The organism is Mesorhizobium sp. L103C131B0 (assembly GCF_000502275.1).
In the GTDB taxonomy this organism is placed as follows: Bacteria; Pseudomonadota; Alphaproteobacteria; order Rhizobiales; family Rhizobiaceae; genus Mesorhizobium.
Window position 1 is genome coordinate 1 of the sequence record NZ_AYXC01000024.1, and the last position, 57,671, is coordinate 57,671.

The following is a 57,671-nucleotide window of genomic DNA, read 5'->3' on the forward strand; positions in this document are numbered from 1 at the left end:
CTATGGCGCAATGCGACGCCGGGAGCAGGAGCCATCCACACCATCAATCGAGAATGCCTTCTCCAAGCTGAAGTCGATCCTCAGGAAAGCCGCCGCACGCAACATCCCCGAGCTTTGGGACGCAATCCGCGACGCCTTGCCACGCTTCACCGCNCCTCAGGAAAGCCGCCGCACGCAACATCCCCGAGCTTTGGGACGCAATCCGCGACGCCTTGCCACGCTTCACCGCCGAGCAGTGCTCAAACTACTTCTGCGCCGCAGGATACGAGCCTGAGTGATCAGATTCTGCTCTAGCGGAATGGGTGTCCGCGAATTTCTGAAACACGCATGTTACCCCGGAAGCAATCGATCTCGGGAAAATACAGCGGCAGGTAGTGCGTCAGGATACGGTTCTGGATCTCGGTCTTGGCCCTGGCGATCGCTTCATGTGTCTACGACAGTTCCTGCACGTCGTTGATGCCGGCCCGCAGCGGATCATGGTAAGACCTGCGTCGCCTGGATCGGAGCATGTGCAGGATCACTTGTGCATCCTTTGGATCGTTCTTGTCCCAGCTATTGTGCAACGCTTCTCGTGTTCGGGCCAGTGCCAGCGACGACACCAGCCGCACCTCAAAACCCGCTTCAGCCCAGGCGCCATGCTATCGGCCGGTGATAGTTCCCGGTCGCCTCAAAGGCGCGGACCACAGGGCGGCCGTACGCCTGCAGCACTTCGATCAGATGGTCGTGCTCAGCACGGGTGTTGAGGACCAAAAGGCGACGCCGTCGCTTGTGGCCTGGTGCTTCGATCAGAACTTCATTGCGCACCTTGGCAATGTCGATCGCCACCAGCACCGCAGCGGCGGGTGTAGAATCTGAAGTGGTCATGGTCGGTCTCTCCGGAATGGGTTGTGAGCATTCACATTCTAGAGAAACTTTGACTGGCCATGGCCGCCTCGACCGGTGCGCGCCTGCAGCGAAAAGCTGCGCGCACGCTGTCCCGGCTGCCGCCGCTCCTTCATTCCGTAGGTGCTACGGCACCGAGTTCACCTCGAACGCATCCTCGGCTAGAGGGATCATCGGGTGGAATGGCCCTACATCGCGCCGGGCAAGCCGATGCAGAATGCCTTCATCGAGAGCTTCAACGGCCGCCTGCGCGACGAACTGTTGAACGAGACGCTGTTCACCTCGCTCCCACAGACCCGCGCGTCCCTGGCCCTGTGGCGCGCCAACTACAACAGCGCGCGGCCTCATTCGCAAATCGGATGGCAGACGCCGAACGAGTTTACGAGTTTGCACAGACCTTCAATCCGCGACGGTCGCTCGCGCTGCGCAATGCGAAAGGCTCCGCGCCAGCGCCCGTCGCTTCCACCGCCCATCAGGGCAAATCCAACGCCGGAAACGAACTCAAAACTGGATAGAAACTGGGGGCAACGTCACAGCAAGGGCAGATTTGAGCACGTTGTTGGAAGGCTATGTCTCTTCCGGAACCAGGCAAACGCGACACATGGCTTTGAAATGCTTATCGTCGCGCCGCTTGATGAATTCAATGGCGGCCTTGGTCGCCCGCAGAGCTTCTTCGACGGTCAGAGCTGGAAGCGACGATAGCCCTTCCATAGTTCCGTGAGACTCAATTTGGATGAGCCGCTCTAGGGCTTTCGGGTCGTTTTCTTTCAATTGCACGCCACTTGATCCAAGTGCACCAGCAAAGCTCTTTTGATCTGGAGCGCTGAAGGCAGTAAACATTTCCAGGAGCTTCCGTGTCGCATTCGGAAGCAGGTAGTGGAACTCTGACGCACCGGTTCTCGAGGCCTTCAGCACGATCTCAAAAAGATAATGGTATTCGGTGTCGTAATCCTTGATTAGATTCGTCATTGGCCTCAAACGAGTGGCCCGATTGTCCGGGTCGTCCATCTGGCATGTGCATTCGAGTTGAAATAGGCTCTGCGCTGGGCCGCCGTTCTTAGTGAATTCTCGCTTCACCATGTTCATGAATGACATGTTGTGGGTGAGCACCACCGCCTGACGGCAATCTTTCGTCATGCGGCTCATCAGGCTGAATGCGTGAGTCCTGGCCGATGTGTCGAGGCTAGAGATTGGGTCGTCGATGACAGCAATCAACTCCTTCTTTTTTCGTCCCTCTGCCTCAAACTGCGTCAGGTAGAAACAAAAGGCCAGTGCTGCCTTCTCACCTTCGCTCAGCTGTGTCGCAGGAGTACCACCGGAGCGGATCAGTTGGTAACCCTCGTTGGATGTGCGCAGTGAAATGCCACCATGCCCGAGGTAGCTCTTCAGCAGCTTGTTCAGTTTGTCGGCTCCGGCGCCGTGCGTCCGCATGACATCACTGAGTGCGTCCCGCTTTTGTCGCGCGTCCAACAGCTTTCGGCCCGTTGTGACCAAATTTTTGCTGGCATCAGTGGTACCCGCGCTGAGCGTCTTCCAATCGGCGTGCTCCTCGGCAAGCACGTGGTCGCGTATATCCTGGAAGGCACGCTCCTGACGTGAAGAAAACTCGGCGTGCTCATGATTATGGCGAGAGATGATATCGTTCCACTCGCCCCGTAACCTGTCGAACTTCGCGACCCATTCAGTCGCCGATGAACTCGACAACCCGCCAGAAAAGTCTGGAACCGAAGCTGGTTCCAGGCCCTTGGCATCGAGAAGTTTTGCCATCTGGTTGAGCAGTTTTCCAAACTCGGCAATATTGTCCTTAAGTTTTGGTTGCGTGCCTTCCCCTTCCGCTAGAAGGCTAGCCTGAAGCTCGATTGCTTTGGGCACGCCTTGGAACAGCTCGCGAAGTTGTTCCGTATACGCGGAACATTGTGCTCGCTCCGTCTGCGCATTCTTGACGAAATCGCTCCACCGACTGTCAAAATTCTGCGCTAAAAACCTTTTTCTTTCGTCAGTGAGGAGATTTCCACACAGCAAGCAATTCGTGAGCCTGTTCTGGTCGTGGTAGTGAAGGCCTTCGCTGACCCAAGTTAGAGCGGGGCTGTGAATCTGGAATTCTTCAGCCAACTGGGAGCCGGGTGTCGAAGATAGTAGGACGAACTGCCGGGACCACCATCCTGCGAGATCCGGACTGATCGCGGGAAGCTCTGAAAGCGGAGGGTTTGCCTCGCCTGATGCCAAAAGCGCCTGGCGTGAGTTGAGGCCTTGCTGATTCAGCAGTGGAACGGCAGAGTAGTCTTTCGCAAGATACGAGGGTTCGATCTTTCTTGCATCAAAGGATTGGGAGTAGCGCTGCGAAGGGGCGAGCTCTCGAACGCGTTTTGCCACCCTGGTTTTGAAGTCGGCCAGCGATTTTGTTGCTCCACCTTCAGCCAACTTGGCTGCATCGCTGTCAGCCTGCGCTGCCTGGAATGCTGAAATCGCAGCGTCGTACTCGGCCTTCTTGTCGATGCTTTGTTCGCTGAGATAGAAGATTGGCTCGGCTACACTGTCATCCCACTTGAAGTTGCGTTCGATGAAATCCTGATTAAACACCAGAAGCCGTTGGCCAAAGGGATTGCTCAGGGATTTTGAGGACAGGGCAGTTCCGTCCGAAAGCGTGAACTCGAAACTGGTGGTGGAGGGCAATCCATCTTCCAGATAGCCGCGCTGGATCGACGCAAAGGCGCGAGAAAGCGTCGTCTTGCCTGTTCCATTGAACCCGTAGATCAGGTTCTTGACGGCGAACTGGTGCTCGCCTTTGGCGTCCCGGTGATCTTGCCATACTCCGGCTCCGGAGAAAGACTTTAGCGAACGAAATACTACCAGTTCCTCTGTCATGCCCGCTTCCCCCGAGAATCACTTGTAGCTCTTGGTTGATCTTAGAAATCGGCGCTGGAAAGAGAGTTGAATTGCAGACATTCTTGCTTGTCGCCAGCCATTCTTGGTATGATGGAATGACTACGATCTCGAAGCGGTCGAATTGGAACCCCTTCAGCGCGCCGTGGAGTTTGGCTGGAAGTCGAGTCGGCGAGCTTGCGCCGATCCCGGGCACAAGCACCGCGCGGCCGTTCACGTCGGAAAGCCTGGGCCAGCGCATCCTTGGGATGTTGGGGTTGCAGTTGAGCTGAGCGCTCGGGCGGAACTCTTTGTTCGTAAAGCACATCGTTCTCAACATTAGGTTAATGCTCGCCGCAGGCTGAAAGCCATTCAAACCGCCCTTCGGCGGCGTCTTCGGGCACTCACGCCTTCGCACCCATCGTATGTCGGATGAGCAATCTACCTTTTGACGTTGAGCGAGGTTCAGTGACGCGTCAGGATTACATCATCGATTCGGAAGAACTCGAAATATCCTGACTGATGTTGGGAGTTCGCGACGGAATCTGCTACGGCGGCTGTCGCAGACCCCGCAAATCTCATTCCTTCCCACCCCATGCTGCGAAATTCAGCCCCCTGTCTATACAACGTTGGCTCCTAGCGTCACAACTTCGAGTCCCCATCAATACCAAGCAAAAAAATTGCTAGCACGGAACCGCAGAAACTTGTCGGCGCAAAAAAGTAGCCTCCCGATTGACTTTATTTCGGAGGCGCCTCGTCGACCGTACCTGCGATGCTGCCTTGGGTGGAAAGTCGGTCCCGTTCAAGTAATGTCTCTTGAGACAGACCGAATACGTAGTGTCGGCGCCCGCTATTGCCCGCCACCAAACTGGCCTCCGACGCGTGTCACCCGATGCAAGTGCCCGACTGCTGCCGCGCTTTAGTCAACAGACGCGTGAGACTTTTGCAGTAGGTCAAATCTTCGGGCTCCGGCAATAGTTGAGGCCGGCTCACGCGGCCGCAGCATTTGTTTGGAGGCCGGCATGACTGCTCAACTACAACACTCTCGCAGAGGAGGGCGGGAAGCGCGGAGGACTATCCGCACGGCGCCAAAGGTCGACATGTTGCCGACGCTGAAGCGCGGCCTGCCGGTGATAGAGCCGATGGATGCCGAGCAAGTTGAACGCATTCACCAGGCTTCTCTCGCAATCCTGGAAGAAGTAGGCGTGGTGTTTCGCGATCCGATCGCGGTTGAGGACTGGAAGAGAGTCGGAGCGGACGTGCGCGCGGACGATCGCGTTCATCTCGACCGCGGCCTTGTCATGGAACTCATCAAGACCATTCCCCCCAATGTCGAATACTTCGGGCGGGATCCAGCGAAGAACGTCGAGCTCGGAGGCGACAAATCCATCTTCGTGCCGATGACCGGCGCGCCTTACATGCGCGACCTTGATGACGTCAGGCGTGGCCCGACGATCGCGGACCTTGGGACGTTCCACAAGCTGGCGCACATGATGCCGGCGCTGCATTCGTCAGCGCACCACATCGTCGAGCCGATGGACGTTGTTGTGGCGCATCGGCACTTGCACATCACCTATTCGTCAATGAAGCACTCCGACAAGATATTCATGGGCATGACCACCTCGCCCAAGAATGCCGAGGACGTGCTCGATATGTGCGAGATCCTTTTTGGCGAAGGCTTCCTCGAGAAGCATGCAGTGACCACTGGAAACTGCAATGGCAATTCGCCGCTCGTGTGGGACCAGGTCATGCTGGGTGGCATGCGTGCTTTCTGCCGACGCAATCAGCCCGTGTTGTGCTCGCCCTTCGTTCTCGGGGGCGCTAACACGCCGGCCTCGACCGCGGCGGCAGTGGCGCAGCTCAACGCGGAGGCGCTTTCGGCACTCGCCTACACTCAGGTGGTGCGCAAGGGCTGCCCTGCGATCTATGGGCATTACCTCTCGACGGTGTCGATGCAATCGGGAGCGCCAATGGCAGGGACACCGGAGATTTCGCTCATGAACTTCATGATCGGCCAGATGGCTCGCCGCTACAACGTCCCTTGGCGTACCTCGAACCTGCTCGGCGGCGCCAAGGTCTTCGATGCGCAAGCTGGCTATGAAAGTGCGATGACGATGATGGCTGTGCTGATGTCAGGCGCAAACTACATTTGGCATTCGGCTGGCTGGAATGAAGCCGGAATGCACTGCTCGATCGCAAAGTTCGTTGTCGACGCCGAAGTCTGCGCCATGGGCTATCGCATGACGCAAGGCATCCAGTGGGACGACTTTGATGAAGCCCTTGCTGCGGTCCGCGATGTCGGGCCCGGCGGCCATTACTTTGGACATCCGCATACACAGGCGAATTTCGAGAAGGCCTTCTTTATTCCGAAACTCTTCGACAATAACTCGATCGAGCAGTGGTACGCTGATGGCTCCAAGGACATCAAGCAACGTGCCCTCGATCATGCGCGCCGTCTTCTGGCCGAATATGAAGAGCCTAAGCTCGATGTCGCGAAGGACGAGGAATTGCGCGCTTATATCGATCGTCGCTCGAGGGAAATTCCCGCCGTCGATGCGCTCAACGAGGAATTCTAATCATTCTCATGCGCATCGACGAGATCAACGTCTATACGATCCAGCTGCCTGTGAAAGGCGGCACCTATCGAATGGCAAGCGGAGACGTCGACGCGCTTGATAGCACCCTTGTCGAGGTTGTGACCAATGAGGGGTTAATTGGCTGGGGCGAAACCTGTCCCCTCGGACCGGTCTATCAGCCGCATCATGCATTGGGTGCCCGCGCAGCGATCGCCGAAATCGCACCGGCTCTAATGGGCGCCGAAATTGCCTCGATCAGGCTTCTCGCCAAACGCATGGACGAGCGATTGAACGGGCACGGGTATGCCAAGGCAGCCTTCGACATAGCCTTCCTTGACCTCCTCGGCCAGCGGCTGGGAGTGCCGGTCTCGACACTGCTGGGTGGCGCGCTGGGCGACCGTGTTCCGGCCTACTATTCGCTAATTGTTGGCCTGCCTGAAGAAACGGCCAGGATTGCCGCCGACAAGGTGAAGTCAGGTTATCCACGCCTGCAGGTCAAAATCTCGGGGCGAAATCTCGAACAGGATGTGGCCTCGATTCACAAGGTTTGGGAGGCGGTCGGCTACAAAGCTCGTATCGCAGTGGATGGCAACAGGGGCCTCACTGTCGCTGCCGCCATTCATCTTGACCGGCTTTGCCAGGCGATCCCATTCGTTTTCGAACAACCCTGCAACACTATCGATGAGATCGCCACCCTGAAGGGCAGGGTGACGCATCCGGTATATTTGGACGAGAACACCGAAGATCAGAACGCGGTACTCAGGGCGATCTCCCTCGGCATCGCGGATGGCTTCGGCTTTAAGGTCACGCGTCTCGGCGGCCTCACCAAAATGGCGACAATCCGCGACGTTTGCGCCATCCGCTCGCTACCGCACAGCTGTGATGACGCATGGGGTGGCGACATAATCGCGGCGGCTTGCGTACACTTAGCTTCCACTGTGGAGCCGCGCCGTTTTGAGGGCGCCTGGATCGCGCAGGAATATCTCGAAGGACATTTCGATGCGAAGAAGCCGATTGTCATCGAAAATGGTCACATCGCGGTGCCGCAGCTGCCTGGCCTCGGCGTCAAACCGGAACCCGGCATGTTTGGTGAGCCGGTAGCCTCGTACGCATCCTAGTGAACGCACCCGCCAACATCAGCGCAATTACGTCGTTGGCCACGCCGAAAATTTCGGCGGCGGCCGATCGACCGTTTGACCTGGTGGTTCTTTTGTTACCCGGGTTCTCGCACCTGGCGCTTCACGCATATATCGAACCCTTTCGCATCGCCAACACGGTATCGAGGCTGCCGCTGTTCCGGTGGCGAATCGCGGGGCTTGACGCTCGGCCAATTGAGGGCGCCAACGGCCTTTCGGTTGCTGTCGATGTCGGGATAGACGAGCTGGCTTTCGGCTCGGACGATCGCAGACCGAACCAGCTCGCAATCGTGACGGGCGAGCCGGTAGAACAGCAACTGACGCCTGAGCTCAACGGATTTCTGCGAACGATGGCGCGTCGCGCGGTGCCGATATCTGCGGTTGGGACAGCGACATGGCTGCTCGCTCGGACGGGCCTTCTGGCAGGTACACGCTGCACGATACACTGGTCGCGGCTCGCTGCTTTTGCCGAAGTGTTCAACCAACCCCGCATAAGCGATTCTTTGTTTGTCAAGGACGGCCAGTATTCAACCTGCGCAGGAGAACTGGCAGCCTTCGACCTGGCGGTGGATCTGATCGGCAGCCATGCCGGCGGGTATATCGCACAGGAGGTCTGCCGCCACGCGACTGTCCAAGGTCAGCGCTCAGGATCAAACCGCCAGACTGGGCCGTCAGGTCTGGCCTTTGCCGGTGTGAGCGATAAGCTCTTGATGGCAATGCGGATCATGGAAGAAAATGTGGAGTTCCCGCTGACAATGGAAGAGGTTGCGCAACGGGCCGGAGTATCGCGGCGCCAGCTGGAACGCTTGTTCGCTTCCCATGTCCGACTTCCGCCGGTGCGCCACTATCTCCGGATCCGCACAGACCATGCGAAGCGCCTGATCGAAGGCACGCGGATGCCCATCATCGACATTGCCATGGCCTGCGGGTTTACGTCTGCTTCGCATTTCGCGAAGTGCTTCAGAGCCTTCAATGGAATGTCGCCGCAGCAGTGTCGAGCGATAGTGCCGGCCTGGGTTGGGCCCGGCTTAAGATGATAGCTTGGTATTGAATTTAGCGGAGAATAGCGGCGCCCCTATCCATGCCAATGTTTGGAGTCGATCTGCCCACCAACAATCGGAAAGCGGCGCAACGATACGTCCGGATCATAGCGCTCAAAGCGGCGAGATGGGCTTATCCGTTGTTCTCTTCCGTGTCGACAGCGCCAACCATTGGATTGATGACGGCTTTGATGCCGCCCCGACCGTGGTGGCGCAGGATGACTTCTCACGACTGCATGATGCGGGGGCGGCGATGATTTCATTTCACAAGAAGATCTCTCCGATTGCGTTATTGCGTTGGGAAGATGCTGTAGCTTCTCCGTGATGGCCGTTCGAACAGTCCAGCGCAGCTGCGGTTGGTGACGACTATGCGAAGATCACGCAGCGCCTTGTGGCATTCTAAAGCGGTCAGCTCTGCTTGCTAAGACCGGCCGCAGTTATGCGGCCCCGGCTTATGGCGGAGTCTCCAGGTCAGAACGGCGCGCAGCAGACGGACAAAGCGATTGAGCTAGGACAATGACGAAGAACATGCCGCCTCTCTTCGAGACATTTCTGGAAAAGTTATCGGAGAGTGTCGATGAAACAGATTTCCGGGATGCCATGGCTGGGGCGGCCGCAGCACTTGATCTACTCACCTTTGCCTATCTGTCTTTGCCATTGCAGTCTTGTGGCGAGCCCAAGCTGATCTCAAACTATCCACCTCCCTGGACCGCGCACTATCTGCAAAACCAGTATCAGAAAGTCGATCCCGTCATTATGCGTGCGCGGTGTGGCGGCTCCCCGTTTCAATGGCCGGGGTCGGATTTGCGTTGCGTTGAGATGTCGCCGGCTCAAAAGAAGCTATTCGATGAGGCGGCCCAGTTCAGCATCCGGTGCGGTTTGACGATCCCGATTATCGATCGCAGAGGCTGTGTTGCAGCTATGACCTTTGCCGCTGATAAGCCCAATTCCGCCTCCCTGCGCGTTGCTGGGCGATACGAACAGGCGCTCCAACTCATGGCGACATGTTTTCACATTTATGCTCGTCGAAAGCTGTCCGGCAATCGAACCGTGGACGGCGTTTCGTTGACACCTCGTGAATATGAATGCCTTCAATGGGCCTCGCGCGGCAAGTCCTCTTGGGCTGTCGGCTGCATCTTGGGCATCAAGCCGCGTACCGTCGATTTCCACCTCGACAATGCGAAGAAGAAGCTCGGCGTGCACACCAAGGATCAGGCCGTAGCCCTGCTGGCCTCCTCCCGATATTCAATTTTCTGAGAAGCTGAATTCGTCTTTGGTTCTGTTGAGCATGAGCACAGGCTGTTTTCGGCTTGCCATTCGCCTCCAATGCAAGGTCGCCTCTGCCTCGTCTTCCAGGCGCTCGGCCGGTTCGCCTGCCGGGGTGGAACGGGAAATGCCGAAACCCTGATCGGCCGCTTGCGGTGGACACAAGGATCTGGCAGTCATCCGGGCGTAGCTAAACAGATGATATAACGAGCCACGGGTTCAGGCTGGCCGGTGAGAATCCTGCCGATCATCTGCGTGGAGGCGTTCGCCGCGCCATCCAGGACGGCACGCGCTCGTAGAGACGAGTACAGGGATTTCCTTGCTGAGGCGAAATGGAGCGCACTGTGTAATTGTTCAACCGGCGAACAATTTCTTGTAGCCAGTAGTGACCATCCAGTTCGCACGGTCGAGATGACTACGAAGAGCCTTCCTGGCGCGCTCCGGTTCGCGTGCTGGATCGATGCCGAGGATGACGTGGGCCATCTCTTCTTCGCTCGCATCATCGGAGGAGGCGTCTAGGAGCCGCATATAAGTCGTGAAATGCGCTTTATCGTAGGCCGTGAGGCTGTCCGACCAGTGCACTTCGTCAGCAATTGGCGTGTTCGACTTAGGCTGTAACATCGCTGGTTATACCTCCGGAAAACGGCCTCCGCGAAGCCCTCCGCCAGCGGATTTAGATGCTCGATGTGGATTACATATTATAGTTGATAAACTCAAGCTGCGTAATCCGCTGGCTGTCGTGCATGGATATGCGCAGGTTGGTCGGACGTAATGTGCAGAGGATCAGGCTAAGGAAGCGTCTGACGCAGGAGCAGCTTGCCGAGATTTCCGGGTTCAGCCAGCAGTACATCAGCGGCTTGGAGAAAGGCCGAAGAAATCCGACGATCATAACGATCTATGAACTGGCATTGGCCCTCGGCGTCAGCCACACGGATCTGGTTAGGCCCGACAAACAGGCCTGACGCACCCGACTTCCAAGTAATTGCTACGGCCCCGCGCGCCGCGGGGATGTTCGTCAACCGCGCCCCGCCTTCTTCGAGAGGCTTAAGTGATCTCACCCCGTTCGGCATCGCGCCCCTGGCGCGGGGCAGCCTGTCGGCTGCTACTGGCAAGTACCTGTCGGGTGCAGCCGGAACGCCCACTCAACAACGGCTTCTTCAAGTAACCCGACAATCGGCTGCTATGCGTTGGATGGCCATTGCATAAATTCATCAGAACGTTCCTCCATTCGGACACGTCCCCCAAGTTACAAGGCCCCCCTAATGATCCGGTCGACTGGCCCGTGCAGCGCCGGCGTGGAAAAGGGCGCCCGAGGCGCCCTTCATTTTAGATAGGCTATCAGCAGCCCACCTTCGCGTTGCGCATCAGAAGCGGTAGGTTACACCTGCGCCTATCAACCAGGGATCGAGCTCCGCCTTTCCAGTCAGCTTCGCCCCGTCGACCGTTACATCGAAGTCTGGCTTGAGGAACAGCTTCTTCACGTCGAAGTTAACACCCCAGTGTTGATCCACCATGTAGTCGAATCCGACCTGCAGCGCCGTGCCGAACGTATTCTTAACCTTGAGAGCATCGGCGCTGCCGGCACCCTGGTTATAGAAGATCGTGTAGTTCACGCCGGCGCCTACATAGGGCTTGAACGCGCCGAAATCGGTAAAATGATACTGCAATGTGAGCGTGGGCGGCAGCAGCCAAACCTTGCCAATATTGCCCAGCGCGCCGATCGCTCCTTGGCCCTCGATGTTGGCGTAGGTGGTGCCGAGGATAAGCTCGGCGGCGATATTGCCCGTGAGGAAATAGGAGATATCGAGTTCCGGCGTCACAGTGTCCGAATAGGAAAGACCGGATCCGGGCACTGCATTGACGTAGCCCGAATCCTCAGTGACGACCCCCAACGCACGCAGGCGGATCTGCCAAGGGCTTGGCCGTTCCGGGACCGAGGCTCCTGCCTGCGGGACGCTCGGGGCTTGCACAAGGTCGGCCGCAACGGCTTGCTGTCCCACTACCATGAGGACGACGGCCGCTGTTGCTCCCCGCGCCACGCCCGTTTGTTTTCTCGCCATGATATCTCTCCTTGCTCTTCAGAAATGATCGATTGCACTATGAAAACCCTGTTGGATTGCTTGAGATTAACGGAGCATCCGCGTGACTGTGCACACATATTTGCACTGTGCTCGTGATCAGCAATCTGTACTCACTATTGAAATGTTGCTCGTGTTGACACCGGTCACCCATCGACCGATATCGGTTTGCCAGCCGATCGAACTGCGAAGGAAATTGTACCCAGCGTCGCAATGAACGCGGTTCGCCCCCGGTTGTCCTTGCCCTAGCCGTGCCCGCCCGCGCGGCCGGCTAGCCGAGAGCTTCGCGGCCATCTTACGCGCGTGGCCCGGATGGACGCGGTCGTCCCGCTTCGTGGTGGCGAGCAGGATAGGCGGATAGGGCTGTCCCGGCGCCGCGCCGTGATAGGCGGAGATTTCCTTCAGGAAAGTCCAATCGTCCGGCTTGTCAGGATCGCCATATTCGTCAATCCAGCTCGCACCCGCCAAAAGCTTGGTGTAGCGATGCATGTCGGTAAGTGGGATTGTGCTAAACAGTGCGCCGAAACGATAAGAATAGCTTGTCAGCATATTGGCGATTAGGAGGCCGCCATTTGAGGCGCCCTCGGCGGCAATCCGCCTCGGCCGCGTAATGCCCCTTCGCACCAGGTCGGTGGCAACAGCGGCGAAATCGTCATGGGCGAGGCGTTTGCCCTGTCTGCGCCCGGCGTCGTCCCAACGGCTGCCGAACTCGCCGCCGCCCCTGATGTTGGCGACCACGCACGTGCCGCCGCGTTCTAACCACAGCTTGCCGATCGAGGAGTTGTAGTAGGGCAGGACCGATACGCCGAACCCACCGTAGGCGGTGAGATAAACCGGGGCATCTCCGTTCCCGCTCGCCGGGCCGACCTGCGTATAGGGGATCATCTCCCCATCGGTCGAGACTGCCTCGTGGCGCGTGACCGCCAGTCCGGATGCGTCGAAATGCTCCGGGCTGCGCCTCAGGATCACTGGGGCGCTGAGAGGTGGCGCGGTATTGAGGTCGATCTGAAAAAGCTGCGGCGGCGTGATCGGGTCTCGAGCCGAAACGAGGACCTCTCCATTGGTCTGGTGACGTTCCGCATCGAATGACCAGAGGTGAACAGTCCCTTCGGCGGGCACGGTGTCCAGGGCTCGGCGCGTCCATTCCTGGCGGCTGGGGGTGAACATCTCGAAATGCGGAACGAGGTTGACGAGGTAGGAGATGATGAGCTTCCCGTCATTCCAGAAGAATGACTGCAAGGAGCGCCTGTCGCCTGATTCAAAGAGGGCGGCAAGACTGGGCTCGCCGGCGATGAACGAGGAAAGCGGGATGCCGATCAGCGCGTCGGCGGCATGGGTCGCCCCTCCCACCGTCCACGGCTTGCGCGGCCTTACCCCCAGCCAGTCGCCGAATCCATTCCAGCGGGCGTCCCGTGGGAGGCCCATCTGTATCTTCGGCCCGCTCCTGTCGCCGATATGACCTATCATTTCGAAGAAGGCCGGCGTCTCGATGAACCAAAGGCGCTCGCTCCCGGCAGTACGGTCCAAATGACCAGATACGCCGAGGGATTCGGAATCGGCCTCGAAGATTACCGCTGAGGTGAGCGGATCCGCGCCACGCTTCCACAGCCGCACGGTGCGCGCGTAGCCGGAGCGGGTGGCCATGCCATCACCAAACGCACTAGAAAGCAGAAGCGTGTCAGGGTCGAGCCAATTAACCCCGCCCTTGGCATCCGCGAGGTTGAAACCGTCGGCGACGAAGCTAAGAGACTTCAGATCGAATTCGCGATGCACGACCGCATCGCTTCCGCCGCGCGACAGGCGCAGAACGGCTCTTTCCCATCTCTCCGGCTCGATCGACGCGCCGCCCCAGATCCAGTCCTCTCCGTCGCTAACGGCGACGGCGTCCAGATCGAGCAGTGCCTCCCATTGGGGATCCGCCTTCATGTAGGCGGCAAGGGTGCTCCGGCGCCACAGTCCGCGCCGGTTGCGGGCATCTTGCCAGAAATTGTCGAGGTAATGACCGTGGCGCTTGATCTGGGGAGTTTTGTCCGGACGGTCGAACATCGCTGTGAGGGTCGCGCGGTCGCGCTCGAATTGCGTTCCATCGAAGTGCCCCAGTGTCCTGGCCGACTGGCTGGCGGTCCAGTCAAGTGCCCGTTCGCCTTCTATATCTTCAAGCCAAAGATAGGGATCATCGTCGGGAGCATTCAGAGTTGGACGGAAATCGAACGCGGTCATGTCCGTACAACCTGAAGAATGACAGCGCAAAGGCTTCCTTCCGCTCGGGAAAGCTCAGTGTTTGCGGCGGCGACCGCATGCTCGGCGAGCGTGATCATGGGATGAGGTCTTCTCAGTTGGTGCGGCGCGCAGTGCGTTTGCGCATAGGCTTGCATGTGTCGTGCCAACCAGGAAAATCCTTTCAGAACAATACGATCACTTTGATAGCGCTGTGTCTTATGTCCGACATCGTCGTAGTTCCGACAACGTGCGACGGTAGGCGCCTGATCGATCTAGTGTAAGCGCGGAGCCAATCCCATCTGGCGCGGCATCAGATGATGGGTGAGAGATTATGACACTGAAGGAGCGAGGAGCTTGCGGTGTCAATTTCTATGTCTGCGCCTATGTCTGACGATAGAAGCTTCCATGTTCTTGAGGCGGTTCCGAACCGGAGGCAAGCCCGCAGCGTCTGCGGCGCTGGTCGACGCAAGCGAAGGCACGGCTCTGATCGAGGCGACGCTGAAGCCGGGCGCGAATGTGTCGGCGATCGCGCGAGAGGCTGGAGTGGCGACCTCGCAGCTGTTGGCTGGCGGCGCAAGGCGATCAAGAGCGGTGCGGTGACGCCGCAGCGGGATGCGGATCGAATGGCTTTGTCGAGGTCACCCAAGCGGCGTCTTCAACGGTGGAGATCTGTTTGGGTGATGTGGTCATTCGGGCTGGCGCCGATGTCGGCCAGGATCATTTGGCCAGGGTTACGCGCGGTCCGCCAGGCATGATCCCGGCCGGCGTGAAGGTGTTGGTCGCCAGCCATCCGGTCGATTTTAGAAAACGTCCCGACGGCCTTCTGGCACTGGTGCGCGATGCCAGCTCGGACCCGTTCAACGGCGCGCTTTACGTCTACCGCGCCAAAAGAGCTGACAGGGTAAAGATCGTTTGGTGGGACGGGTCTGGGGTTTGCCTTTACCTCGTCATTGAGGGCAACGACATGATCCCGGCGACCGTGCGTTCGGCACTGTTGCCGTTGTTGCGCCAACTGAGCGGACTTGATGCCGAGATCAGGCAGAGCGATCAGGCTATTCTGGCCCTCGCCAAAGCTGGCCGATGGCGGCTGAGGAAGTGATGATGGCAGCGCAAACCAAAAACGTTTGCCTCGCGGCTTCGGTCCTCGGCCTTGACTAGTTGGCGGCGATGTACAGGGATTTCCCGAGAGCCTACGTCGACCGTGCAAAGGCCTGCAACTGCTGAGTGAGAGGAGGGACGCTTGGACGAACACGATCCGAAGGAAGAGCTGATCGAGACGATTTTTCGCAACGGCACAATCACCGTCGTCGGCATTCTGCTTGCCTTTTCGCTCGGCTTCGTCACGCATTGGGCGGCGAACCCCATGCCATGGCGGCTCTATGACCTGTTCGCCGTTGTGCCGATCCTGGTCGGCATCACGTTGCAGTTGCGGGCGCTGTCCCTGCTACTCGACATGAGTTCGTTGCGCCGACCCATCTACGAACGCGCCAACCGCATCTTCATGGCCGGCCTTATCCTGACCGCGTGCGGCGTCGGGCTGGCCATCCTGCTCGATGTCTTCGCAATGTCGATGAAGGGCACGCTGCCCGGCGCTTGACGGCCTGTCCCTGCGCTTTGGAGCTGCCGCAATCGGCCGACGCGACGCGTCAGACCCGAGGGTTCCTAGTGCTTTCCCCCAAGCAGCGTCAGCCTTCTTCCCGAAGAACGCTTTCTCTAGATTGCATTAGCGGATGTTTAGAGCGTGGGCTTGCCGGAAATTACGTCTCGGTGGCATAACCGCATAGCTTTTAGGGTGTTGCCAGGAAGACCGATTCGCGGGCGTGGATGGATAAATTCATTGCGTCAGGAAGAGGCTCGGCAGGTTGCGTGCGCGCATTGCCGAACTGGAGCGCGATCTCGTGGCGATTACACCTCAGGGGCGCCATCGGCGTTTCGAAGCCGGACATGAACTTCGCAATGCGAAGTGCCGCCTGAAGCGTCTCGAGGAATGCATCGCTGAAATACCGGACAAATGTGGCCGTTAGCGCAAGCTTCGCCGCTCTCAATCTTTGCCACGCGGTCGGCTGGTCGGCGGGGAACAGATGCCGATCGTGCGGGTACTCTGTCCGGCAGAGACGCAAGGTTCTGCACTGTCCGTTCATGAAGACTTCGTGCTGGTCTCCACAAGAGAAGTATTCTGGTGCAGAAGGTGCCCGATTAGCTATCGGAAAAAGGCGACATCGACGTGCAAATCGGGCGCCGCAGTGAGGCGCCCCCCCAATGTCGGACTTCCGACAGGATCGTAAATCCGCCAACCCATTGTTTAATAAAATTTCCTTCTTTGGCATGGCCCATGCATGGGACTCTGCGAACGCATCAGCGAGACGTCGTCCATGATCATGCGCACCGAAAATGCCGTCGCCGCAGTGAAAACCGCGCTCTCGCCTGCCATCAAACCGCCGAAAGGCCGGCGCGTCATGGTCGAGGCAGGCGATTGCACCGGCTTCAAACACCTTAGTGGGCCTGGAAAGCTCCTCGCGTGACGGCGAGGGGGGCATCCAGACGGGCGGAAAGGACAAACGTCGTTGCCCCACGTCGCCGGCATGACCCGTCGATTGTCACCGCGCTGGAATGCGCGGGTCCACATGCGAAGACCCGAACGCGCAGGACAAATTCTCGCAAGCCCGGTCGGGACCGGGGCTCGAAGTCCGTGAGCGGAGGCTAATGGCTATGGCCGATATTCGCCGCGAACAAGCCGCCTAGTGGGAAGACGCTATAGGAGGAAGCAGGTGGAGTTATCTTGCGTTGGGATCGGTGCTGGCCCGTCCAATTTGAGCCTTGCGTGTCAGATACACGAGCAAGTTGGGAAAGGGGCAGTGTTCCTGGATCGGCAGGTCGACTTCCGCTGGCATCCAGGCATCGCATTCGATTCCTCGGAGCTCCAGGTCAGCCACTTCAAGGACCTGGTCACTCTGGTGAATCCGCGATCAGCCTACACTTTCGTAAACTTCCTGCACGAGAACGGGCGTCTGTATCACTTCCTGAACGCACAGTTCGAAGCCGTGCTCAGAGTGGAGTTCGAACAATATCTGAACTGGGTCTTCCACAGGAACCCACTTGTGCGTGGCGGCGAGACAGTGCGCGAAATCCGCTTTGACGGCGAGTTTCGGGTGCGGACGGATAAGGCGGTTCTCGGCGCCAGAAACGTTGTGGTCGGCATTGGCAAGCAGGCGCAAATTCCGCCTCAATTTCAGGGCTGGATTGGGCGCAACCTGTTCCACTCATCGGTTTTACTGCACATCCACCCTGAGGTGCGGAGAAAGCATGTCTGCGTTGTCGGCGGAGGCCAGTCGGGAGCCGAGGTGATGTTGCACCTTGTCGGCCTGCCGAACGAACGGCGGCCTGCCTCGATCACTTGGGTCTCGCAGCGCGAAAACTATCTGCCTCTGGACAACAGCCCGTTCACAAACGAGTTGTTCATGCCCTGCTTTTCGGATCGCTTCGCGGCGATGAGCGAGTCGCAGCGTAAGCTGCTCCTGCGGCGTTTCGTGCTTGCTTCGGACGGCATTTCAGAAAGCACGTTGCGCGCGATCTATCAGGCGCTGTACCGCCACGCATTTTTCGAGCCATACCGATGCGACATCACACTGCGGCCGGGCTGCACCGTCTCGCACTGCATCAACGCCGGACCGGGTCACAGGCTGACCCTGCAGCATGGCATGGACGAGGTCGAAGAAGTCACGGCTGACATCGTCATCCTGGCCACCGGTTACGAGAACGCGGTCCCAAGCTTATTGGAACCGATCATGGGCAGCTTGGAGCAGATCGACAATGAATTAGCTATTCGCGAGGATTTTTCGGTGAGCTGGGACGGACCGTGTGACAGACGCATCTTCGTACAAAATGCGAGCCTCGGGCAGCGCGGCCTGGCCGATCCGAACCTGAGCTTGCTGGCCTGGCGCGCGCGTCGCATCCTCGATAGCCTACTTGGGCGCGCGCCATGCGCGAACCCCGAGCACCCCGGCTTCATCACTCATACCTCGATCGAGAGCTGGCCCGACCACGCAGCCGAAGAAATGGGCAGTGGAATATGACTCGTATGCTTTTGATCATCGGCGGTGGCATCCTAGGAATGATGCCCGCCTGCGCTGCGGCGAACCCCGGAGGCTTCTCCGATATCATCGTGACCGACCAAGCCCTTCGACCAAGCGGCGCATCGCATCACTCTGGGGGCGTGCATTTCCCCTACGGTTGCCAAGGCCGTACCAAGTCGCTCACTCGAAAGACCGCCGTGGTCTTGGCGGCCATGGCTGGGTCGGCAGGTAGCGGATGGTGCCGGCCTTTGGCGATGCGTGTCGTGGTTGAACCGGGTGAAGCGATTGATCCGGCCCAGTTTGCGGAACCCCTAGACCCGGCTGAGCCTGACATAGGCAGTCTCGCGCCGAGCTTCTGCGGACAATATCCGCCGGAGCGGAACGCACTTAGCATCGCCTTCCTCATCACGTGAGTCCGTCTCTGTGGACCCGCAACTTGATCAGCGCCCGACCGCCCTAATTGGCATGTCCAACCAAACCAGTGTTTCCAACAGGAGGCTTTTCGCATGTTGACTGATGCACAAAGAGAAAAGTGGCAGAAGGACGGATACGTCGGGCTCGAAAGGTTCTTCGCTCCAGCGGCTCAGGAAGATATCTCTACCTTTGTCGAAGATATGTCACGCTGGGATGTCAGCGACGACAAATGGCTCATGTGGTTCGAGAAGACGACGGACAATCGAAAGATCACCTCCAAGATGGAGAATTTTCTCGACTTCCATGATCCATTGCGTCGTTTGCTCTTAGAAGATCAGCGCATAAAGTCAGCGGTCGAGGAGTTGCTTGGCGAAGATTCGCGCAGGCTCAAGGAGCTGCTGATTTTCCACTACCCCGACAGCGGCGGCTATCTCCCGCATCAGGACATTTATCACATTCCACACAAACTCCCGGACCGGATGGTCCATGCGGTGGTCGCCATAGGCATCGACGACTCCGACGAGGAAAACGGCGGGCTTTTCTTCAGCCCCGGCAACCACAAGAAGGGGGTGTTTCCTCTGGACGCCGGTGGGGTGATCGATCCTCAAGTTGCCGAAAAGTTCTCCTGGGAACCCGTAGTATGGAAGTCTGGCGACATCTTCATCTTCGACGATTACGCACCGCACTACTCACGACCGAACAAAAGCAATCGTTCTCGGCGGACACTCTACTTGGTGTTCCAGCGTGCTTCAACCGGCGGGCCGACCCGCGCTGAATATAACGTGCTTAAGCGCGCCCTTAACCCGCCCGAGGGCAAAGTGGCCGATCTCGACAATCTCAAGCCCCCAAATGGCATCTTCTATCGCGATTGAGCTCACGCAGCCAGGCGGAGGCATGCACACGAAACTGATCGACCGCTCAAAATGCGCGGACGGTATGGACGTCTGATTTGCGGGCTCGCGGAGCATCGACCGCAGCCCGTTACGACGCTTTGGCACGTGGATTGCGGAGGTGGTCGCAGGCGGTCTTCTGTGCGCCTACAGCCCGACTAGTGCCCCCCCTTGGTTGCCCGCTTGCCGGTCCAGAGCTGCACTATCCTGGCCGGGCCGCCAACGGGTCGGGCTGCCGTTTCTCTCCACGAATTGCACGGGAGGCTGTTGCGTTGGCAGCCGAAGGTCCCACTGCTTCAACAGCTTAGGTTGGTTGTCATGCGCAAATACACGTTTTCTCGAACGGAACTGTCGCGGGCGTTTGGTATCGACACGGCCACGCTTGGAACGGGCAGCGCTCGCACGGGGTTTTCATTCGGAAAGGTTGGACCCGGCGTCACATCCGAGCCCCATCGGCACGACGAAATCGAGGCGTTCGTGATCCTGTCAGGATCGGGCAATGTCACCACCGACCGGGGGGAAATCTCGGTCGAGGCGGGCGATGTCGTTCTGTTCCACCCTTTTGAAGCGCATGTGCTGCGCAATGACGGAAACAAAGACCTAGATTTCGTCGCTGTCTACTGGCGAGACGGCGAGGCCGCCCTTGATGCCGCTGCAAAGACCACGGCTCCACGCGGCCCAATCTTCGTCTTCTCCACGCCGCCAACGCCAAATGGCGATCTGCATCTGGGGCATCTTTCCGGCCCCTATTTTGGCGCTGATGTCTATACTCGTTTCCTGCGCATGAAAGGAGTCGAGGCCTATTACCTGACCGGAAGCGACGATTATCAGAGCTACGTCGCAACACGGGCCGATGCCGATCAATCGACGCCTGCAAACGTGGCGCGCTACTACGCCGACGAGATTCGCGCCACGCTTGCACTTCTCGATTGTGACGTCCACAGCTTCCAAGCCACAATGGGCGATGACGGTTACGGCGAGTTTCAAGCCGCCTGTTTCCGAAGTCTTCTGAGCAGCACGGCGGTAGATTTACGCCAGAGCCCTGCGCTTTTTGATGCTGTGACAGGCCACTATCTTTACGAACCACATGTTAGCGGCCTCTGCCCCGATTGCGGCGGGTCCGCGGGTGGCAACATCTGCGAGGACTGCGGCGCCCCAAACCTTTGCCACGACTTGGGCGCAGCCCGGTCACGGCAGTCTGCCGAGGCGCCGGTGGTCGGCTCCGTCCGCCGCCCGGAACTTGCCTTGGACCGATGCTACGACAATATCGACCGGCATCTAAGGGCGTCGGGCGTCCCGCTACGGATCTTGGATCTCTTCGCGCGCCTACGCCGACGTGGCAACTTTTCAGTGCCCATTACCCACCCCTCGAACTGGGGCCTGCCGGCCGAAGGGTTCCCGGGGCAAGTGATCTGGGTCTGGCCGGAAATGGCCTTCGGTTTTCTTTACAACATTCAGGCGCTCGGCCGCTTGCTGGGTCGCGACTGGAAGGCGGAGATGCCCGGCAACGACTGGCAGATTGTCCATTTCTTCGGCTTCGACAATTCATTCTACCACGCGCTACTCTACCCCGCTCTTTACGCCGAGGCCTTCTCCCACTGGACGCCACGCATTCGCTATCACGTCAACGAGTTCTACCTGCTCGACGGCAAGAAGTTCTCAACCAGCTGCCGCCATGCGGTCTGGGGCAAGGAGGTTCTGAGCCCAAAGACAGTCGACGTCGTGCGCCTTCATTTGGGCCTGACACGCCCGGAAGGTGAGCGGACGGATTTCACGCTCGACGCGCTGCGCCGCACCGAGAAAGAGGTGTTCCAAAGCATCTGGCTGAACTGGCTTGAGGCGTTGAACCAGGAAATCAAGCAGGATTTTGCCTGCCGTGTACCCGATGCAGGCGACTGGAGCCCGGTCGACCGCGCCTTCTTTGCTCGCATAGAGATCCATCGCGCTGCGATGGAGCGCGCCTATTCGGACGAAGGCTTCTCGGTTCGGCGCGCGGCCACTCAGGTCTGCGAATTCGTGCGCGATTGCGTTATCTACCGCGGGGCGCGAGACTTTGCGGCGGCGCGACGTTTCTATCCTGCCCGCAATCGGACTTCGCTAGCCCTTCAGACGACGGCCGCTGCGATCCTGGCACCGACGCTCGCTCCGCTGATGCCCCGCTTCGCCAAAACGCTGGCGCGAGGCATCGATGGCGCCTCAACCGAAACATGGCCCCGGTCCGTCCAGCGCCTTGCGCCCGGGACGCGCTTTGATCTCGGACCCGTGTTGGTGTTCTACGCCAAATCCGGCAATCCTCATCTCGACGACGAGGAAACGCTATGAGCCCAAAGGTGCACCAGTGAGCTGTCCCCATCTCGACCAGATCTGCGCGGCAATCAAAGCCGACGACGCCAAAAATCTTGACTCGCTGTCACTGGCGAGGGAAGCCGCTCTGAAACGGTAGAGACTAGATTAGCGGACCTGAACCAACGCGTCGTCTAACAACCCTGGCCCGCGCCTTCGAGGACCGCTCGGCCGATCGCTTCCCAGCCCTTGCTGTTCGTGCCGAAAATGCCGTGTGGGCTCGACTGGGCTGACCAACCTCTTCGGCATCGGGATTTCCGTCCTCCAGCCGGTCAAGGCTGTCATGCGGTTCGACCCGCTTGGTCAAGCTGGCGCGCCCTGGACTGTGCGCCGATCACCAATGTGGATGCGAATGTGATGGTACCTTCGATTCTGGCCGAGCGTGTACCGGCGCGGCAGTCAGCCGAAGAACAGCTGAGCTACTGATATCGGAATGGAGCAGGTCCAAATTCTGCCCCTGAAGCCGGATATTGCTCAATCAGCGTTGACGATGGCTTGGGTGCACAAGCTTCCAACCAGACCCGCGCAACGACAGCCCCGTCGCCTGAGGGTAGTCGGCGAGGACCGCCAAATCGCAAGCGTATCCTCCGTCGCATGCGCGCCGTCTTCGCCGAAATGCAGACGCTTGTCTCGTCGAGAGATACATCCAGCTATTTTAGGGGGCTCCTCAGGATTCGGTGTTTGCTCGGGTGCGGACCGCCCCTCAGTTCCCAATCGAGGAGCGATTCTACAATTCTACATGTTTGGAGATCGCTCGCTAAGTAACCCGTCTGTGAACCCTGCAAGCCGATGCTTCAGATGCCGCCCATGCAGAGGTATTTCATTTCGAGGTAGTCCTCGAGGCCATGGCGGGATCCCTCACGACCGATGCCGGACTGTTTTATCCCACCGAACGGCGCCGCTTCCGAAGACATCCGGCCGGTATTTACCCCGACCATTCCATATTCCAAGGCCTCGGCGACACGCCAGACACGCTTCAGGTTCGAGGCATAAAAATAGGCCGCGAGGCCGTAGATCGTTTCATTGGCATCACGCACGACCTGATCCGCATCTTTGAAGCGAATAATCGGTGCGAGCGGCCCGAATGTCTCTTCTTGCGCGACGGTCATCTCACTGGTGACACCGGTCAGGACCGTTGGTTGGAAAAACGTGCCATTCGTGCCGAGGCGTTTGCCCCCGCATCGAATTGCGCCGCCTTTAGTTACGGCATCGGCAATATGGGATTCAATCTTGGCCAAAGCCTGCTTGTCGATGAGGGGTCCGATGTCCACTCCGGGCGCGAAACCGTCACCAACTTGAAGTTGGCGAGCCCGTTCCACGAATTTCTCGACGAACTCGTCGTGAACGCCCGACTGGACGTAAAGGCGGTTCGCTGAAACGCAGGTCTGGCCGGCATTGCGGTACTTCGCCTGGATCGCACCGTCAACTGCGGCATCGACATCCGCATCATCGAACACGATGAAAGGTGCATTGCCGCCGAGCTCTAGGCTGACTTTTTTGATCTGGTCCGAGCACTGGCGCATGAGTAGGCGCCCGATCTCCGTAGACCCGGTGAAGCTGATCTTGCGGACCTTGGGATTTGTGCAAAGTTCGCGGCCGACCGCGTCACCTTCGGACGCATAGATCAGGTTGACGACGCCTTCGGGGAAGCCTGCCTGATGGGCGAGGGCGAACATTGCTCCAGCCACGAGCGGCGTCTGTTCAGCAGGCTTGAGGACGATCGTGCAGCCCGCTGCCAAGGCTGGCGAGATTTTGCGCGCCACCATCGAGGCTGGGAAATTCCATGGCGTTATCGTGCCGACGACCCCGATGGGCTGCTTGATCACCAACATTCGGCGGTCCATCGATGGTGCGGAGATCGTCTCGCCATAGACGCGATTTGCCTCCTCGGCGTACCATTGCAGATACGCCGCAGCATGCGATAGCTCCGATTTGGCCTCTGCAAGCGGCTTGCCCATCTCCGCGGTGAGAATTGCAGCGAGATCGTCGGCGTGGTCGATGATCAACTGATACCATCGCCATAGAACGTCGCTGCGCTCACGGGCGGTAAACCCTGCCCATCCAGGCTGCGCGACATAGGCCTTGTCGATCGCAGCGCATGTCTCTTCGACACCCATGTCGGGTAGTTCTGCCAGCACTTCGCCGGTCGACGGGTTGAGAACCTCGAATGTCCGCTCGCTAATCCGCGTGCCAAGTGTCGGCAGGCGATCAATGGATCGAAACAGGTCAGGGGATCTCAGGTGACGGGTGATCGGCAGGCACAGGGGCAATACCGGATTCCTCCTCAAACGCAGCAGGGGTGTATGGCAAGTGCGGTGTCTATTCCGGATGTCAAGTTCCTTATAGGGCCTCGGCCAGACAGCTAGCAGACCACGGTACCCAAGTGGAAAGGAGAATACCCTGAAATCGCTAGAAGATGCCTCGCGGTTCTACTAGTCGGGCTCGGCCGGTCAGGTGCGCGGGGGCAGGACCGGCCCGCGCGCAACCTTGCCATAGGTCTTCGCGGCCAGCGCCTTCACCGTCTCAGGCTCTGCGTCGCCGGCCACCACCAGCACGGCGTTGTTCGGGTCGGCAGCATTTGTTGTAGATCGTGAATGCGTCGGTGCCGTTCAGCTTGTCCATCTCCTGCATCCAGCCGTTGACCGGAATGCGGTAGGGCTGATCGGCCGCAACGTCGCGTTGACCTCCTCGTCCAGCAGACCTGCGGGTTCGTCTCTCTGCGCCAACGGCGCTCCTCCAGAATCACGTTTCGCTCGGTCTTGATATCGTCGTTGAGGATGAGGTTGAACATGCGATCGGCCTCGAAGCCAATCATGTCGCCCAAAGCTAGTCGTAGCGTTGGGGGCGTTATTGTAGCCGCCGCTGACTGAGACGGCTCGGTCGAACTCGCTGCCGGCGCGGTTGGTGGTCGCCTTGAAGATCAGACGCTCAAGGAAATGGGCAAGTCCGGATTTGCCGGGTGGCTCGTCGGCGCTGCTGACCTTGTACCATGTGAGTGACGACTGGCGCGCGGTGATCGCGGATGTCGATCCTTCCATGCCATAGTCGAGCAGGAAATCCACGATCTTGCCGCCGTCGGTGGCGGCCAGAGCCGGAGCGGTCGTCACCAGGGCCAGGGCGGTGGCAGTGAACGCCGTGCGCAGCCAGGGGGAGCGATCGATGGCTCCGGTTGGAAAGGCAAGGTTCGAGGCAAAGTGATTTGTTCCTCATTTTGATGAACGCGTTGCGTCTTCGCCTCCCCGTGGGGAGGATCGGCGGGCAGCGCCGAGCCAGACCAACATGCGGCCAGGCCTCACTCGAGCCTCATCTTCGGATGGACCCAGGAGACCTGCGGCGGTGTTCTTGGCGAGGTGGTCATTGGACGGATTTTCCTTGGTCCGCGACGTCTGCGGACGACCATGCATGCACCGTGCCAGATCAGAAAACCATTCGAGGCATGAAGACAAGTCGGGTCTGACATGTTGCGCATCCGACATTATGGGCCATCGAACAGGGCTGAAGGCGACGCGAGCATGGCTGAGAGTATCGTCTTCCTTCGGAAGACGATGAGGCGCGCTGCCGGGGAGGGGTACACGATGCGCTTCGAAGGCCGCTGCACTGACGGACAGAATTGAGATGTTGTCGCTCCAGCGCTCGCCGTGGGGCATGCAGGCAACATTTGTCGCTGCAGGACAGCAGCACCGAAGCTGTGCGCGCTTGCCGTTGTCCCTGGGCACCAAACAGGAGAATTAGCAGTCGCGATTGATTTCATGTGCGTAAAATACCGCCTGGTGCGCTCGGCTGCAAATGCATGCCCGGCGGAGTGGTCGCTTAGGTCAAGAGCATCGCGTGAGTAACAGCCTGACCTTGCTCAATCTGATGCGCGCTAACCGCCTCGCCGGATTGTGGAACTGCTCGCGGGTGGCTTCTACCACAAACAGCAAGGTCATGAAATCAAGCAGGAAGTCGTCAATCGCTTGGGCGATTGTTTCTGACTTGCCCTTGAACTGGTCCAGCAAAACGCGCGCGCTATCGATCGCTTCCACGCTGGTCGCATCGATCAACCCCTCGACCCTCTTGAAACAATCCAACACGAAACTCCTTAAGGCGCTCCCAAGGTGTTATGCACGAAGGCAGCTCCGTGAACTACCCGGCCTTTGACCTGGCGGCACGAGCAGCGGTCGGCCTTACGTCCCGCGCCTCCAAACCCGAGCCATCGACGTGGCGCTGAGGAGCGTTGGAAGAAATTGTGCGCTTCCGGCCACGCTCAAGCGGTAGTCTAGGACAGTGCTCGCTGGCGGCTACGCCCACAATGGAGTGTGCCAGCTGATCGGGGCTTAACAATTTTTCGCTTTTTGCTGCGCCCAACTCTCGGCTATGACTCGGACAGGCCTAATGGCCTGCCCACGTTGCATTGTAAAAGAAGGAACAAGTATATGCCGACTGGAACGGTAAAGTGGTTCAACAGCACCAAGGGGTTTGGATTTATCCAGCCCGACAATGGCGGTCCGGATGTTTTCGTCCACATTTCCGCTGTCGAACGCGCGGGCCTCTCGACCCTCGCTGACGGCCAGAAGATCAACTATGAGATCGAGCAGGATCGCCGCACGGGCAAGTCCTCCGCTGGCAGCCTCAGCAAAGCTGGTTGAAATTTTCTCCTGCGTCCTGGCAAGAGTAAGCACATAAGTCCTCACGGCCGCTCGATGGGACCGAGCAAAAACTGAGGGCAGCAGATTGCTGCAGGCGTCGCGAATTCCTCATGAAACAAGGTTGTTTGAAAGGAAGGCGGGGTTGGCCCCGCCTTTTTATATGACGCGCAGATTAAGCCGATGGCTGCAACGCTCCAGAACGAATCTCGATGAATCAAGCCGCGACCTTCTTGCGGGTTCGCTTCGTCGGCGCAGGCTCCGGCGCTTCCGGCGCCTTCGGTTTGCGGCCGAGCCCCATCGTCTTGGCCAATGTCGAGCGCGCCGCGGCGTAGTTCGGCGCGACCATGGGATAATCCGCCGGCAGGCCCCATTTGGCCCGATATCCATCCGGCGTCAGCCCATAGTGGGTCGACAGATGGCGCTTTAGCGATTTGAATTTCTTCCCGTCCTCAAGGGAGATGATGTAGTCCGGTGTCACCGATTTCCTGATCGGGACTGCAGGCGTAAGGGCGACCGGCTCTTGCGCAGAGACACCTCCGGCCGTCGCTCTCAGAGCCGCATGCACTTGGCCGATGAGGGCAGGGAGATCCCCCACCGGGATCGGATTGTTGGAGACATAGGCCGACACGACATCGGCGGCAAGCTCAATGAGGGTGTCGACGTTTTTTCCGGCTTCTTCTGTCATGAAACTCTCCAGGCGGTGAAACATAGTCAGCAAAGCGTCGCTTCATAGGGCCGGTTGCCGCCGAAAGCAATAATGTCTCGACAGCGTTATTGCCAATGCTCGTCCAGAAGCGACATCGATGCGCCATATTTCCCGTCGTGACGCTGAGCCACTCGTTGTTGGCGACGCTGCCGAGGTGCGTGACGCGTCCCGGCTGTAACTTTGCGTCGAATTTGCTAGTAGTCTCGGGCCTAAGCGCGGTATTTTTGTCTCGGTATTACTTCTTTGGACTGTGAATCGAGGGATCGTGATCGCTTGCTGGTGGGCGTCAGGGACGATGGACGTTCATTGGCAATGGCCAAATGTAAGTTCATCGCCCGGTGAGCCGCTCTTCCAAGGGGCTGGGAACCGCCGCTGGTAACCAAGGACATCAATGTATTTCGAGGCGTTTCTTAGCCGGTCCTCGCTGCGGACGACACCTGTTCCACGATATCGAACAGCGCGGCGACACAGGCAGCTTCTCGAATCTGGAGCGGCTTCTCGCAAGTTGGCGCCGCGCCGAGAGGCCGGGCAAGGACAGTGCGTCGCCTGCTTCAATCTACGCGTCAACCAGCCAGCGACGCTTGTCCCATACGAATCCCGCGACCGGCCGTGTGATCTCGCCGGTAGTCGCCCCGGCCCTCTGCACGAAGCCTCGGGATGTGCTGATGATCAACCAGGCCACAAAGGTCGACGTCCTGAAGCAGGGATCACATGAGTTTGCCACTATGCGCAGGCTTGCCATGCGCTTCCGCGGCATTTTGCGGGGCCTGTGAATTGGGCGAGCTCGACACTTCGATCGACGTGGCGTCAACTCCGGGTCCGTCGCCATCACGCGTTTCGGTCGGGTTCCTACGCCGTGACGCTGACGCCGTTCGCGATGCCATTGAACTACCGTGGAGCAACGGCCAGGCGGAAGGGCTGATCAACCGCCTCAAGACGATTAAACGTACCATTGGGCAGAGCGGGCTGCGAACTCATTAGGGCGCGCATGCTGCCACTCAGCCGGCCTGATCACCACACAAAGCGAGGAAGAACCTGGTCAAGTGCAAAGCGACAATTGCCTCGACAGCGGGTCCCGGAAGGTTTATGCTGCCCAATGTTACCGCAATCCGGAATGGCGATTGAGTACCTTCACGAGTGAAGGGAGTGAAACTTTTTTGTCGGCCAAATTGTTGACGGAACGCCCGGCGCCCATTGTTGCTACATGTCTAGATTCTTGGGGCGTTTTGGATGATGCAATCCACCATCTCACTCCAAAGGGCAGTGGAATCTGGAACAATGTCGCTTTTGTTCGCACGACATCCTTCGTGCCCGATTGGCATATTGTCTTTAACTCTGCTTCTCTTTTTGGGCTCCCTGTTGATATCGAGGCGAGCCCCAACAGGACAATTTTTGCAATCGGCGAACCGCCGACGAAAGCTCATCGTGCATTTCATGAAGGGCAGGGGAAAAATACTATCGTCCTGACGTCTGACGCAGAGCTGGTTGCTCGGCAGAATGCAGCTCGCCGATTCGTTTTGTCTCCACCGATCACTCGGTCTTGGTCTGTAAACAAGACATATGACCAACTTCTGGTCAGCGAAGTCATGGATAAGCCACTTCGGCTCTCATGGATTACCAGTAACATCGCCCTGCTTAAAGGACATCGGTATCGGCTGGCGTTTCTGGAACGGCTAAGAAAGGAGCTCGATTTTGACCTGTTCGGCCGAGGTTTTCGGCTGATTGGAGATAAATGGAACGCACTCGCACCTTATCGCTACAGTATAGCGTTCGAGAATACTCGTGCTGATTACTATTTTACAGAGAAGCTTATGGACTGCTTCGTCGCTGAAACAATGCCGATCTATTACGGCAGCCCGGCAATCACGAGGTTCTTCCCTTCGGACTCTATGGTTCTGATTGACCCAGAGGACAAGAACGTAATCCAAAAAATTCAAGAAATTATCAACTCAGACCTCTGGAAGGAACGTCGCGGCGCAATAAGAGAGGCGAAGCGGCTGGTCCTCGAGAAATACAATACGTTTGCCTATCTCGCGGGCTTCATCGAAAGCGTTCAGGATAAACCCTTACCGCCAGAAATTATACACATCGAATCGCCTGAAGTTGATTTTTCGATAGACGAATGAAGTACTCCAACGCTCGCTCCGCGTGCCCGGCGGTTGGTGGTCTCACGAGATCGGTGCGGAACGCCCGGCGGAGAATGCCTGCTGCGCAAACGGGCCGGCACGGGCGCACAAGGTCATGCGCCCCGGCTGCCGCTAATCAGACGAACTGGGGAAGGCCAGGAACGGAATTGAGGACCTCGTCCACGAGTTCGTCGCCGGCATGTTCCTTGGCGCAGGCGATCGTCTCGTTGGCGAGGGCGGCGATCTTTGCCATGCTGAGACCCTCACTCATCAATTGCTGCCCGAGCCCCATAAGGCCGCCACCCTCTGGGTCGTCCCCACGATACTTCGCTACTAATTCCGAAGCTCCCGGAATGGCCTCGATCATGCGCGCGCCGGGACCGTCGGCCGCGTGGCTCCGCAGGAAACCCAGCATTAACCCAACGGCCTTCTCTGCGACAGCCGGGCCGATGCCGGCACCAGTGGCGATGCGCGGTAAGATTTCTTCCATGCAGGGTCTCTCTCTGTTTGATTACGTTTACAAGGGGCCGGTCCGGCGCCCCGCGCCTTTGGCCGAACCACAATTGAACTCCACAAAATAGGCCAGCGGAGGTGCTATTGCGCCTAAAACCGCCTCTGTCAACGCAAGCTGCGTCGGACGTGCGTGTTTCCCAAACCGAAGATCATTCCAATTCACTTCATTACGCACTGGCAACCGCACAGTTTGCGTTGGCTCGCTTATGAGCCAATGCCCCGCGCCCGTCAAATGATGACGACAACATGGTCATCGCCTAGGATCTGTGGATCAAGGTGTGAGGCAGTTGCAGCGGGTGGACCTGCTCAAGCGCCGCGCCATCCTCGCGTGATGGGATGTTCGTAGAAGCGGAGCTATATGCCGGTGTGACGATCGATCAAGGCAGAACGGCTATTCCGCTACGACCTCCATACTGTCGCATAGACCGTCGCTGCTTAGGTATTGAAACCGCCATCGCAGGTGACATCACAATGTGCAGTCGGCGGGTGTCGACAAGGCCGATTCACGCAATCAGCAGGTCAGGAGGAACGAATGAACCCTGACGTTTCAGAAGCTCACTTTTCGCAAGGCGTGCAGCGCACATCGTGCAAGAGATTGCCAGTCTTGCGGATGCTGTCGACTTTCTCAACCTTGGCTGGAAGATCGCAGTGACCGAATCTACGAAGCCGCCCTCAGGGCGTGCTTTGATGCATAAAACCGGTTGCCAACCAGGGATACTCCTCCTCCCTGAAGTCCAATCGAGAAGAGCGATCACTTCCAGAGGGTCCCAGCTCAGCTGCGAAAACAGGTGTGAGACCCCGTCCTCTCCCTCAAGCTGATCTAGCTCAGGGCGTTCATGAGCCGCAGATCGCATAATGGCTGCGTGGACGACGCAGGAAGACCAATTATGAAAATCCTATTCAGTACGATGGCTGTCACCTTGCTGGCACACACCGCCTTTGCTGCGGATTCGATCCCCACCGACCTCAGAGATACGGCATTGGCCACCTTCACGGCTTTGCCATCCACCACGCCGACAGTCGCCAACAACCCGATCACCCCGGAAAAGATCGCTCTCGGCAAGGCACTGTTCTTCGATCCACGCGTCTCGGCGTCAGGCGTCTTGTCGTGCAATTCATGCCACAACCTGGCCACCGGCGGCGACGACAATCACGAAACCTCGATTGGCCATGGTTGGCAGAAGGGACAGCGCAACGCGCCGACTGTACTGAACGCTGTCTTCAACATCGCCCAGTTCTGGGATGGTCGTGCCGAAGACCTGAAGGCTCAGGCGAAGGGACCGGTCCAAGCCGGGATCGAAATGGCCAATACACCGGGCCAACTCATCGCCACTCTCAAGTCCATGCCGCAATATGTCGAGTGGTTCGATGCAGCTTTTCCGGCTGAAGCCGATCGGGTCACCTTCGACAACTTCGCCAAGGCGATCGAAGCCTTCGAGGCGACACTGGTCACACCTGCCCCGTTCGACAGCTTCCTGAATGGTGATGAGGTTGCCATGACTTCCGAACAGAAACAGGGCCTGGTGCTTTTCATGGACAAAGGCTGCTCGTCCTGCCATGCCGGCATCAACGTTGGTGGGCAAGCCTATTACCCATTCGGCCTCGTGGAACGGCCCAGCGCCGAAGTCCTGCCGGACAAAGACAAGGGCCGATTTGAGGTCACCAATGCAGCCGACGATTCCTATGTCTTCCGCGTGGCGCCGCTGCGCAACGTTGCACTCACCGCGCCATACTTTCATTCGGGCAAGGTTTGGGATCTGAAACAGGCCGTCGCCATTATGGGGACCACCCAGCTCGGCGTAGTACTGGCGGACGAAGAAGTTGACCTGCTTGTTGCCTTCCTCAACTCGCTGACCGGAGAGGCACCTGACGTCGCCTATCCCATCTTACCCTCAGAAACGGCGACAACGCCCCGGCCTGTAACGCAGATCTCAGGAAAATAAGGGCCAACTGGCTGCGGACTCGCAATCGAAAATGATTGGCGATTTTTACTTGGCGACACGAATTGCGACGCTCCATCTCCGAATTGGCGGGACGCTAGCGATACCCGAACCCTGCCACCTCGCCCGTAGTCTGCGCGATCAACTGGGGGCGGACAGACGCAGCACCATATATTGTCGCTGCCTGAGCGAACGCGCCAAGCAGTCTACTTTGAGAAACGACGCGTGTCCGATTTGTTCGAGGCGCGGGGCCTGTATGTCCCCAAGGAACCGATATTATAGCGTAGTGCCACATTTATATTTCTGCGGGATTAAGACACGTGCCGTAGGGAAATTGCGCATTTGCGCCGAGTGGCTCATTTCCAAGAGTGTGATCGGTTTGGCATATTCCCGGCCGACATCCGCCAGCCGGCAACTCCCCACACGGTGAGGAAGAGAAGCCTCACGCCTGCACTTTCTGCCGGAGCGCGCGTGCTGCAGCGACCATGTTAATGAGGGCAGGGCGGACCTCCTCCCATTTGCGTGTTTTGAGGCCACAGTCCGGGTTTATCCACAGTTGGCCGTCGGACAGTCGCTCGCGGGCAAGCATGACTAAGTCCGAAATCTCGCCGACTTCCGGGACGCGTGGCGAGTGAATATCATAGACGCCAGGACCGATTTCGTTCGGATATTTGGAGCTCGTGAAGGCGTCCAACAGTTCCATCTTCGAGCGCGACGTCTCAATCGAAATGACATCCGCATCCATTCCAGCGATCGCGTGAATGATCTCGTTGAACTCCGAATAGCACATGTGGGTATGAATTTGAGTCGCGTCCTTTACACCCGTTGAAGCGATCCGGAAACATTCGACAGCCCAGTCGAGATAGACTTTCCAGTCAGATTGGCGCAGTGGCAATCCTTCGCGAAACGCGGCCTCATCGATCTGGACCATCCTTGCGCCGGATCTTTCGAGATCCGTCACTTCGTCGCGGATGGCGAGCGCGATCTGGCGGCAGGCTTCGGAGCGGGGTACGTCGTCGCGAACAAAAGACCAGTTGAGAATGGTGACTGGGCCTGTGAGCATTCCCTTCACGGGCTTTTCCGTAAGCGACTGGGCGAATTGCCACCAGCGGACTGTCATCGGATTGCGCCTCGATACGTCGCCGAAAATGATGGGGGGACGCACGTAGCGCGACCCATAGCTTTGTACCCAGGCATGCTGGGTGAGCGCGAAGCCGGACAACTGCTCGCCGAAATGCTGTACCATGTCGTTTCGCTCGAACTCACCATGCACCAGCACGTCCAGCCCGATCTCTTCCTGCCAGCGAATTGCAGCCTCGATCTCCTTCTTCAGGAACGTCTCATAGTCGACATAGCTCAGCTGGCCCTTCGCATGAGCGGCCCGCGCCTTGCGTACCTGCGGCGTCTGCGGGAAGGACCCGATGGTCGTCGTCGGGAACGGCGGCAGCCCGAGTGAGCCGGCCTGGACTCTGGAGCGCTCGCCAAAAGCGCTCTCTCGTCGCTTCGCGCTGTCCTCAATGCTAGCGATCCGCCCCTGAACAAGCGGGTCATGGATCCTCGTGGATGTCACGCGCGTGGCGGCAGCCTCGGCAGACGCTTTCAACGCGCCTTCCACCGCATCCCTGCCTTGGGACAGGGCCCGGGCCAGCAAGACCAGCTCGTCGGTCTTCTGGGCCGCGAAGGCGAGCCACGACCTGATGTCCGCGTCGAGTTCCGTCTCCATGCGCAGATCAATCGGCACATGCAGCATCGAGCAAGAAGGCGCGATCTCGACGCGGTCCAAGGGCCAGCCGGCGACGATCGGTTTGATGCGGTCGAGAATGGCGGGCAGGTTCGCACGCCAGACGTTGCGGCCATCGATCAAGCCAAGCGAGAGCACCAGATCCTTCGGAGCGAGCCGAGCCACCGTTTCCAGCTGCTCGGGAGCGCGCACGAGATCAATATGCAGGCCGGCCAGGGGCAGAGAAATCGCGGTTTCGAGATTGTCTCCCAGCGACCCGAAATACGTAGCCAGCATGATCTTCAGCTCGGGCGCGGCTTTCGACAGCTGGCCATAGGCGAATTCGAACGCAGCTCGTTCGTTCGGGTTCAGATCGAGGACAAGCGCTGGCTCATCGATCTGCACCCAGTCGGCTCCCGACAGCTTCAGCCTCTCCAGAAGCTGCTCGTAAACCGGCAGCAGCCGCGGTAGGAGCGCGATGGGACCGAACCCCTCGGCAGGCGATTTCGCCAGCTTGAGGAAGGTGATGGGTCCAAGGATGACTGGGCGTGTGTGAATGCCGAGAGCTTTAGCCTCGAGGAAGTAATCGACCGGCTTCGATGACGAGAGGGCGAACGTCTGATCATCATCGAGTTCCGGCACAATGTAGTGGTAGTTGGTGTCAAACCACTTGGTCATTTCCATCGCGGTTACACCAGGTCCATGAAGCTCCTCCTGGTAACCAGCGTGTCCACAATCCTGCGTCTGACCCTGGTAGCCGCGCGCCATTGCGAAGTAGATGTCAAGTGGGACCTCGCCGCTATTCCAGCCGTAACGGGATGGAACGGCCCCGACCATGGCTGCGGTGTCGAGCACATGGTCGTAAAGCGAGAAGTCGTTCGACGGGATTTTCGACACGCCGCGATCGCGCTGCTCTTCCCAGCTAGCGGCACGGAGCGCCTTCGACGTCGTGAGAAGGTCGCCAGCGGACGATGTTCCGGACCAGTAGCTTTCAAGCGCGAATTTCAGTTCTCGCCGACGACCGAAGCGCGGCACGCCGAGCGTTGCTACAGGAATTTGCTGAGAGACAGTCATGTCATACCCCGATGATTGGGGCGTCGGTGACAAGGAAGGCGCTAGCAGGCCGGCATCAACGCCGGGTTGCAGCAGCCACCGAGACACCCCGCCCGTGGACGTAATTCGCGTGGCAGGTCTCCTGGCTCGCGGGGTCATAGCCTCTACCCGTCTTCCTGAGGGTATTCGCCTCAGTGACATGATTGGGTTGGCTCGCCGCTAACAGTTGCGGGGGCAGCGCCGGCATCGCACCGGCTTCCCTCTTAGCTCCGCTGCGGCAGCGCCGCACGCGAGAACCACGACACGCAGACAATCACAGCTGTTCGCCCTTTTGTCAATGACGCATAACGAAATGTTTATGTCGTTATGTGATCGCGCTTTTACGCCTTTGTCTAGCATTGTGAAATATTCAGTCTGCTGCCCGCATTCGGCATCGTGGGACGTGATCGCAAGTCAAGTCCGACGGACGCCGCGAGTTCTCCGTTACCTCAGGAACCTTACTGGCCTTCACCAAGCTGAGCTTCTGGAAAATGCTGGTGACGATCTGGATGACGGTGAATGCCGTCATGGCAAGCACGCCTTGCACCGCTCCTCCAGCGAGCTTCACGGCAGCAGCATGGGTCAGTTCTCCGAAGCGAATGGCTGTCGCTATCAGCGAGCTTTGACACAGTTCCGCCACTGCGGTCATCGCGTCAGTAGGGCGGCTGGTTAGTTGCCGGCGCATCTACAGCAACCCAGCCCCTTCCGCCTCGCGGCGCAAATTCTGCCTTGGCCTTGGGCCGATCTGCTGGATCACCAGGCCGGCCGCCAGCGAGCCAAGGTCGCCGCAGGTCTTGAGGTTGCGGCCCTGCGTGTAGCCATGCAGGAAACCGGCGGCGTAGAGGTCGCCGGCGCCGGTGGTGTCGACCAACTCCTTGATGGCGGTCGCCTCGATGACCACGGTCTCGTCGCCGCGCACGATCACCGAGCCTTTTTCGGAACGGGTGACGGCGGCAATCTTGCAGTCCTTGCGGATCTGAGCCAGCGCCTCGTCGAAGGATTTTGTCTGGTAGAGCGACTTGATCTCGTGGCTGTTGGCAAAGACGATGTCGACAGTGCCCGAGCGCATCAGCTCGAGGAACTCGTCCCGGTAGCGGTCGACGCAGAACGAATCCGACAAAGTCATCGACACTTCGCGTCCGGCCTCGTGTGCGAGCTTCGCCGTCTGCCGGATCGCCTCCTTGGCGCGCGGCGGATCCCACANGTCATCGACACTTCGCGTCCGGCCTCGTGTGCGAGCTTCGCCGTCTGCCGGATCGCCTCCTTGGCGCGCGGCGGATCCCACAAATAGCCCTCGAAATAGGTAACCTTGGCGCCGGATGCCTTGTCGGCCTCGACATCCTCAGGGCCAAGCTCGACGCAGGCGCCGAGATAGGTGTTCATCGAGCGCTCGCCGTCGGGCGTGACGAAGATCATAGAGCGCGCCGTCGGCGGCTCGCCCTTGAGCGGCCTGGTGTCGAAGGCGACACCCTGGGCATGGATATCGTGCGCATAGATTTCGCCCAGCGCATCGTTGGAGACCTTGCCGAAGAAGGCGGCGCGTCCGCCGAAGCTGGCTACGCCGGCCGCCGTGTTGCCGGCACTGCCGCCGGAGGCCTCGATCGCCGGGCCCATGCGGTTGTAGAGCAGTTCGGCGCGGCGCGTGTCGATCAGGTTCATCGCGCCCTTGATGATGCCGTTGATCTCGAGGAATGCCTCGTCGCACTGGGCGATGATGTCGACAATGGCATTGCCGATGCAAAGCACGTCATAATCCGGCATCAATGTCTCCGCCAAAAAACCCGAGCCGGCTTCTCGCCACGCCTGCCAGGCGCGGGTCTGCCCGGTGGAAATGGGCTTTCCGCTTGCCAATCCGTTCGCCGGCGGCTCTCACGGGGCGGCGAGTCCTGCCTCGCGACGCAATTCCTCCGCCCTGTCTGTCTTCTCCCAGGTGAAATCAGGCTCTTCACGGCCGAAATGGCCATAGGTCGCTGTATTGCGGTATATAGGGCGTAAGAGATCAAGCATCTTGATAATGCCTTTCGGTCTGAGATCGAACAACTCAAGAATGAGGCGCTCGATCCTGCTTTCCTCAACCCTGGCTGTCCCGAACGTGTTGACCATGACGGAAACCGGACTGGCCACGCCGATTGCGTAAGCAAGCTGCACCTCGCACACGTCCGCAAGTCCGCTAGCGACGATGTTCTTTGCGACATAGCGGGCTGCATAGGCAGCCGAGCGGTCAACCTTGGACGGGTCCTTGCCCGAGAAGGCGCCGCCGCCATGACGACCCATCCCGCCATAGGAATCGACGATGATCTTGCGTCCAGTGAGACCGCAGTCGCCGCGCGGCCCGCCGACTACGAACCGCCCCGTCGGGTTGACCAGAATTCTGATGCCTTCCGTCTCCAGGTGGGTCGGCAGGACAGGCTTTATGATTTCCTCAATGACGCCCTCGCGGACAGTCTCTTGCGAGACCTGCTCGTCATGTTGCGTCGACACGACGATGGTATCCAGGGCGACCGGGCGCAACCCCTCATAGCGCACTGAGACTTGGGATTTCATGTCAGGACGCAACCAGCCAAGCTGTTGTGCCTTCCGGACATACGCCTGCCGTTTCGTCAAGCGATGAGCGAGCTGGATCGGCAAAGGCATCAGGGTATCGGTTTCGCGGCATGCGTAGCCGAACATGAGGCCCTGATCTCCCGCTCCCTGCTGGAGGTCTTGCCCTCTTCCCTCGTCAACGCCTTGGCTGATGTCGGGCGACTGCTCGGTGAGGGCATGAACGACGGAGCAACGCCGGCCGTCAAAGCCGACGGCCTCGTCGTCGTACCCAATGTCGAGAATCGTATCGCGCGCAACTTGGCTGTAATCCACCTGGGCATCGCTGGTGATCTCGCCAGCCAGAACGACTATCCCTGATTTTACCAACGCTTCACAGGCGACGCGCGCCTTGGGATCTGTGTGGAGGATGGCATCGAGGATGGCATCCGAGATGTTGTCGGCCAACTTATCCGGGTGCCCCGCGCCAACCGATTCGGAAGAGAACACGAACTGCCTAGCCATGAATACCTCGCTTCGGATGTTGGATGTGGTATGGGCATTTTGCTTGGCCCACCTTACTTGTCGGAGATGCCCGGGACCTCGAACGCAGCGCACAAGTCGGCAACGTCTCTTCGCACGCAGGCATGGAGATCTTCGTCGTCTGGCCGCTGGAGGACGGAGTCAATGAAGCCAGCAATTTGCACCATTTCCACATCGCGCATGCCCATTGACGTCACTGCTGGCGCCCCCAGGCGAATTCCGCTTGTGACCGCCGGATGCCGCGGGTCGCCAGGCACCATATTAAAGTTTGTGATGATTCCTGCCTTTGCTAGTCGCTCGGCATAGGCCTTGCCCGATAGTGGCCGATCGCGAAGATCAAGGATCAGCATGTGATTGTCCGTCCCCCCGGTAACCAGGTCATAACCTCGCTCAAGCAGTGCATGTGCCAGAGCCTTGGCATTCTTGACCGTCTGTTGGCCGTAGCTTCGGAAGGACGGGTTCGCGGCTTCGTGCAAGGCAACCGCTAGCGCAGCGATGGCATTCATGTGAGGTCCGCCTTGCAGGTGAGGGAAGACCGCCCGGTCTATTCGTCTGGCGAGATTGTATTTGCTCTTTGTATGATACAGGGCCTGATAGCGATCTTCGTTCCTTGACAAAATGAAGCCACCGCGGGGACCGCGGATCGACTTGTGGGACGTGCTGCTGACCACGTCGCAATGGCCCACGGGATTCGGGTGCGCTCCCGCGGCAATCAGGCCGCTGATGTGCGCAATGTCGGCTACGAGATAGGAGTTCGCTTCCAGGGCAATTTCTGCCATTGCCGCGTAGTCAAAGACACGCGGGTAAGCGGTTCCGCCGACCCAAATGAGCCGCGGCCGTTCCCGCTTGGCTGTCTCGCGCAAGCGGTCATAGTCAATCTGCTGTGTCTTTTCATCTAGTCCATAGGGCACGCGTTGATAGTCAGTTCCGGAAAAGTTGATGGCCCAACCATGAGTCAGATGCCCCCCTTCCGGAAGGGGCAAGCCCATGACTTTGTCACCGGGACTCAAAAGCGCACGATAGACAGCCTGGTTGGCCGGCGAGCCGGAATAAGGCTGGACGTTGGCATGCTCGCTGCCAAATAGCGTTTTCAGGCGCCCAATGGCCAGATCCTCAAGCTCATCAACGATCTCGTTTCCAGCGTAGTAGCGCGCGCCGGGGTACCCCTCGGCGTACTTGTTCGTGAAAATCGAGCCGTTCGCTTCCAGCACGGCCGAGGACGCAAAGTTCTCTGAGGCGATGAGCTTGAGGGTCGTCCGCTCCTGCCGCTCCTGTCTCAGAAGCAGCTCGTGGACGCGGCAATCAACCGCGGCCAAGGAAGACCGCCCGTGGGTGTCCGGCTGTGCGATCGCGCCGTCTGCGGAGTTGTCCATGGTAGCTTCGCGCTCCAATTGGATTGACCTATTTCACGATCAAGCACGCGGTCCCTTTCGGCCGCGTGTCTCGTACCGCTTCGAGCCGCTGCAGGTCCTGTTTATGATAGCCGTCGCGATGGGGCAGGAGATCGACCAATAATTGAACCAGCCCGCCGTCGTTGGATCCTGCGTTGAGATGGTACGAGCGCCACGGAGGCTGTTCGTTGCAGCAAAGAAAGTCGGCTCTGGCGAGCAGCCGGACGTGTCGCGCAACCCGCTCTCGACACACGCTCAGAATCTCCGCTAGCTCGCAGACAGTTAGGTCCGCATGCGCACAAAGGCCCAGGATTCGAAGGCGGTCAGGATGCGCTGCCATGCGTAGGCGACTAACCAGTGTCATCATGGCTCAGGACCAAGTCCTACCGAATTTCTCATTTCGCGTTCTCCGCAGAAGTTGCGATTTCGAAGGGTTGTCCAACGACCGGACAAATCTCGGTGGCCGTGACGACCGTCGATATCCTGTGTCGAACAAACAAATGGGCGCTCTTCTTGCCTTTAGCCGAAATTGCAAGCAGTTCGGCCAGTCGAAGACAAGCGGGGCCACGGTTTGGAACCACTGACCTCAGACGTTGCAATAAGCCTACCATTCACAGCGAGCCGGAGTTGCTAAGAGTCTATGAATTTCCTTGAAGGATCTGTTGCAACGTTTGCCCAGCCTGGCCTGCTCCCGGTTTGCGGTCATGGTCAGGCGATCCATCGCCTCTGCGAGCACGATCAGGAATTTGCCCTGCATCGCATCGCTGATCAGCTCCTGAAGGCCGGGACGCAACAGCGACCCGCCGCAGATCGCGCGGTGGGTATTGCTGTCGACGACTGTCCAGCCTTGCTTTTCAGCACGCAAGCAGCAGAGCCGCAACTGATCCTCGATCGAGGCGTCTCGGTGATTGTCAGTTGAGTAGCGAGCGCCAAGCGCGACCTTCATGAGGCGGCCCCTTACTCCGGGACGCGGTCTCGCGTCTGGCTATCCGTTTCGGCTTGAACGAAATCCCGTGCGGCCTGTCGCGCCAGCAGCCGGACCAGATTGACGAAGCGTCGATCGGGCTTCGGCGACGCAGACACAGCCGATTCGCGGGCCGCGCCGGCGACCACACGAAGCTTTTCGGCTGTTGCCGTTTCGGCGCGCTATGATCGCGTTCCTGTCCTGACGCGAAATACTCCGTTTCGCGACAATGATGCCAAGTCACAGTGCTTCGACAAGCTGGAATTCTATCAATAACGCGCGTCGCGCAGGAGCCAGTGCTGCCCGATGACGGGGCACCTTGTGCTCCGAAGAAGCCATGGCTATATATCCGGATAGAGAACGGAGGCACGCGATGGGCAACACTGCACAGAAGAGAGCCATCGAGAATTATCGCTCTCGCCTGGCTGAGCGCGGCATCGCGCGGTTCGAGATCCAGGCCTTCGACGCAGACCGCGATCTACTGCGAACTCTTGCCCGAAAACTAACGGAGAGCGGGCCGGATGCCCGACAGCTTCGTCGGACCATACAGCAAGCCGTGGCGGGTGAGCCACCGAAAGCGGGCAGCATTCTCGCCGCGTTGCGTCGCTCGCCTCTGGTTGGCTCCAATCTCGACCTCAGCCGGCCGCGCGAAGAGGGGCGCAAGATCGACCTGTGACGCGCTACCTTCTTCATACCAATATCATCAGCAACGTCATAAAGCCGGAGCCTTCGGGCTCGTTGCTGGCCTGGATGGGCGCGCAGAAGGACGAAGACCTCTTCATTGCTTCGCTTACTGTCGCCGAAATTCGCCGAGGCATCCTAGAGAAGCCGAAGGGGAAAAAGCGCAGCAGCCTTGAAACTTGGTTCGAGGGCTCCGAAGGCCCGCAAGCGCTGTTCGCTGGCCGCGTGCTATCGTTCGACGAGAAAGCTGGCCTCGTGTGGGCGCGGCTGATGGCCAACGGCAAAGCCAGAGGCCGTTCGCGGAGCGCCCTAGACACAATCATTGCCGCTGTAGCCGAAGCCAACGAGTGTGTCGTAGTGACCGACAATGAAAAGGACTTCGAGGACGTTCAGATAATCAACCCGCTCCGTAGCTCTGGAAGCCAAGCGGGTGATGATAGCTCCAACGGTCCGGCCGTTTCAATTTGAGGATTTCAGCGGCACGGAGTCCGAACGTCTCGTGTTCGCCTACCTTTAGCGATGGCTGGATTGATCTTACTTAGTTCGGCCAGGGACGTCTCTTCCAGTTCCGCTTTAATGCCATCCCGGTTCATCTAGTCAGCTCGATCTACCAACAGTTCGCACGCACGAGCGCCGCGAACAAGGCGCGATCGCAGGGACTGCGCGATACGCGTGTCGAGCTCGTCCATCTTACACTCGATCTCGTCTTCGAAGGCCCTCTCGCCAAACGCCACTGTAGTCCATCCTGCGTGCGCCTCGGGGGCCTTCTCATCGAGGGTTTCTCGCCACTGGTCTGGCGCGCTACCAATGGCAAGTTCGCCCGCTGGGAACTCGTCGGTCTGCACTCCCAGCTCTGGGCATCCACATCAACTGCGGAGCTCTTCATAGCCGTGTTCTTCCTTTAGCTGGCAGCTCTCGAGCTCGACGAGCAGCCGATCAGCGACACCCGCGACCTCAAGTTCGACCCGGTTGACTCGATAACACCCTATTGGCAGATTCATTCGGGGAGGATCTGCCCACTCCGATCACAAGCTGATCTTTCGACCCCGTGGTCGGGAATTCTCCATGGACCTTCGTGAAGAAGGAATGCAGCGCCGAAAGCCGAAGCGCTTCCGATACATCGAAGCCCCTTCCGAGTCGGAGCCCCGATTAGGCATTCCTGCCACTCTATCTAGCCGACCCCCGTGGCCGCGTTGCCGATCGGTGCGCACTAGTCGCCTACATCGCCCCGGCACGTGAAGATCGTCTCTGCTGATGCTCGTTGAGCAATTCAGGCCGCCTCCGGCTGGCGTTTGATCAGCGTCAGCGTCAACCAGCGCGCGGTCAGCGCCGGCTTTTTCGAGCCCTCGATCTCAATCGTCACGCCCAGCGCCGTCTGCACCCAGCCCGACGGCCTGACCTTGACGTCGGCCAGTACGAAACGGGTGCGGATGCGAGATCCGGTTTTCACCGGCGCCAGGAAGCGCAGCGATTCGAAGCCATAGTTGACACCCATCTTGCAGTTTTCGAGCGGCCGCATGGTCTCGAAAGTCATCGCCGACAAAAGCGAAAGCGACAGGAAGCCATGTGCGATGGTGCCGCCGAACGGCGTCTCGCCCTTGGCGCGCTCCGGATCGCAGTGGATGAACTGGTGGTCATCGGTGGCCTCGGCGAACTGGTCGATCATCCGCTGCGAGACCACCCGCCACGGCGACACGCCGACTTCCTTGCCGACGCTGGCCAGAAGTTCGTCGAGACTGATCGGTTCCACGCTAATGTCCTCCATTTCAACCGTCCGAAGCGCGACGGCTTCATTCCGTGAACAGTGTCAGCCAATGCTGCACCGACTGCCGGCCATCCATCGGCAGGATGGCCCCGGTGAGATGACTGCCGTCCAAGCTGCACGAATAGATCGTTCCGCCGGCAATCTCATTCGGCGCACCGATGCGGCCGATCCGAACATGGCTGCAGACGAGCCGGCTTGTGATCGGTCGCGGTGCGCGTCCTGCAAGCCGCCGAAAGCAGCTCGTCTTGCTACGGATGATCATTCCGCCGGCGCCGCTATGCGGTATTGTCGCAGATTGATAAAATCAATTGTCTGGATAGGAACCATCCGTGTTTCGAATTTGGAGGAGTCCGGCAGACGGGGTGGCTTGGGGTCCTTGTTGAAGCGCGCCGGCCTCATTCACCGGTAGCACTGAGCCGGCAAGAAGCGCCAGTTCAATGACATTGGGTGTCGACACGGCAAAGCGGCATCAGATGCTACTTCATGATGCGGGATGGCGCTTGCTTCAAGAAGCGCTCGGCCTGACGTGGAAGCCAGCACCGGATCTGGACTGTCGATATGCGCCGATATTCGCGCAGCACAGCGGCAACCGCAGCGACGATGATCTCAGCCGTTGCGAGCATGCCAACCTTGGTGCCGGCCACTCTGTTAGCTTGAAGCGCAGCGCGCATTTGATCCGTCACCAGACCGGGTTGAGTAACTTGGATTTCCAAGGCGTCTTCCTGGGTTTGCACCGTCAGCGCGCTGACAGCAAAGGCAGGTGCGCACGTCAAGGCAAGCGATCGTCTCGATCTCGCGGGCAATTCCAGCCCCACCGCGGGAATCAGACCCTACAACAACGAGCACATGCGGTTCTCGCCCCAGCGCTATTGTTCTGTCTTTCGATCCATTCTCGCGTGCGCGCTTCTGGGGCGTCGTTCAGCGCAAGGTCGGTGACCACGGCTGCGCTTTCGGCGCCAGCCTCGAAAAACGCCTTCGAGCCGGTCAGGTTGAGGCCGCCGATGGAGACCAATGGGATCGGCGCGACCTGGTGCTTCCACTCGCTGATCCGCTCGAGCCCTTGCGACGCCCATTCATCTTCTTGAGGCTAGTTGGATAGACTGGGCCGAGCGCCACATACTCCGGCTCGGCCACTGGCGCAGTTCGGTGTGATCGTGGATCGAAAGGCCGAGCTTCAATCCGGCGTATTTCATCATCAGCATCGGCGGCAGCCAAATCCTTTTGACCAAGATGGATGAGTCGCAGCCTTCCTCATTGCCGTGCGCCAATAGTCGTTGACGCTCACTTGGCAACCATGGACCGTCAGGCGTCGTTCGCGCGGCGGATTTCCGTCTGCAGTCCTTTCTCGTCCATATCCTTTATCCGGAGCTGCAGCAGTCACGCCGAGCGGCGCCAGCCGGTCAACCCAGCCGGCACGTCGAAATTCAGATAGAAGGGATCGAGCTTCATGAGAAGACAGCCCTGCCGACCTTCGGTGAGTAGCGCGGTTCGAGCATTCCAGTGCTAGCTTCACGAATGGCATCGACCGCCCTTGCCGAACGCACGCGCCATCCCGACCGGATCGGCCGCCCTCGGGACCGCCGTGTTCAGGAGCACGGCGTCAAACCCGAGCTCCATGACGTCGCCGCGTACGACGGCCGTCCGAGCCACGCATCCACAATCAAACGGAATGTAGGGGAAATGTCCGCGCATCAACTGCACCTCGGAGCTCAACGCTTCATCGCATTAGAATGAGCGTTCGAAACGCAGGATACCGCCGACACTGCTCTTCTTGTTGGCATTGGCCCAGTTCACTTCGGAAGCTTTCACCTTTCCGACGGCGGAGCCTCCGTAGCGGTCGTAGTCGAGTTCAGCCGTAACTGTGAAATCTGGAAGAAGCGCATAGGCGACGTTCGCAGCGACACCATAGTTCTTGAGCTGATCACCCGAGAGCTGAAGGTTGAACGAAGTTGTCTCGTTGACCTCGTAAGCGGCGCCAGCCCAGAAAGCCCAGTTCCCGCGCCAAATCTTATAGAAGCCGCGACCATGAGCGTCGATCGCGTTCATGGAGTCGTCGTTGAGCTTGCCATTGGAACCGTAGCCGAACATTCCGAACAGCAACAGTTCGTTGGTGACATTGATGTCGACACGGACCTTGGCGGCTACCGATTCGTAGTTGCTATCATAACCAGCAACGCCGGTGATCGCTCCCCAGCCATGTGTGTATTTCAAGCCGCCGACTATGTGCGGAGCGTAGTTGTCGATTGTGCCCACCACGCCTGAGCCTTCTTCGAGCGAAACCACGGCGGAAAAGCCGTTCGCGGCGTCGAAGTAGTACTGGACCACATTGGTATCCAAAGCGCCGTACGGAACCGGCGTCTGGTTGAGTACGTCACCCGCGCCACCAATAAACATGTCGAAGGCCGACCAGTCCTTACCAACTCGGAGGCCACCAAGCTGAATCCAGGCGAAAGTCAAGATGCTGTCTCCGTTGAAGGCATAGGACCGAGAACTGTCCGAAACCGAAGTGTGGCGGTTACCGAAATTCACGCGGGTTTCGGTGTAGGTCTTCAACGTGCCGAGTTCGGTCTCCTGGCCGGTCCAAGCTTTCAGTGTGAAGCGCGTATTATTTTGCCATGTACCCTGATCCTCACCAGTCCTCACATCTGAGGTTCTTGCGTGGTCAAACAATCCGACATGGCCCAAGCCGACGTCGTAACTGACATAGCCGCCGATGCGCAGGCAGGCCTCGGTGCCTGAAATGTAGATGTAGCCCGAGCCGTAGACGTCGCAGATCTTGAGGTACTCAGTCGGATCAGGCTCGGGGACGATGATCACGGCGCGAGCGTCGGAAACGGCGACCAGTGCCGCAGTTGAGCCGAGGAGGAGGCTCCCAATGGTCATTGTTGATCTCCGTCTAAATAGTAAAAGGAATAGAGACCGATAAATGATTTTTGCTAAGCAAACGGTTGATAGCGCATCAAGCTGAATTCTAGGAGTGTTGCTGCACCTGTCGTGCTAATGCTCAGGAGAATTTAGAATGTGATTGAGACTTGTTGTCACACTACCGCAAATGACGTGCCACCCTGACGACCCAGCTGCGGCTTGAAGCTCAAATGTGCGGGCGGACCTTGGTTCGCGCTTCCGTTCTTTTTGCCTTGCGGATCCACCCAAGCACGAACGGCAAACGTTTCGGCTACGGTTCGTCTGTTCGCTTCGCGACAGTTTGGCTTAATGGCGACGGCATTGTTTGCTGTGAGCCCCGCAGTTGAGGCATCATGCGGCGGCCACCGCTCGGTACGACGCCGTCACTTTGGCGAGCTGATGGTCGATAACCACGCGCCGCAGCCTTGCACCACTGAGTCGGTAGGCGCCAGCCTTGGCATTGCGGCGGACCTGACGGTCGCGTCGAGCAGGTTTTCGTGCTGAAAGCGGCGCGGCACAGCTAATGCTTCTGCCAGCAATTCACACAACGAGCTCATCGAGACGGCAGAGATCATTATGGGCGGCGGTAGCTGGCGTGCAAAGTCTGGACCCAACACCGTATATTGTCTCATCGGATGCTTCATCTGCGCTCAGAAGAGTCTCCCACGCGCAGATGAAGGGAAGGGACGGTGGAACAAAACGGTGCGCGTGAGGGTTTCGGCGGGAACACCATCGTCAGTCGCTGACCGAGTGCGCTCAGACCATCGCTGTCCAGCCAAGACTGAACGGCGCCCATTGCTAAAAAATTTCGAGCCCAAAGCGGAACGGACTGACATAGCGCAAAGACGCAGGCGAGCGCAGCGGTAAGGTTGGATGTTATCAGCATGGGACGGTGACCGTTGCAGACCACGAAATTTCGAGAGGCCCGGCTGCCTTGGTACACTATCTATCCGGCTGTGTCGGAGTTCTCTGGGGCGGTCGGCGCCGAGGCTTATGAGGAATGGCTCAGAAACCTGCCGGCTGATGATCCGGTGTCACTCTATCTGCACGTTCCGTTCTGCCGATCAGCCTGCTGGTATTGCGGCTTCCCAACCACCATCACCCGCCGTGATGCGCCCATCCTCAACTATCTGGCGGCGCTGCGTGACGAGATCCGTCTGGTTTCGGAGCGAGTGCCGAAGACGTTGCCCGTGAGCGACATACATTTCGGCGGCGGAACGCCGTCTCTCATCGGACCAGCCGAGTTCCTCGCTCTGATGGAGTTCCTGCGATGCCGCTTCGCCATCTCGAAATCAGCTACGGTCGCCATCGAGATCGATCCACGCACGCTCACGCCCGAGATGGCGGAAGGCTTGGGAGCGGCCGGCGTGAACCGCGCGAGCCTGGGCGTACAGAGCTTCGATCCCATTGTTCAAAAAGCGATCAACCGAATCCAGAGCGAGGCCCAGACGTCGGCTGCCGTGGAAATGCTGCGCCGGCATGGAGTAAACCGGATCAACTTCGACCTCATCTACGGCCTGCCGCGTCAAACGGTGGAGTCGTGCGTCGAAACAGTGAGGGCGGCGGTCGCCATGCGCCCCGACCGGCTTGCCTTGTTCGGCTACTCGCACATCCCATCCCAAGTAAAGAATCAGCGCCTCATTGAGGCGGAATTTCTTCCCGACAGCGCTGCCCGCGCTGAACAGTATGCGGCTGTCGCCGTGACGCTGGTTTCCGCCGGCTACCGACAGATCGGGCTCGACCATTTCGCCTTGCCGGACGACGAGCTCGCGCTGGCACAGGAAACAGGTCGCCTGCGACGTAACTCGTTGGGCTACTCGGCCGATACCTGCAGAACCCTGATCGGTTTCGGCGCGTCGGCTATCGGCCGCATCGGCCAGGGATACGTTCAAAATGAAGTTACACGGGATATCTACATCCGGCACATCGCAGCTGGCCGACTGGCGACATCGAAGGGCCATCGCCTCACAGACGACGACCGCGTGCGAGCCGCAATTATCGAGCGATTAATGTGCGATTTCGAGGCTGACGTGCCGGCAATCTGTGTCGCCCACGGATCTGATCCGATCCGTCTTCGCGATTCAGATGAGCGTTTGGCCATGCTGGCCAAGGACGGGATAGTGGACTTCGAAAACGGCTTTGTCCGCGTACGGCGGGAGCATCGCTTTGGGATTCGCGCTGTCGCTGCCGCATTTGATGTTTTTAGGGATGGCGTTACGTATATCCCGCAGCAGCTTAATGCGATGCAAAGCACGACATAGTCCGGCATCAATGTCTCCGCTTGGAACCGCCGGCCTACTTGCCACGCCGGCCGGGCGCTGGTCTGGCAAGTGGGCTTTCCGTTGCCAATGCGTTCGTTCCCGGCCCTCACGGGGCGGCGAGTCCCTGCCGTGAGCGCCTCACCCGCGAGGCTACATGGCGGCCGTGGAGATTACCTCAGCAGCGGCGCCCGATCGGAAACCTTAGCACCTCAGCGCTTTGGCGTGGCTGCTTGAACTCTTCGACGGCAACCGCCTCAATTAGCAGGTCCAAGGCTTCGCGGCCCCTTTGACTCATCGGGTCATCCCCACAAAGGTAGTCATACGCTCGATCTAAATGCACTCGGGCGGCGGAAAAATCGCTTATCATATCATAGAACCCTCTCTACCCGCCCGCATTGCCGTCTACGAGGTGAAGGTAGTGCAATCGTCAATATATACAGACAAATTTGAATTAAATCGGAGATGATCATGGAGGCCGAGTTCCCTGACCTGATGCCGCCATCGAGCCCGCCGACGACCACTCGCTGGCGCTCGGTCGGTTCATAAATGCCGAGCACCCCGTCCAGAGACCACCTCTGACCTCCCTCCTTCCATGCTAGACGCGTGGAAGACATGGCTGCGCCGCCGCTGCGAGAAAGGCGTATCCCATCGCGCGGCGGCTGCATAGTGGGCAGCCAGCGCCGGGAGCTAATCGGCAAAGCCGCGTGTGGCGATTTTGCATAGCGGGCGCAGGCGAATCGCCACGCCCGTCCAGCATGTCCGATGCCCTAGGCCGCCAGGATCCCTGAGCGGAGTGCATGCACGATCCCGCGTGATGACAGTGGATCGGCACAGAACAGGCAGTCGCCCGCCGCGACCCAGCGGTCACCGGCGGCGGGATCGATCGTTGCGGTTCCCGCCGCCTTGATCATGCTGGCGGTCTCGATTGCGTTGGGCGGCACGAGCGGCGCGATGGACTGCGTTGCGGCTAAAGCGCGGTACCAATGTCCGGCTTTGCGCAGTTCGCTGCCCAGATCCGGATCGGTGAGGCACGCGCAAGTCGGCGCTGTACCACCAGCCTTCGGGACGCGCCCCGACGACCATGCTGCAATCGCCCGGAGCGCGGTCGAAAAAGCGTGTGTAGGCGGCAAGATGTCCGTGCATGGTGAGCTTGGCGCCGAAACATCGCGCCAGCCTCCAACTGCGACCGGTCGCCCAAACCACGGCGCGGGCAACATCCTTAAGCGTATGTACGGCGGCATGATGGACGCTTGCAAGCATCCAGACAAGATTATCGCGAAGCTAAAATAAGAGGTTCGATCCAATCGGCGATGCGTTAGCCGCGCCATTCTGGTTCAGCCGGGCGTTACATGGCCTCGCCAAGTTGAGGATGTATTGGTCGCGAGCAGCCGCGTGCCAATTTGGAACCCACGACCATATGCAACGATTGGGCACTGTCCGAAAGAAGGCCGAGAACTGTTGAAAGTGCGCTAGATGGAGATATTCTGAATCGGAACGGGGGGCTGGTTCATCGCCAAAGCGAGACATGGATGAAAAGCAGATCGCGCCCAACGCCTGATCCAACCATTGCAACGGAAGTCCCCTGGTCGGAAAGCCTAACCGCTATGATGACAAGCATTTCGAGCTCTATTTGAAGCTCATGGACGCTTGCGCCGACAGTGCCAGCGAAGAGGAGATGGCGCTGGATGTACTGGGTATCGATCCGGTCAAAGAGCCAATCCGCGCCCGTAAGGCCCTTCGCAGTCATCTCAAACGGGTGCTCTGGTTTATGCATGAGGGCCATAAGGAACTGCTTCCAAGCCGACCGCCTCAATAACTGCGGCGCCGAACAAGGTTGCCCGAGAGATCAGGTGGCGCCCTCGGGGGATGCGAGGACACTTGAAAGCCGCAATCGGGTTATCATCTCCATACTGCGTGTGTTCGGCTCCGCACGGCAAGTGCCCTTGAGTCGAGGAGGAATGCACATGAAGAAGAAAGTTCATCTGGAAGCCTGCTGACCGATCCCTTGGGCCCATAATCGGGTCCCAAGTTGTTCCCGACGAGCGTTGCGAGGGGCGGATGCAGGACCAGCCGGAAATCGAGCCAGGGCGTGAAACGAAGTCAACAGGTGCGAGGTTCGGCCTGCTGGGTGTGGCTGTGTTGGCCGTAGGCGCCTTCATCTGGACCGGCTTCGGCGAAGGCATCCAGCAGGGCACGTCCAACGTCGTTCGGACTGTCATCGACAAGAGCATGCAGCGCCTTGGGCTCGGGCAAGCCCCCAACGCTCTTACAGAGGGCGAGTGGTATCTCTCGGTGTACTACGGTCCCGACTTTGCGGATGTCACCCCCGTCGGCCTGGGGCACCCCTTCAAGGTGACATTCACGTCGGCCCCGGATTTGTCTGGCACCTACGAGAACGTTGCAGGGAGCGGCTCGGTAAGCGGCTTTGAACGACCCGGTCAACTCGTAATGACCTACTCCGGAGCAGATGGGATGTCCCATGGAGTTGCCATTCTCCAAGACATTCAGACCCACCTTTCTTCCAACAACGTCGAGCATGATTACGTGGGAGCCGTTTTGGTCCACGCTTGCTATAAGGCGGACACCCAGCAGTGCGATGCCGCCAAATCGCAATATAAATTCTGCAGGGCGATTTTGTCGAAAAACAGGGAACCCGACAAGGATCCTTCCCTCAAGGGTTACCTCGACGAACCATGTTCGGCTTTTCAGAACGATCTTAAGCTGAAGCTTAGCCCGACGGCACAGCTTTAGGCACGAAGGCGCTCACCAGGGTCGCAGCTCAAAGAGAACGGCGCCCTTCGCCGGGGGCCGTCCGTTCCGCATCCCGCCTGACGGCGGCGCGTTGCTGATGCTCCTACGGCCGCCCTGTTGAGCCGGTCTCAGGGCCACGGTCTTTCTCCTAGCAGGCTGTTGAAGAAGTCAGGCTCTTTCGCAAGCGAAGCCTGAATCGTCGGCGTTGTGGATGTAGAAGTGGCCGACGAGGCGGCCTGCAGTGCCAAAGACAGCCCAGCCGCGGCCAGAGGCTGGGTCTTTGTCATCATGCCCCTCCCACGAGAATTCCGCGCATGCTGAGCCATCGCGGGTGCCATATCGGACATCGAGGAAGCCCTTGAGTGCGCCGAAGGCGATCTCGCCATCCGCCGAGCCTTTGAATGTCAGATGCGCTTCCTCGACGAGATCGAGGAAGTCGTTATCCCAAACATCCATCTCGACGATGCGCCAGCGGCCGGCAAAGGCCTTGGCGAAGCCGGGAACCTTGGCCATCAGCCGGTCTCCGCCATGAGCTTTGGCAGTCGCACCACATTGTAGGCAGCGGCTGCGAAGGTGAAGGCCCATCCGACACGGTCGCGGCCGCGGAACCTCGTCTTGTGCTGGCCGGCCACGACCTTGATCCAACCGAATGCCTCTTCGATGCGCTTCCTGATGCGCTGGCTGACAGCATAGCCGCCATGCCGCGTCGTGCGCCCGTCGATCGCGGAACTGCGGCCGCTCGTGTTGTTCTGCGCTACATGCGGCGTCACCCTCATCGAGCGCAGCTCATTGACAAAGTCTTCAGTGTCGTAGGCCTTGTCGGCACCGAGCGTGATCGCCTGTGGCCGTTCCGCGCGAGGTTCGATCATGTGCAGTGCGGCCACCCGCTCAGCATGTCCGTCGGCCAGTGTCAGGCAGGCGTCGACCAGCAGGCCGTGGCGGTTCTCCATCAAGCCATGTCCCATAAAGCACAGCTTGGCCTCCTTGCCTTTGCCCTTGCGATAGAGCCGGGCATCCGGATCGGTGGTCGAGGCATGTGTGTCGTTCGAGCGCTTGTGGCCATGGAAGTCCGCTTCCGCGTTTCGCCCGCCCCCTTCAGCCGGCGGCTCGCCCGAGCCGTCCTTCGGTTTGACGCTCTTCATCGACGCCCAGGCCTCGATCAGCGTTCCGTCGACCGAGAAGTGATCCGTCGAGAGAAGCCTCTTGACCTTGGGCTGTGCCAGCACCGCGCTCAGGAACTTTGCGGCGATGTTGCCCTCCAGCAGCCGGTCGCGGTTCTTGGAGAACACAGAATGGTCCCAGGCCGCATCGTCAACGCCAATGCCGACGAACCAGCGGAACAGAAGGTCGTATTCCAGCCGCTCCATCAACAGCCGCTCCGAGCGGATCGAATAGAACGCCTGTAGCAGCATCGCTCGCAGCAGCTTTTCCGGCGGGGTCGAAGGCCGCCCCATCGGCGAATACAGCGCCGCGAAGTCCCGCTCCAACGCCGCCAGCGCCTCGTTCACAATCGCCCGAATGCGGCGCAACGGATGATCGCGCCGCACCCGAGCCTCGAGATCAACATAACTGAACAGTTCGCCAGACCGGTCGTCCCCGCCGCGCATGCCTCGTTCTCCGAATCTCTTCGGAGACATTGAATCACGCTCACAGCCTCGCTGCGAGCCACTTTTTCAACAGCCTGCTAGAGAGGCGCGCGGCCCTCTCTCCCCAGCAAGCCGCCGCGGGCGGGTTCCCCCATCTTCCTCCGCTTCGCTAGGTGCAGACCGGGGAGACCCCTCCGCCCCCGGGACTTGCCCCCCTCGCTCCCCGCTACTCGCCGCGAGGCAGGGGTTCAGGGGACCTGAACAATTCAGGTCAATCCCTGAAATCAACAACGAGCAAGTCGATGAATACCGCTGAAATCACTATCCCGCTCGCAGGTAGGGCCGAACTGGCCGCCACCATCGAGGCCCATGGCCTCATCCATAACCTTGTGACCCGCAAGGCGCCGAAGGGAGCCAAGTTCCAAGTCGTCGCCGGAGGGCGGCGACTGGGGGCCTTGCGGTTGCTGCTGGACGAGGGCCGCACCGTACAGGGCGTGGCTGTGACCAAGGATTATTCGGTCAGGCGCCATGCAGTCCATTGCGTGGCCGCCCAGGTCATCACGAGAACGATGGTCAGAACGACGGTGATCTGACCCCAGAGGATTCGGCCTCCACGCATACAGGCTCCAATCGGCAAAAATGTCGGAGCCGATCAGAGAATGGGGGATTTCGGGAAGTGCAATTACGAAGATGAGGCTGGCGTGTCGCCGCATAGTATCGGCGGCGAATAGGACGGGTTGGCCCGGTTCTGCCCGGGGTCGCGCGCTATCGCCTCATCGCCTCTGCGAGGTCGAGTAGGTTTCGGAGGGCGGTGCTTCGGTTGAAGGGCGACCACACGGCTGAGAACACTACAGGTTCGGGCTCGTCGGCGATCGGCAGAAAGCGGACACCCGCGACAGGTGACAGGCTCGATGCGGCCCCGAGCAACGTGACGCCGAAACCTTGCCCCACGATCGACAGCAACGACGCACGTTCGACAGCGACACGCAGAATAGACGGTGCCGGCCACCGGCCCGACAGCCGCAGGAGGATATGGTCATGAACTTGTGGTCCGGGGCCGTTAGGGCGGACGAGGAAGGTCTCCCCCGGCAAGATCGGCCCAAGTGACGTGCTCCTGTTCAGCGATCAGGTGGCTGTCCGGCAGTGCTACAACCAAGCGGCTCGGTCCACATTCGTCGCGAACGGCAATCAGGCGTGTCTGGCGTTCCGACCACGAATGCGATGTCGAGTTGATCGGCACGCAGTTGCATGAGCGCTTCTCGCGCCGTGCTTTCGGCGACTTCAAGCTCGACACCCGGATAGGTGGTTCGATATCGGCCGATCAGCTTGGCGAGGAAGCTATGCGGGATCAGACCGTGGACGCCCATGCGTAGCCTGCCGCATTCCCCCAGGGCCGCCATGCCGGCCGACTTTACGGCATATTCGAGGTGCTCGACACCGGCTGATAGCCGTTGGACAAAGAGTCGTCCGGCCTCGGTGAGCCGGACGCCGCGTGTGTTGCGCTCGAACAGGAGGATGCCGAGATCTTCCTCCAGCGCTTTGATGCGCGCGCTGACGCTGGACTGGCTGACGCCGAGCGCGTTCGCCGCATGGCGGAAGTTCAGATACTCGGCGACGGCGAGCGTCTGGATGAGTGACGTGAGGGGAATACGCGACCCTAGCGACGACGTCGGCACTCTGCTTCGTCTTTCGGTCATCAGTGCTGAATGCTGTCGTCGTCTCATGTCTCTCTTTTCGCGCCGCTAATCGTTGTGACTCGTGTCCCCTACCGGAGAACAGAATCGGATGAATTGCTCCATTGTCCCGACGGCCAGTGAGTAAGGATGTCCCGTTGGAGGCGACTACTAGGCCAACCAGGCTTCGCAATGTCGCGAGTTTCAGAAATTCGGCGACGGCTGTCTGCTGGCGCAGCGTGCCCTCAGCGAAGATGAGTCGTGTGCAGCTTCGCGATCTCGCGGTCGAGCTTGGTTGAAAGGTCATTCCGCTTGTGGGCGATCGACTTTCCGCCCGAGTGTGTGGCCCCGCCGTAGGCCGCCAGAACGGCCCCTGCGAAATAGATCATCAGCCCCGTCATCGTGGCCGGTGCGTAAGCGGCTAGTCGCGACGGGCGGCCGGGATTGGTCGCTTGCGATTCTGGTGCCGAGGAAGCGTATGACCCGGCTGGCCTCCGACAATCTGCGCGAGCCCTTCGGCAACGTGCCTCCGATCGCGCACACGGCCGCCGTCGACATGGAAGGCCCGATCCTGGCGGCGGAGGTGATTGCCTTCCTTCTCCAGCAGCGAAGTCACGCCGGCTGCTTTGACGAATTCGTCGATGTGCTTTGCAGCTATTTCAGCGGCCGAGGGGGCCAGGCGCCGACGAAGGGCGATCTGACGGAAGCGGCGCGGTTCCGCTCCGCGCTAGGCAAGTGGAATGACTGCCGCCTCGCGAAGGGAAAGGCCGTTCCGGCGAACAGCGTCTTGCAAGCCACGTTCGCGGTCCACGAGGCTGCAGCGGCTGTTGCGCTGACTGGACAGCCCGACGGCGACTGGACCGCCATTCGATCGGTGCTTGAGGATGGGGCCTGCACCCGGCTCGCCGAGGTTGCGAAGGAGGCGCGCAACGTCCGGCTTCTCCTTGTCGGGGCAGCGAGGAGCCGTGGCCGATGATGAACGCACAGGAGAAGTCTGGCGTGAATGGGGCGATGATTGTCAAGCTTTGCTCTCGAGTCATCTCGTCAACCATCTTGCGTGACCGATTGGCGACCATCTCCTCGTCCCGACCTTATATTACCCGTCGCCTGTCGCCGCCAGCGCGCAGTGACTTGTCAAGGATGGAGGCCCGCAGACCCCATCGCGCGGCGACTTGTCCTTGACGGTCACGAGCACGGCGGCAGGTTTGCCGTGGTCGGGGAGCCTTCCTTGAGCGGAAGCCGACGACAGTGTTCGAGGGGAACTCGCCATGAGCCGGGTGCGCAGAGATCGTCCGACGCTCTTGTATTTGCTGGATCCCAGCCGGCTCCGCCTCCGACTGCCTCGATAGCTCGGTATCCTGAGCGCGTCGGCGGCATCATGCCATTATCATCCTACGAATTGCATGCTCCATCGTCCTGGACGAGACCGGTTTGGCTAGCCAAAGGACGAAGGTCTGATTACCAGATGTGATCGGCATGGGGTCGCTTCCACCAACGACGATGATGGGCACCGTCATCAGGGTGGTACGTACGGCTTCGGGCTGTCCTGGCCCGAGGAAAGTCGCTTTATCGAAAATTAGGAGGTCGGCTGCCTTCCCGCTCTCGATCCAGTCGCAAAGACTCTCGAAGGTCGCGAAGCCGACCGGCTTATAACCCAGCGCGGCGATCTTATCCTTGTAGATCTCCAACGCTGCTGGATCGGGGTCAACGACTGCAATGATTTCTCCGTTGCCAAGTGATCCATCGCATGGGCCGAAAGCGCTATCAGCTCTGACCTGCTCCTCAGGGCAGGCCGGTAAGTAGAGATCGAAGCGTGTACCTCGGCCAACAGCCGAGGTGACGTCAAGGCATCCTGCGAGCGCGCTCACATGGCGGTCCACTGCAGCAAGACCCAGTCCGGTCCCGCCGACGCGAGAGCGCGTGGTAAAAAAGGGCTCAAAGATATGCGGAAGCACCGAACTTGCGATTCCTTGGCCATCGTCGCTGATGGAGAGGAGAACGTAATCTCCCGGTTTCAAGGTGCCCTTAGCCACGGGCTTCGTTTGACAGACGTGAGCGCGAGAAACGCTAATCTCGACACGGCCCTCATTCAAGAGAGCCTCCGACGCGTTCTTGCATAGATTCATAAGGATCTGCTGTATCTCGGTCGGGCTGCCCTCGATCACCGTTTGCCACTCGTTGATCTTGAAGTTCAACTGAACATCCGCACGAAGTGTAACCCGCAGCAATGGCGCGAGATCCATTACACTCTCCGAGACGTCGAAAGGCATCGTCACGCGCTTCCGATTTCGGCTTAGTGACAAAATTTGATCAATAATCAGTTTGGCTCGGTTGCTGGCCAAGATAATTTGGCCGATGTGGCCCCGAATTCTCGAGGGGCGACGCACAAGACCTTTAGCCATCTCCGCGTAGCCGACTATTGCTCCTAGAACATTATTGAATTCATGTGTAACGCCGCTTGCGATTGTGCCGACAGCCGTCAGCCTTTCCGCATGCTCCCATCGACTCTCAAAAAGGTTACGTTCCGTGTGTACACGTTGCATTTCAAGATGGTTGCCTAAACGCACAGTAGCGCTCGCCAGAACCAGGAGGTCGTCTGTGGAGGGTGGTGAGCGATCTCCTTCAAAAACAAGGATACAAACCGCAGCCTGCTGATCGGAGGCCCGGCAACCAACAATTTGACAAACACCGGTAGTGCCTACGGCAGTCCGAACCACTTCCGACGCCGGAACGACGCGAAACACTGGCTGTTCCGGGTGTACAAGTGAGACGACTTCATGGATTAGCGTGGCGTTCCAGACGCGCATGCGCTTGTTCGCGACAAAGTACTCGGTATTCCTGCTGATACTCGGATCCACCAGAGCAAGCGCGCATTGATCCGCATCGAAAACGCATTGAATGAGTCTAAGCGCTGCTTCGGTGGAGAAGCGCCGCGAAGCCTTCGTTGCTTGACTGTCGATGAAACAAGCTTCGATCTCACTCATCGCCGCTTCAAGCTCTAACCGCCTTTCCAACCGGTTCGTCCGCACATGCAGCGTGGAGGCTCGAATGGTCGCAAACAAGGAGAGGCATATGGACACCAAGCCAAAGAAAAGTCGTGTACGCTGCGCTTGCGCGCTGGCGAAGCTGTAGGCTTTCAGATGTTCTCGCTCCAATTCGGCAGCCTTGGCGAACGTGTCGAAGGATGGGATCCGATTGACAGCGCGGTCCAACCTCAACATTGAGGACAGGATAGCGCGGCCCTCGCGGGCAACATCCTCCGTGACTTGGTCCTGGCTAGGAGGAAGTCGGCGGAGAGACTGATCGATTTGTAATGCGAGGCTGAATCCCGGTCTGGCCGAAAATTGAAGGATCAGATTGGAAAATTCAGGCCTGTTCGACACTCCCCCCCGAAGGCGATTAGCCGAGCGAGCAAAGCGTACCAGAGAGCTTTGCAGAAGCTCATTTTGCGCGGCCGAGGCCGAGATGGCAGCTTCTGTGTTTTCGAGGGAATTTTTGAGCTGTGCAACCAACCTGGAGTGCACCCCGGAGCTCTCATTGGGCGAGATCTCAACAAGGCGTTGGTAGTTTTGAAGGTTGCTTTTTAATGCTTGCCCGGTAGAAGCAACGGAACGGAAGTCCAATACCATGTCTGCGCGGGCGACGTCTCGCTGGAGCAATGCGTAGTTGATCTGAATCGTCCGCAGTTCGCTTAGGACCGCCTCGTTGATCTGGGGGTCTTGCCACTGTATCGCGACCAAGAGCGCGACCGAGGCCACTAGGGCCATTACAGAAGCTTTGTCGGTACTGAGCCATTTTTCCCAAACGAACGGCGTTTGATCCGCGGTGCGTGCCTTGCGAAGGTCCGATTTGAATTCTAGCTCCCCATCGAGTCGGTGTGCGGCCGGATGCTGCTGGAACAGGAAAGCCAAGTGTACCTCTCCCCTCAAATGGGCGGTGTAGACGCCGTTGCACTCTGCCCCCATGGCCCGCTGACCTTCCATTGATTCGCGGGCGTTTCGACCTCGACGGCGAGGCGGCAGCACAAGGCGGGCAACTGATCGCAGTTTTCGGAACTGGTCTTCCGAGAGATCATCGAAGGGGCATACAAGCGCACGCCCGCAGCAGCCGAGGATGATACCGGTCGG

Annotated in this window: 45 protein-coding genes, 8 pseudogenes and 1 riboswitch; of the genes and pseudogenes, 24 read left to right on the forward strand and 29 right to left on the reverse strand. The window is 59.1% G+C overall.

Annotated elements, in window-relative coordinates; translation table 11 throughout:
- Positions 1-274 (forward strand): annotated as a pseudogene (locus X730_RS1000000168815) (hypothetical protein); the annotation flags it as partial.
- A 49-nt stretch (positions 275-323) separates the two neighbouring features.
- Here X730_RS1000000168815 and X730_RS01000000164840 read toward each other — a convergent pair.
- A pseudogene (locus X730_RS01000000164840) lies at positions 324-864 on the reverse strand (transposase); the annotation flags it as partial.
- A 148-nt stretch (positions 865-1,012) separates the two neighbouring features.
- Here X730_RS01000000164840 and X730_RS1000000168820 point away from each other — a divergent pair.
- Positions 1,013-1,397: pseudogene (locus X730_RS1000000168820) on the forward strand (transposase); the annotation flags it as partial.
- 52 nt (positions 1,398-1,449) lie between these two features.
- Here the strand turns inward: X730_RS1000000168820 and X730_RS138650 are convergent.
- Positions 1,450-3,747 (reverse strand): AAA family ATPase, encoded by a 2,298-nt coding sequence (locus X730_RS138650; RefSeq protein ID WP_023827426.1) that lies wholly within the window; start codon positions 3,745-3,747, stop codon positions 1,450-1,452.
- A 1,019-nt stretch (positions 3,748-4,766) separates the two neighbouring features.
- On the opposite strand from X730_RS138650, the gene X730_RS138645 reads away from it, so the two are divergent.
- From X730_RS138645 to X730_RS138630, 5 genes are all read left to right on the forward strand, one after another.
- Complete coding sequence (locus X730_RS138645) at positions 4,767-6,320, forward strand: trimethylamine methyltransferase family protein (RefSeq protein ID WP_023827428.1); 1,554 nt, start codon at positions 4,767-4,769, stop codon at positions 6,318-6,320.
- An 8-nt stretch (positions 6,321-6,328) separates the two neighbouring features.
- Positions 6,329-7,438, forward strand: coding sequence for a mandelate racemase/muconate lactonizing enzyme family protein (locus tag X730_RS138640; protein ID WP_023827429.1), 1,110 nt, complete (start codon positions 6,329-6,331; stop codon positions 7,436-7,438).
- 35 nt (positions 7,439-7,473) lie between these two features.
- Positions 7,474-8,493, forward strand: a complete 1,020-nt coding sequence (locus X730_RS138635; protein WP_196814849.1) for a GlxA family transcriptional regulator — start codon at positions 7,474-7,476, stop codon at positions 8,491-8,493.
- 4 nt (positions 8,494-8,497) lie between these two features.
- Positions 8,498-8,821 carry a hypothetical protein gene (locus tag X730_RS1000000167775; RefSeq protein ID WP_155922529.1) on the forward strand — a complete coding sequence of 108 codons (324 nt, stop codon included), beginning with the start codon at positions 8,498-8,500 and terminating at the stop codon, positions 8,819-8,821.
- Positions 8,822-9,012: 191 nt separating this feature from the next.
- Complete coding sequence (locus tag X730_RS138630; RefSeq protein WP_032910351.1) at positions 9,013-9,753, forward strand: autoinducer binding domain-containing protein; 741 nt, start codon at positions 9,013-9,015, stop codon at positions 9,751-9,753.
- Positions 9,754-10,116: 363 nt separating this feature from the next.
- Here X730_RS138630 and X730_RS138625 read toward each other — a convergent pair whose 3' ends face one another.
- Positions 10,117-10,383, reverse strand: a complete 267-nt coding sequence (locus tag X730_RS138625) for a DUF2285 domain-containing protein (protein ID WP_023827431.1) — start codon at positions 10,381-10,383, stop codon at positions 10,117-10,119.
- Positions 10,384-10,505: 122 nt separating this feature from the next.
- Between X730_RS138625 and X730_RS138620 the strand changes: the two genes are divergently transcribed.
- Positions 10,506-10,724, forward strand: coding sequence for a helix-turn-helix transcriptional regulator (locus X730_RS138620; RefSeq protein ID WP_023730016.1), 219 nt, complete (start codon positions 10,506-10,508; stop codon positions 10,722-10,724).
- Between the two features lie 402 nt (positions 10,725-11,126).
- Here X730_RS138620 and X730_RS138615 read toward each other — a convergent pair whose 3' ends face one another.
- Together X730_RS138615 and X730_RS01000000164850 are read right to left on the reverse strand one after the other, a co-directional pair.
- Positions 11,127-11,822, reverse strand: a complete 696-nt coding sequence (locus tag X730_RS138615; RefSeq protein ID WP_023827432.1) for an OmpW family protein — start codon at positions 11,820-11,822, stop codon at positions 11,127-11,129.
- A 117-nt stretch (positions 11,823-11,939) separates the two neighbouring features.
- Positions 11,940-14,060, reverse strand: a pseudogene (locus tag X730_RS01000000164850) (prolyl oligopeptidase family serine peptidase).
- A gap of 405 nt (positions 14,061-14,465) precedes the next feature.
- On the opposite strand from X730_RS01000000164850, the gene X730_RS1000000167780 reads away from it, so the two are divergent.
- The 3 genes from X730_RS1000000167780 (at position 14,466) to X730_RS138605 (ending at position 15,657) form a co-directional block, all read left to right on the forward strand.
- Positions 14,466-14,660 carry a hypothetical protein gene (locus X730_RS1000000167780; protein WP_023827433.1) on the forward strand — a complete coding sequence of 65 codons (195 nt, stop codon included), beginning with the start codon at positions 14,466-14,468 and terminating at the stop codon, positions 14,658-14,660.
- Positions 14,661-14,742: 82 nt separating this feature from the next.
- On the forward strand, positions 14,743-15,159 hold the full coding sequence (gene tnpB, locus X730_RS1000000166775) for an IS66 family insertion sequence element accessory protein TnpB (RefSeq protein ID WP_245261425.1): 417 nt from the start codon (positions 14,743-14,745) through the stop codon (positions 15,157-15,159).
- Positions 15,160-15,300: 141 nt separating this feature from the next.
- Positions 15,301-15,657, forward strand: coding sequence for a hypothetical protein (locus tag X730_RS138605; RefSeq protein ID WP_023736366.1), 357 nt, complete (start codon positions 15,301-15,303; stop codon positions 15,655-15,657).
- 190 nt (positions 15,658-15,847) lie between these two features.
- Here the strand turns inward: X730_RS138605 and X730_RS1000000167785 are convergent, their stop codons facing one another.
- Positions 15,848-16,201 (reverse strand): hypothetical protein, encoded by a 354-nt coding sequence (locus tag X730_RS1000000167785; protein WP_023827435.1) that lies wholly within the window; start codon positions 16,199-16,201, stop codon positions 15,848-15,850.
- Positions 16,202-16,432: 231 nt separating this feature from the next.
- Here X730_RS1000000167785 and X730_RS01000000164860 point away from each other — a divergent pair, with 231 nt between their 5' ends.
- The 4 genes from X730_RS01000000164860 (at position 16,433) to X730_RS138585 (ending at position 21,759) form a co-directional block, all read left to right on the forward strand.
- Entirely contained in the window at positions 16,433-16,582 is a 150-nt protein-coding gene (locus X730_RS01000000164860) for a hypothetical protein (RefSeq protein WP_155922531.1), read from the forward strand.
- Positions 16,583-16,828: 246 nt separating this feature from the next.
- On the forward strand, positions 16,829-18,133 hold the full coding sequence (locus X730_RS138595; protein WP_023827437.1) for a lysine N(6)-hydroxylase/L-ornithine N(5)-oxygenase family protein: 1,305 nt from the start codon (positions 16,829-16,831) through the stop codon (positions 18,131-18,133).
- 506 nt (positions 18,134-18,639) lie between these two features.
- A complete protein-coding gene (locus tag X730_RS138590) occupies positions 18,640-19,419 on the forward strand; it encodes a phytanoyl-CoA dioxygenase family protein (RefSeq protein ID WP_023827439.1) in 780 nt (259 codons plus the stop codon).
- 336 nt (positions 19,420-19,755) lie between these two features.
- On the forward strand, positions 19,756-21,759 hold the full coding sequence (locus X730_RS138585) for a class I tRNA ligase family protein (protein ID WP_023827440.1): 2,004 nt from the start codon (positions 19,756-19,758) through the stop codon (positions 21,757-21,759).
- 815 nt (positions 21,760-22,574) lie between these two features.
- Here the strand turns inward: X730_RS138585 and X730_RS138580 are convergent.
- The 3 genes and pseudogenes from X730_RS138580 to X730_RS138575 form a co-directional block, all read right to left on the reverse strand.
- Positions 22,575-24,050 carry an NAD-dependent succinate-semialdehyde dehydrogenase gene (locus X730_RS138580; RefSeq protein ID WP_023827441.1) on the reverse strand — a complete coding sequence of 492 codons (1,476 nt, stop codon included), beginning with the start codon at positions 24,048-24,050 and terminating at the stop codon, positions 22,575-22,577.
- Positions 24,051-24,233: 183 nt separating this feature from the next.
- Positions 24,234-24,896, reverse strand: a pseudogene (locus X730_RS1000000166785) (pitrilysin family protein); the annotation flags it as partial.
- Positions 24,897-25,595: 699 nt separating this feature from the next.
- Complete coding sequence (locus X730_RS138575; protein WP_245260682.1) at positions 25,596-25,823, reverse strand: hypothetical protein; 228 nt, start codon at positions 25,821-25,823, stop codon at positions 25,596-25,598.
- 372 nt (positions 25,824-26,195) lie between these two features.
- Here X730_RS138575 and X730_RS138570 point away from each other — a divergent pair, with 372 nt between their 5' ends.
- Positions 26,196-26,408 (forward strand): cold-shock protein, encoded by a 213-nt coding sequence (locus tag X730_RS138570; protein ID WP_023679670.1) that lies wholly within the window; start codon positions 26,196-26,198, stop codon positions 26,406-26,408.
- Positions 26,409-26,622: 214 nt separating this feature from the next.
- Here the strand turns inward: X730_RS138570 and X730_RS138565 are convergent, their stop codons facing one another.
- On the reverse strand, positions 26,623-27,093 hold the full coding sequence (locus tag X730_RS138565) for a MucR family transcriptional regulator (protein ID WP_023783325.1): 471 nt from the start codon (positions 27,091-27,093) through the stop codon (positions 26,623-26,625).
- A gap of 1,142 nt (positions 27,094-28,235) precedes the next feature.
- Here X730_RS138565 and X730_RS1000000167790 point away from each other — a divergent pair.
- On the forward strand, positions 28,236-29,240 hold the full coding sequence (locus X730_RS1000000167790; protein WP_155922532.1) for a glycosyltransferase family 10: 1,005 nt from the start codon (positions 28,236-28,238) through the stop codon (positions 29,238-29,240).
- A gap of 136 nt (positions 29,241-29,376) precedes the next feature.
- On the opposite strand, the gene X730_RS138560 is transcribed toward X730_RS1000000167790, so the two are convergent.
- A complete protein-coding gene (locus X730_RS138560; RefSeq protein WP_023827444.1) occupies positions 29,377-29,730 on the reverse strand; it encodes a hypothetical protein in 354 nt (117 codons plus the stop codon).
- Positions 29,731-30,640: 910 nt separating this feature from the next.
- Here X730_RS138560 and X730_RS138555 point away from each other — a divergent pair.
- Positions 30,641-31,696 carry a cytochrome-c peroxidase gene (locus tag X730_RS138555; RefSeq protein ID WP_023827445.1) on the forward strand — a complete coding sequence of 352 codons (1,056 nt, stop codon included), beginning with the start codon at positions 30,641-30,643 and terminating at the stop codon, positions 31,694-31,696.
- A 439-nt stretch (positions 31,697-32,135) separates the two neighbouring features.
- Here X730_RS138555 and metE read toward each other — a convergent pair whose 3' ends face one another.
- From metE to X730_RS138530, 6 genes and pseudogenes are all read right to left on the reverse strand, one after another.
- Complete coding sequence (gene metE / locus X730_RS138550) at positions 32,136-34,487, reverse strand: 5-methyltetrahydropteroyltriglutamate--homocysteine S-methyltransferase (RefSeq protein WP_031197364.1); 2,352 nt, start codon at positions 34,485-34,487, stop codon at positions 32,136-32,138.
- A gap of 93 nt (positions 34,488-34,580) precedes the next feature.
- Positions 34,581-34,782: riboswitch (cobalamin riboswitch) on the reverse strand.
- A gap of 408 nt (positions 34,783-35,190) precedes the next feature.
- Positions 35,191-36,266 (reverse strand): annotated as a pseudogene (locus X730_RS01000000164880) (adenosine kinase).
- Between the two features lie 108 nt (positions 36,267-36,374).
- The gene (gene metK / locus X730_RS138540) at positions 36,375-37,550 is read right to left on the reverse strand and encodes a methionine adenosyltransferase (RefSeq protein ID WP_023724681.1); all 1,176 of its coding nucleotides are present in this window, start codon (positions 37,548-37,550) and stop codon (positions 36,375-36,377) included.
- A 53-nt stretch (positions 37,551-37,603) separates the two neighbouring features.
- On the reverse strand, positions 37,604-38,941 hold the full coding sequence (glyA, locus tag X730_RS138535; RefSeq protein ID WP_023671842.1) for a serine hydroxymethyltransferase: 1,338 nt from the start codon (positions 38,939-38,941) through the stop codon (positions 37,604-37,606).
- Between the two features lie 28 nt (positions 38,942-38,969).
- A complete protein-coding gene (locus X730_RS1000000166795) occupies positions 38,970-39,326 on the reverse strand; it encodes an ArsR family transcriptional regulator (RefSeq protein ID WP_081726248.1) in 357 nt (118 codons plus the stop codon).
- A gap of 237 nt (positions 39,327-39,563) precedes the next feature.
- Complete coding sequence (locus X730_RS138530) at positions 39,564-39,905, reverse strand: recombinase family protein (protein ID WP_023724679.1); 342 nt, start codon at positions 39,903-39,905, stop codon at positions 39,564-39,566.
- A 391-nt stretch (positions 39,906-40,296) separates the two neighbouring features.
- Here X730_RS138530 and X730_RS138520 point away from each other — a divergent pair, with 391 nt between their 5' ends.
- Together X730_RS138520 and X730_RS138515 are read left to right on the forward strand one after the other, a co-directional pair.
- Positions 40,297-40,599: a hypothetical protein gene (locus tag X730_RS138520; RefSeq protein ID WP_023671839.1), complete on the forward strand. Its 303-nt coding sequence runs from the start codon at positions 40,297-40,299 to the stop codon at positions 40,597-40,599.
- The gene (locus tag X730_RS138515; RefSeq protein WP_023685624.1) at positions 40,596-41,072 is read left to right on the forward strand and encodes a type II toxin-antitoxin system VapC family toxin; all 477 of its coding nucleotides are present in this window, start codon (positions 40,596-40,598) and stop codon (positions 41,070-41,072) included. Before X730_RS138520 ends, X730_RS138515 begins: the two co-directional genes overlap by 4 nt.
- A gap of 802 nt (positions 41,073-41,874) precedes the next feature.
- Here X730_RS138515 and X730_RS138505 read toward each other — a convergent pair.
- The 5 genes and pseudogenes from X730_RS138505 to X730_RS138495 form a co-directional block, all read right to left on the reverse strand.
- A complete protein-coding gene (locus X730_RS138505) occupies positions 41,875-42,369 on the reverse strand; it encodes a MaoC family dehydratase (RefSeq protein WP_031197366.1) in 495 nt (164 codons plus the stop codon).
- Positions 42,370-42,845: 476 nt separating this feature from the next.
- Positions 42,846-43,184, reverse strand: a complete 339-nt coding sequence (locus X730_RS1000000168825; RefSeq protein ID WP_348633133.1) for a bifunctional hydroxymethylpyrimidine kinase/phosphomethylpyrimidine kinase — start codon at positions 43,182-43,184, stop codon at positions 42,846-42,848.
- 8 nt (positions 43,185-43,192) lie between these two features.
- Positions 43,193-43,818 (reverse strand): annotated as a pseudogene (locus X730_RS1000000169285) (thiamine phosphate synthase).
- Positions 43,815-44,070 (reverse strand): annotated as a pseudogene (locus tag X730_RS1000000166815) (thiazole synthase); the annotation flags it as partial. The pseudogenes X730_RS1000000169285 and X730_RS1000000166815, both read right to left, overlap by 4 nt.
- A gap of 24 nt (positions 44,071-44,094) precedes the next feature.
- Positions 44,095-45,252: a porin gene (locus tag X730_RS138495; protein WP_023724672.1), complete on the reverse strand. Its 1,158-nt coding sequence runs from the start codon at positions 45,250-45,252 to the stop codon at positions 44,095-44,097.
- Positions 45,253-46,172: 920 nt separating this feature from the next.
- On the opposite strand from X730_RS138495, the gene hemN reads away from it, so the two are divergent.
- Positions 46,173-47,534: an oxygen-independent coproporphyrinogen III oxidase gene (gene hemN / locus X730_RS138490; RefSeq protein WP_023724671.1), complete on the forward strand. Its 1,362-nt coding sequence runs from the start codon at positions 46,173-46,175 to the stop codon at positions 47,532-47,534.
- A 175-nt stretch (positions 47,535-47,709) separates the two neighbouring features.
- Here the strand turns inward: hemN and X730_RS1000000168840 are convergent, their stop codons facing one another.
- Positions 47,710-47,901 (reverse strand): hypothetical protein, encoded by a 192-nt coding sequence (locus X730_RS1000000168840; protein WP_023685615.1) that lies wholly within the window; start codon positions 47,899-47,901, stop codon positions 47,710-47,712.
- A 400-nt stretch (positions 47,902-48,301) separates the two neighbouring features.
- Complete coding sequence (locus X730_RS1000000167795; RefSeq protein ID WP_023827448.1) at positions 48,302-48,445, reverse strand: hypothetical protein; 144 nt, start codon at positions 48,443-48,445, stop codon at positions 48,302-48,304.
- Between the two features lie 1,147 nt (positions 48,446-49,592).
- Here X730_RS1000000167795 and X730_RS138480 point away from each other — a divergent pair.
- Positions 49,593-50,285 (forward strand): hypothetical protein, encoded by a 693-nt coding sequence (locus X730_RS138480; protein ID WP_023731712.1) that lies wholly within the window; start codon positions 49,593-49,595, stop codon positions 50,283-50,285.
- A 168-nt stretch (positions 50,286-50,453) separates the two neighbouring features.
- Here the strand turns inward: X730_RS138480 and X730_RS138475 are convergent, their stop codons facing one another.
- Positions 50,454-50,798, reverse strand: coding sequence for a hypothetical protein (locus X730_RS138475; RefSeq protein WP_023727135.1), 345 nt, complete (start codon positions 50,796-50,798; stop codon positions 50,454-50,456).
- Complete coding sequence (locus tag X730_RS138470; protein WP_023827451.1) at positions 50,798-51,892, reverse strand: IS5 family transposase; 1,095 nt, start codon at positions 51,890-51,892, stop codon at positions 50,798-50,800. The genes X730_RS138475 and X730_RS138470 overlap by 1 nt, the downstream gene beginning before the upstream one ends.
- A gap of 281 nt (positions 51,893-52,173) precedes the next feature.
- Between X730_RS138470 and X730_RS138465 the strand changes: the two genes are divergently transcribed.
- Positions 52,174-52,464 carry a ParB N-terminal domain-containing protein gene (locus X730_RS138465; protein WP_023724668.1) on the forward strand — a complete coding sequence of 97 codons (291 nt, stop codon included), beginning with the start codon at positions 52,174-52,176 and terminating at the stop codon, positions 52,462-52,464.
- Positions 52,465-52,989: 525 nt separating this feature from the next.
- Here X730_RS138465 and X730_RS1000000169290 read toward each other — a convergent pair.
- Together X730_RS1000000169290 and X730_RS1000000167800 are read right to left on the reverse strand one after the other, a co-directional pair.
- The gene (locus X730_RS1000000169290; RefSeq protein ID WP_348633134.1) at positions 52,990-53,568 is read right to left on the reverse strand and encodes a LysR family transcriptional regulator; all 579 of its coding nucleotides are present in this window, start codon (positions 53,566-53,568) and stop codon (positions 52,990-52,992) included.
- Between the two features lie 221 nt (positions 53,569-53,789).
- Positions 53,790-53,933 (reverse strand): hypothetical protein, encoded by a 144-nt coding sequence (locus X730_RS1000000167800; RefSeq protein ID WP_155922533.1) that lies wholly within the window; start codon positions 53,931-53,933, stop codon positions 53,790-53,792.
- A gap of 89 nt (positions 53,934-54,022) precedes the next feature.
- Between X730_RS1000000167800 and X730_RS03190 the strand changes: the two genes are divergently transcribed.
- On the forward strand, positions 54,023-54,520 hold the full coding sequence (locus X730_RS03190; protein WP_032910352.1) for a hypothetical protein: 498 nt from the start codon (positions 54,023-54,025) through the stop codon (positions 54,518-54,520).
- A 400-nt stretch (positions 54,521-54,920) separates the two neighbouring features.
- On the opposite strand, the gene X730_RS138460 is transcribed toward X730_RS03190, so the two are convergent.
- A complete protein-coding gene (locus X730_RS138460) occupies positions 54,921-57,455 on the reverse strand; it encodes a two-component system VirA-like sensor kinase (protein WP_031197371.1) in 2,535 nt (844 codons plus the stop codon).
- Positions 57,456-57,671: the final 216 nt, after the last annotated feature.

Bases quoted from the DNA above. Each gene is read 5' to 3' on its own strand.
- X730_RS138650 (WP_023827426.1), bottom strand. From the start codon at position 3,747: ATGACAGAGGAACTGGTAGTATTTCGTTCGCTAAAGTCTTTCTCCGGA.
- X730_RS138645 (WP_023827428.1), top strand. From the start codon at position 4,767: ATGACTGCTCAACTACAACACTCTCGCAGAGGAGGGCGGGAAGCGCGG.
- X730_RS138640 (WP_023827429.1), top strand. From the start codon at position 6,329: ATGCGCATCGACGAGATCAACGTCTATACGATCCAGCTGCCTGTGAAA.
- X730_RS138630 (WP_032910351.1), top strand. From the start codon at position 9,013: ATGACGAAGAACATGCCGCCTCTCTTCGAGACATTTCTGGAAAAGTTA.
- X730_RS138625 (WP_023827431.1), bottom strand. From the start codon at position 10,383: ATGTTACAGCCTAAGTCGAACACGCCAATTGCTGACGAAGTGCACTGG.
- X730_RS138620 (WP_023730016.1), top strand. From the start codon at position 10,506: ATGGATATGCGCAGGTTGGTCGGACGTAATGTGCAGAGGATCAGGCTA.
- X730_RS138615 (WP_023827432.1), bottom strand. From the start codon at position 11,822: ATGGCGAGAAAACAAACGGGCGTGGCGCGGGGAGCAACAGCGGCCGTC.
- X730_RS1000000167780 (WP_023827433.1), top strand. From the start codon at position 14,466: ATGTTCTTGAGGCGGTTCCGAACCGGAGGCAAGCCCGCAGCGTCTGCG.
- X730_RS1000000167785 (WP_023827435.1), bottom strand. From the start codon at position 16,201: ATGAACGGACAGTGCAGAACCTTGCGTCTCTGCCGGACAGAGTACCCG.
- X730_RS01000000164860 (WP_155922531.1), top strand. From the start codon at position 16,433: ATGATCATGCGCACCGAAAATGCCGTCGCCGCAGTGAAAACCGCGCTC.
- X730_RS138590 (WP_023827439.1), top strand. From the start codon at position 18,640: ATGTTGACTGATGCACAAAGAGAAAAGTGGCAGAAGGACGGATACGTC.
- X730_RS138585 (WP_023827440.1), top strand. From the start codon at position 19,756: ATGCGCAAATACACGTTTTCTCGAACGGAACTGTCGCGGGCGTTTGGT.
- X730_RS138570 (WP_023679670.1), top strand. From the start codon at position 26,196: ATGCCGACTGGAACGGTAAAGTGGTTCAACAGCACCAAGGGGTTTGGA.
- X730_RS138565 (WP_023783325.1), bottom strand. From the start codon at position 27,093: ATGACAGAAGAAGCCGGAAAAAACGTCGACACCCTCATTGAGCTTGCC.
- X730_RS138560 (WP_023827444.1), bottom strand. From the start codon at position 29,730: ATGGAAGAAATCTTACCGCGCATCGCCACTGGTGCCGGCATCGGCCCG.
- X730_RS138555 (WP_023827445.1), top strand. From the start codon at position 30,641: ATGAAAATCCTATTCAGTACGATGGCTGTCACCTTGCTGGCACACACC.
- metE (WP_031197364.1), bottom strand. From the start codon at position 34,487: ATGACTGTCTCTCAGCAAATTCCTGTAGCAACGCTCGGCGTGCCGCGC.
- metK (WP_023724681.1), bottom strand. From the start codon at position 37,550: ATGGCTAGGCAGTTCGTGTTCTCTTCCGAATCGGTTGGCGCGGGGCAC.
- glyA (WP_023671842.1), bottom strand. From the start codon at position 38,941: ATGGACAACTCCGCAGACGGCGCGATCGCACAGCCGGACACCCACGGG.
- X730_RS1000000166795 (WP_081726248.1), bottom strand. From the start codon at position 39,326: ATGATGACACTGGTTAGTCGCCTACGCATGGCAGCGCATCCTGACCGC.
- X730_RS138530 (WP_023724679.1), bottom strand. From the start codon at position 39,905: ATGAAGGTCGCGCTTGGCGCTCGCTACTCAACTGACAATCACCGAGAC.
- X730_RS138520 (WP_023671839.1), top strand. From the start codon at position 40,297: ATGGGCAACACTGCACAGAAGAGAGCCATCGAGAATTATCGCTCTCGC.
- X730_RS138505 (WP_031197366.1), bottom strand. From the start codon at position 42,369: ATGGAGGACATTAGCGTGGAACCGATCAGTCTCGACGAACTTCTGGCC.
- X730_RS138495 (WP_023724672.1), bottom strand. From the start codon at position 45,252: ATGACCATTGGGAGCCTCCTCCTCGGCTCAACTGCGGCACTGGTCGCC.
- X730_RS1000000168840 (WP_023685615.1), bottom strand. From the start codon at position 47,901: ATGATAAGCGATTTTTCCGCCGCCCGAGTGCATTTAGATCGAGCGTAT.
- X730_RS1000000167795 (WP_023827448.1), bottom strand. From the start codon at position 48,445: ATGATCAAGGCGGCGGGAACCGCAACGATCGATCCCGCCGCCGGTGAC.
- X730_RS138480 (WP_023731712.1), top strand. From the start codon at position 49,593: ATGCAGGACCAGCCGGAAATCGAGCCAGGGCGTGAAACGAAGTCAACA.
- X730_RS138475 (WP_023727135.1), bottom strand. From the start codon at position 50,798: ATGGCCAAGGTTCCCGGCTTCGCCAAGGCCTTTGCCGGCCGCTGGCGC.
- X730_RS138470 (WP_023827451.1), bottom strand. From the start codon at position 51,892: ATGCGCGGCGGGGACGACCGGTCTGGCGAACTGTTCAGTTATGTTGAT.
- X730_RS138465 (WP_023724668.1), top strand. From the start codon at position 52,174: ATGAATACCGCTGAAATCACTATCCCGCTCGCAGGTAGGGCCGAACTG.
- X730_RS1000000169290 (WP_348633134.1), bottom strand. From the start codon at position 53,568: ATGACCGAAAGACGAAGCAGAGTGCCGACGTCGTCGCTAGGGTCGCGT.
- X730_RS1000000167800 (WP_155922533.1), bottom strand. From the start codon at position 53,933: ATGATCTATTTCGCAGGGGCCGTTCTGGCGGCCTACGGCGGGGCCACA.
- X730_RS03190 (WP_032910352.1), top strand. From the start codon at position 54,023: ATGACCCGGCTGGCCTCCGACAATCTGCGCGAGCCCTTCGGCAACGTG.